At 45.7% G+C, this 57,671-nt stretch carries 52 protein-coding genes (2 of these 52 cut by a window edge); 4 read left to right on the top strand and 48 right to left on the bottom strand.

From position 1 onward, the window contains the following. The 7 genes from ACTRDR_RS00275 to ACTRDR_RS00305 form a co-directional block, all read right to left on the bottom strand. On the bottom strand, positions 1-43 hold the 5' portion of the coding sequence (locus tag ACTRDR_RS00275) for a peptidoglycan DD-metalloendopeptidase family protein (protein WP_440525717.1). It extends 806 nt beyond the left edge of the window; only the first 43 of its 849 coding nucleotides appear in the window; the start codon lies at positions 41-43; its stop codon lies off the left edge, out of view. Positions 44-175: 132 nt separating this feature from the next. Further along, positions 176-1,360: a hypothetical protein gene (locus ACTRDR_RS00280; RefSeq protein WP_440525718.1), complete on the bottom strand. Its 1,185-nt coding sequence runs from the start codon at positions 1,358-1,360 to the stop codon at positions 176-178. Between the two features lie 269 nt (positions 1,361-1,629). Continuing rightward, positions 1,630-2,145 carry an SseB family protein gene (locus ACTRDR_RS00285; protein WP_440525719.1) on the bottom strand — a complete coding sequence of 172 codons (516 nt, stop codon included), beginning with the start codon at positions 2,143-2,145 and terminating at the stop codon, positions 1,630-1,632. Between the two features lie 35 nt (positions 2,146-2,180). Continuing rightward, complete coding sequence (locus ACTRDR_RS00290) at positions 2,181-4,472, bottom strand: hydratase (RefSeq protein ID WP_440525720.1); 2,292 nt, start codon at positions 4,470-4,472, stop codon at positions 2,181-2,183. Positions 4,473-4,542: 70 nt separating this feature from the next. Continuing rightward, positions 4,543-6,495 carry a hypothetical protein gene (locus tag ACTRDR_RS00295; RefSeq protein WP_440525721.1) on the bottom strand — a complete coding sequence of 651 codons (1,953 nt, stop codon included), beginning with the start codon at positions 6,493-6,495 and terminating at the stop codon, positions 4,543-4,545. A gap of 27 nt (positions 6,496-6,522) precedes the next feature. Then, complete coding sequence (locus ACTRDR_RS00300; protein WP_440525722.1) at positions 6,523-7,692, bottom strand: 5' nucleotidase, NT5C type; 1,170 nt, start codon at positions 7,690-7,692, stop codon at positions 6,523-6,525. 114 nt (positions 7,693-7,806) lie between these two features. Further along, complete coding sequence (locus tag ACTRDR_RS00305) at positions 7,807-8,406, bottom strand: AAA family ATPase (RefSeq protein WP_440525723.1); 600 nt, start codon at positions 8,404-8,406, stop codon at positions 7,807-7,809. 177 nt (positions 8,407-8,583) lie between these two features. Between ACTRDR_RS00305 and ACTRDR_RS00310 the strand changes: the two genes are divergently transcribed. Together ACTRDR_RS00310 and ACTRDR_RS00315 are read left to right on the top strand one after the other, a co-directional pair. Then, complete coding sequence (locus tag ACTRDR_RS00310) at positions 8,584-9,054, top strand: MarR family winged helix-turn-helix transcriptional regulator (RefSeq protein WP_022152737.1); 471 nt, start codon at positions 8,584-8,586, stop codon at positions 9,052-9,054. A gap of 54 nt (positions 9,055-9,108) precedes the next feature. Continuing rightward, a complete protein-coding gene (locus ACTRDR_RS00315) occupies positions 9,109-9,951 on the top strand; it encodes a DegV family protein (protein ID WP_440525724.1) in 843 nt (280 codons plus the stop codon). A gap of 143 nt (positions 9,952-10,094) precedes the next feature. Here ACTRDR_RS00315 and ACTRDR_RS00320 read toward each other — a convergent pair whose 3' ends face one another. The 32 genes from ACTRDR_RS00320 to ACTRDR_RS00475 all read right to left on the bottom strand — a co-directional run bounded on the left by ACTRDR_RS00320 (position 10,095) and on the right by ACTRDR_RS00475 (position 47,221). Continuing rightward, positions 10,095-11,828: a carbon starvation CstA family protein gene (locus tag ACTRDR_RS00320; RefSeq protein ID WP_440525725.1), complete on the bottom strand. Its 1,734-nt coding sequence runs from the start codon at positions 11,826-11,828 to the stop codon at positions 10,095-10,097. Positions 11,829-11,858: 30 nt separating this feature from the next. Further along, positions 11,859-12,374 carry a hypothetical protein gene (locus ACTRDR_RS00325; RefSeq protein ID WP_440525726.1) on the bottom strand — a complete coding sequence of 172 codons (516 nt, stop codon included), beginning with the start codon at positions 12,372-12,374 and terminating at the stop codon, positions 11,859-11,861. Positions 12,375-12,668: 294 nt separating this feature from the next. Beyond that, positions 12,669-12,986: a DUF1622 domain-containing protein gene (locus ACTRDR_RS00330; RefSeq protein ID WP_117464798.1), complete on the bottom strand. Its 318-nt coding sequence runs from the start codon at positions 12,984-12,986 to the stop codon at positions 12,669-12,671. A gap of 110 nt (positions 12,987-13,096) precedes the next feature. Then, positions 13,097-13,528, bottom strand: coding sequence for a Fe-S cluster assembly sulfur transfer protein SufU (sufU, locus tag ACTRDR_RS00335; protein ID WP_022152742.1), 432 nt, complete (start codon positions 13,526-13,528; stop codon positions 13,097-13,099). Further along, the gene (locus ACTRDR_RS00340) at positions 13,518-14,741 is read right to left on the bottom strand and encodes an aminotransferase class V-fold PLP-dependent enzyme (RefSeq protein WP_440525727.1); all 1,224 of its coding nucleotides are present in this window, start codon (positions 14,739-14,741) and stop codon (positions 13,518-13,520) included. Before ACTRDR_RS00340 ends, sufU begins: the two co-directional genes overlap by 11 nt. A gap of 23 nt (positions 14,742-14,764) precedes the next feature. Further along, a complete protein-coding gene (locus tag ACTRDR_RS00345) occupies positions 14,765-15,859 on the bottom strand; it encodes a SufB/SufD family protein (RefSeq protein ID WP_440525728.1) in 1,095 nt (364 codons plus the stop codon). A gap of 14 nt (positions 15,860-15,873) precedes the next feature. After that, on the bottom strand, positions 15,874-17,286 hold the full coding sequence (gene sufB / locus ACTRDR_RS00350; protein WP_440525729.1) for a Fe-S cluster assembly protein SufB: 1,413 nt from the start codon (positions 17,284-17,286) through the stop codon (positions 15,874-15,876). 18 nt (positions 17,287-17,304) lie between these two features. Next, positions 17,305-18,051 carry a Fe-S cluster assembly ATPase SufC gene (sufC, locus tag ACTRDR_RS00355; protein ID WP_440525730.1) on the bottom strand — a complete coding sequence of 249 codons (747 nt, stop codon included), beginning with the start codon at positions 18,049-18,051 and terminating at the stop codon, positions 17,305-17,307. Between the two features lie 410 nt (positions 18,052-18,461). Continuing rightward, positions 18,462-19,664 (bottom strand): hypothetical protein, encoded by a 1,203-nt coding sequence (locus ACTRDR_RS00360; RefSeq protein ID WP_440525731.1) that lies wholly within the window; start codon positions 19,662-19,664, stop codon positions 18,462-18,464. Between the two features lie 264 nt (positions 19,665-19,928). Further along, the gene (locus ACTRDR_RS00365) at positions 19,929-22,016 is read right to left on the bottom strand and encodes a heavy metal translocating P-type ATPase (protein WP_440525732.1); all 2,088 of its coding nucleotides are present in this window, start codon (positions 22,014-22,016) and stop codon (positions 19,929-19,931) included. Between the two features lie 27 nt (positions 22,017-22,043). Next, positions 22,044-22,343: a DUF6110 family protein gene (locus ACTRDR_RS00370; RefSeq protein WP_440525733.1), complete on the bottom strand. Its 300-nt coding sequence runs from the start codon at positions 22,341-22,343 to the stop codon at positions 22,044-22,046. Between the two features lie 140 nt (positions 22,344-22,483). Continuing rightward, complete coding sequence (locus ACTRDR_RS00375) at positions 22,484-23,521, bottom strand: DnaJ C-terminal domain-containing protein (protein ID WP_440525734.1); 1,038 nt, start codon at positions 23,519-23,521, stop codon at positions 22,484-22,486. Between the two features lie 234 nt (positions 23,522-23,755). Then, positions 23,756-24,937, bottom strand: a complete 1,182-nt coding sequence (locus ACTRDR_RS00380) for a D-alanine--D-alanine ligase family protein (protein ID WP_022153357.1) — start codon at positions 24,935-24,937, stop codon at positions 23,756-23,758. 75 nt (positions 24,938-25,012) lie between these two features. Further along, entirely contained in the window at positions 25,013-26,590 is a 1,578-nt protein-coding gene (locus ACTRDR_RS00385; protein WP_440525735.1) for a UDP-N-acetylmuramoyl-tripeptide--D-alanyl-D-alanine ligase, read from the bottom strand. Next, positions 26,587-27,357: an alpha/beta fold hydrolase gene (locus ACTRDR_RS00390; protein WP_440525736.1), complete on the bottom strand. Its 771-nt coding sequence runs from the start codon at positions 27,355-27,357 to the stop codon at positions 26,587-26,589. Before ACTRDR_RS00390 ends, ACTRDR_RS00385 begins: the two co-directional genes overlap by 4 nt. Before the next feature lie 64 nt (positions 27,358-27,421). After that, positions 27,422-27,928 (bottom strand): hypothetical protein, encoded by a 507-nt coding sequence (locus tag ACTRDR_RS00395; RefSeq protein WP_440525737.1) that lies wholly within the window; start codon positions 27,926-27,928, stop codon positions 27,422-27,424. Between the two features lie 11 nt (positions 27,929-27,939). After that, on the bottom strand, positions 27,940-31,299 hold the full coding sequence (locus ACTRDR_RS00400; RefSeq protein ID WP_440525738.1) for a hypothetical protein: 3,360 nt from the start codon (positions 31,297-31,299) through the stop codon (positions 27,940-27,942). A gap of 9 nt (positions 31,300-31,308) precedes the next feature. Then, entirely contained in the window at positions 31,309-32,367 is a 1,059-nt protein-coding gene (locus ACTRDR_RS00405; protein WP_440525739.1) for a ligand-binding sensor domain-containing protein, read from the bottom strand. Then, positions 32,339-32,986 carry an ATP-binding cassette domain-containing protein gene (locus ACTRDR_RS00410; RefSeq protein WP_440525740.1) on the bottom strand — a complete coding sequence of 216 codons (648 nt, stop codon included), beginning with the start codon at positions 32,984-32,986 and terminating at the stop codon, positions 32,339-32,341. Before ACTRDR_RS00410 ends, ACTRDR_RS00405 begins: the two co-directional genes overlap by 29 nt. After that, entirely contained in the window at positions 32,970-34,502 is a 1,533-nt protein-coding gene (locus ACTRDR_RS00415) for an ABC transporter permease (RefSeq protein WP_440525741.1), read from the bottom strand. Before ACTRDR_RS00415 ends, ACTRDR_RS00410 begins: the two co-directional genes overlap by 17 nt. 27 nt (positions 34,503-34,529) lie before the next feature. After that, entirely contained in the window at positions 34,530-35,534 is a 1,005-nt protein-coding gene (locus ACTRDR_RS00420; RefSeq protein ID WP_440525742.1) for an extracellular solute-binding protein, read from the bottom strand. Positions 35,535-35,613: 79 nt separating this feature from the next. Then, complete coding sequence (locus tag ACTRDR_RS00425) at positions 35,614-36,039, bottom strand: hypothetical protein (protein WP_440525743.1); 426 nt, start codon at positions 36,037-36,039, stop codon at positions 35,614-35,616. Position 36,040: 1 nt separating this feature from the next. Further along, positions 36,041-36,526, bottom strand: a complete 486-nt coding sequence (locus ACTRDR_RS00430) for a zinc ribbon domain-containing protein (RefSeq protein ID WP_440525744.1) — start codon at positions 36,524-36,526, stop codon at positions 36,041-36,043. A gap of 79 nt (positions 36,527-36,605) precedes the next feature. Next, positions 36,606-36,902, bottom strand: a complete 297-nt coding sequence (locus tag ACTRDR_RS00435) for a hypothetical protein (RefSeq protein ID WP_440525745.1) — start codon at positions 36,900-36,902, stop codon at positions 36,606-36,608. A gap of 7 nt (positions 36,903-36,909) precedes the next feature. Continuing rightward, the gene (locus tag ACTRDR_RS00440) at positions 36,910-38,073 is read right to left on the bottom strand and encodes a hypothetical protein (RefSeq protein ID WP_440525746.1); all 1,164 of its coding nucleotides are present in this window, start codon (positions 38,071-38,073) and stop codon (positions 36,910-36,912) included. After that, entirely contained in the window at positions 38,066-38,773 is a 708-nt protein-coding gene (locus ACTRDR_RS00445) for a M15 family metallopeptidase (protein WP_440525747.1), read from the bottom strand. Before ACTRDR_RS00445 ends, ACTRDR_RS00440 begins: the two co-directional genes overlap by 8 nt. A 122-nt stretch (positions 38,774-38,895) precedes the next feature. Beyond that, positions 38,896-40,275 (bottom strand): GH1 family beta-glucosidase, encoded by a 1,380-nt coding sequence (locus tag ACTRDR_RS00450; protein ID WP_440525748.1) that lies wholly within the window; start codon positions 40,273-40,275, stop codon positions 38,896-38,898. Positions 40,276-40,291: 16 nt separating this feature from the next. Then, positions 40,292-41,170, bottom strand: coding sequence for a carbohydrate ABC transporter permease (locus ACTRDR_RS00455; protein WP_118537447.1), 879 nt, complete (start codon positions 41,168-41,170; stop codon positions 40,292-40,294). A 12-nt stretch (positions 41,171-41,182) separates the two neighbouring features. Beyond that, positions 41,183-42,106, bottom strand: a complete 924-nt coding sequence (locus tag ACTRDR_RS00460; RefSeq protein ID WP_440525749.1) for an ABC transporter permease — start codon at positions 42,104-42,106, stop codon at positions 41,183-41,185. 117 nt (positions 42,107-42,223) lie between these two features. Further along, complete coding sequence (locus ACTRDR_RS00465) at positions 42,224-43,756, bottom strand: ABC transporter substrate-binding protein (protein WP_440525750.1); 1,533 nt, start codon at positions 43,754-43,756, stop codon at positions 42,224-42,226. Between the two features lie 179 nt (positions 43,757-43,935). Continuing rightward, positions 43,936-45,537, bottom strand: a complete 1,602-nt coding sequence (locus tag ACTRDR_RS00470) for a response regulator transcription factor (protein WP_440525751.1) — start codon at positions 45,535-45,537, stop codon at positions 43,936-43,938. Beyond that, complete coding sequence (locus tag ACTRDR_RS00475) at positions 45,506-47,221, bottom strand: sensor histidine kinase (protein ID WP_440525752.1); 1,716 nt, start codon at positions 47,219-47,221, stop codon at positions 45,506-45,508. Before ACTRDR_RS00475 ends, ACTRDR_RS00470 begins: the two co-directional genes overlap by 32 nt. Before the next feature lie 209 nt (positions 47,222-47,430). Between ACTRDR_RS00475 and ACTRDR_RS00480 the strand changes: the two genes are divergently transcribed. Together ACTRDR_RS00480 and ACTRDR_RS00485 are read left to right on the top strand one after the other, a co-directional pair. Next, entirely contained in the window at positions 47,431-48,537 is a 1,107-nt protein-coding gene (locus ACTRDR_RS00480; RefSeq protein WP_440525753.1) for an endonuclease/exonuclease/phosphatase family protein, read from the top strand. A 270-nt stretch (positions 48,538-48,807) separates the two neighbouring features. Further along, on the top strand, positions 48,808-49,725 hold the full coding sequence (locus ACTRDR_RS00485; protein WP_118537455.1) for a calcium/sodium antiporter: 918 nt from the start codon (positions 48,808-48,810) through the stop codon (positions 49,723-49,725). Positions 49,726-49,787: 62 nt separating this feature from the next. Here the strand turns inward: ACTRDR_RS00485 and ACTRDR_RS00490 are convergent, their stop codons facing one another. The 9 genes from ACTRDR_RS00490 to drmB all read right to left on the bottom strand — a co-directional run. Next, positions 49,788-50,177 (bottom strand): DUF1284 domain-containing protein, encoded by a 390-nt coding sequence (locus tag ACTRDR_RS00490; RefSeq protein ID WP_440525754.1) that lies wholly within the window; start codon positions 50,175-50,177, stop codon positions 49,788-49,790. Positions 50,178-50,191: 14 nt separating this feature from the next. After that, complete coding sequence (locus ACTRDR_RS00495; protein WP_440525755.1) at positions 50,192-50,758, bottom strand: biotin transporter BioY; 567 nt, start codon at positions 50,756-50,758, stop codon at positions 50,192-50,194. 120 nt (positions 50,759-50,878) lie between these two features. Further along, positions 50,879-52,456: a diguanylate cyclase domain-containing protein gene (locus tag ACTRDR_RS00500; protein ID WP_440525756.1), complete on the bottom strand. Its 1,578-nt coding sequence runs from the start codon at positions 52,454-52,456 to the stop codon at positions 50,879-50,881. A gap of 203 nt (positions 52,457-52,659) precedes the next feature. Beyond that, a complete protein-coding gene (locus tag ACTRDR_RS00505) occupies positions 52,660-53,070 on the bottom strand; it encodes a peptide deformylase (protein ID WP_154497544.1) in 411 nt (136 codons plus the stop codon). After that, positions 53,070-53,411, bottom strand: coding sequence for an arsenate reductase family protein (locus tag ACTRDR_RS00510; RefSeq protein ID WP_440525757.1), 342 nt, complete (start codon positions 53,409-53,411; stop codon positions 53,070-53,072). The genes ACTRDR_RS00505 and ACTRDR_RS00510 overlap by 1 nt, the downstream gene beginning before the upstream one ends. A gap of 59 nt (positions 53,412-53,470) precedes the next feature. Further along, a complete protein-coding gene (locus ACTRDR_RS00515) occupies positions 53,471-54,469 on the bottom strand; it encodes a hypothetical protein (RefSeq protein WP_440525758.1) in 999 nt (332 codons plus the stop codon). A gap of 28 nt (positions 54,470-54,497) precedes the next feature. Beyond that, positions 54,498-54,899 (bottom strand): (deoxy)nucleoside triphosphate pyrophosphohydrolase, encoded by a 402-nt coding sequence (locus ACTRDR_RS00520; protein WP_440525759.1) that lies wholly within the window; start codon positions 54,897-54,899, stop codon positions 54,498-54,500. 84 nt (positions 54,900-54,983) lie between these two features. Further along, positions 54,984-56,687 carry an ATP-binding domain-containing protein gene (locus tag ACTRDR_RS00525; protein ID WP_440525760.1) on the bottom strand — a complete coding sequence of 568 codons (1,704 nt, stop codon included), beginning with the start codon at positions 56,685-56,687 and terminating at the stop codon, positions 54,984-54,986. A gap of 1 nt (position 56,688) precedes the next feature. Next, positions 56,689-57,671: the 3' end of a DrmB family protein gene (drmB, locus tag ACTRDR_RS00530; RefSeq protein WP_440525761.1), read on the bottom strand. It continues 1,375 nt past the right edge of the window; 983 of the gene's 2,358 nt are visible here — the last part of the coding sequence; its start codon lies beyond the right edge, outside the window; the stop codon is at positions 56,689-56,691.

The following is a 57,671-nucleotide window of genomic DNA, read 5'->3' on the forward strand; positions in this document are numbered from 1 at the left end:
TTATACGTTCTTTGTGAATATTGCTCTTTCTGTTTCTACTCATATTCTATCCGCATCCTTCCTGTTCCCTGAATCTGCTGCCTGCTGTTGCATCACTCAAACCACTTTCCCTGGTTTATCCTATAGTCTTGCCTGATTCATGGGTTTTATTCAGAATGCGGTATTATGTTTTTGTTTATGCTTTTGCGGCATATGCTGCCATATCTACGTGCTGCACAGTGCCTATATTTCCGTTTTCATATAAGAAAATACCGGTCTTGCGGATCACAGCATTCGTTGCATTTGCATTCATGGTGCCGTCCTGCGCTTTTCTGTCTCCCTGCATGGTAAAATCTGTGGAAACATTCTCAAGGCAGATTGCTCCGACACCTTGATCGGAAAGCTTGTACAGTACGTCGTTGCCGTTTTCATCTTTGCACCAGATTTTTAATTTTGACCAGATGGAATCGTTCTCATCGATCCATCCGTTGCCGTCCTCATCGTACCGTGCCAGGTCTGCAAAGCCGTCACCGTTTTTCGTTCCGAACAGCTCGCTGCCGTCATTGATGACACCGTCACCGTTTTTATCCAGTGCCAGATAGCCGCTGCCCTTTAACATGGAGATCTCTTCTTCCTCACCGTCGGCATCCAGATCAAAATAAAAGGTCTGATCCGACAGTTCGGTCACATCGGTATTCAGATTGATCACCAATGGATCGTATAGGGCAAACTGCGCCACATTCAGTTCCTCTCTGTAGTATTCCTCACATCTGCGGCTCATATTTACATTGACATTAAAATTGATCTCTCTGCCATCCTTCGTCCTCACGGTTCCCACGGTGGAGAAGCAGGTATCTTCCTGCTCCACACTATAGGTCTCACCCACGTAGTTCAATACTTTCATGCGGGCTGCAACCGGATAGAAGGTATCCGACGCAGGTGCTGCCGTTCCCTGAGTGCTGCCGGAATTCGTCCGGGCGTTATCAACGCTATTGCCCGTATTCCACCCGTTTTCCTGCATCCAGTCACGCAACGTGCTGTTCCTGGAGGGGAACAATAAATCAAAAATATAGCGTACCGTATATTCCCGGATGGTGGACAGTGTCTGTTCACTGGCACTGCTTCGCATATCCCATCTGGCAGAAGATACCAGAAAACGGCTCTGCCAGTCTTTTGCGGTCATTGTCGTGTTCTCTGCAGGCTTCTCCTGTTCTCCGGTATTCTGTGCCGTATCCTCCTCTTGCGGTGTCTTCTGCTCCTTGGTGGATACATCTGTCAGAGCTGCCTGATAATCCGTTATCTCAAATCGTCTGACGCTGGTCTTAGAAGCATGATAGCTTCTGGCGGAATCCATTCCTATACTTGCGGAATCAATTCTCAAATCTGTAATTTTCTCCTTTCCCCGACCTCACCATGTACAGGGCGCGCTTCCTGTAAAGCTTAACAGTTCACGACCACATGCGATATTGCACGGCTGAACTGTTAAGTCAAAAAAATGGTAACAGAACAGAATATTCTAATATGATTCTGTCCGATTACCATCCGTGGTGACATTATCCTGTTATAAAATTAAATAGCAGGGAAGTGACTGGCCTTGTCACCTCTCTGCTACTTATATCGTCCGTATCGGGCGTTTTGTTTAGTCCGAATTTATTGTTGTGTGGGTGCAGCAGGTGCACCGGGTGCGGGAGGCACCGGTTTTCCGGCTGCTTTCAGCTTCGCTGCGATCATACCGGCTACCATCTCTCTGGTAACCACGATGTTTCCGCCAAAAGGATTGATCACGAACCCCAGTGCCGGGCTGATATTACCCTGCGCATCCTTACGAAGCAGCATTCCCGCATAATCGTCAAAACTCATGGCGAAGGTCTGCTGATTTTCTTCGTCCTTCCACTTTTTTAACTCTATCCAGTCCGTGAAAGCCATGAAGAACTTCCGTCCGTCCTCTGTGGACAGCATAGGAAACTGTACCTTGGAATCTCTGGCAATCTTCACCTGCCCCTTCTCATCGGGTTGAGGTACCGGATCGATCACGACCGGTGACAAAAATTTTGCCTTCTGCAGCTCGTCTAAGAACAGCTGTCTGTGTTCCGGAGTGTCCTTTGCTTTTAATAATTCAATGGATCCCACCATCATGGGGTTGGATACTGGTTTGTTAAATTCCATATTTTTGCTCCTTACTTCTCGTTGTAACTATTCAGTTACACCCGGTTATAGTTAATTAAGCAGCCCTTTAAGATGATCTGGCGTTCTTCATCGGTCAGTTCACCTAACTTCAGGGAGAATTCCTTCATGCCCTCTCCGGGTGTTACCACATAGGCTTTGATCTCTTCTGCCTTGTCTTCCACAGCTTTCCTGATGTCGGGAACGAACAGATAATCCAGATTCTTAAACGGCAGATCCCCGGGCTGGATCAGGAAAGGAAGCATACCCCAGTTGATCAGGTTGGAACGATAACGCTTGGTAGCATACTCGTTGGCGATGTTCGCCCAGCCGCCCAGTACCTTCTGACAGGAAGCAGCCTGCTCACGGGCAGAACCGTCTCCGGGCTTCACTGCGAAGATTGTGGAACCGAATCCGGTGTTCTCACGGCCAGCCTCTGGATACTGCTTCTTCACTTCTCCCATGACATCCTTCAGTACCGGAACTGCCTGGCAGGGATGTCCGCCGTTCATACGCTCTTTCTCTGCCTTCTGGATCTCTTTGGCACGTCCTACATACTGGGGATCCTTACGGCTTAAGGTGAACTCTGCCAGTCCCAGAGGATTGGAACGGTAGGAAGATGTCTCACCGGAAGGGATCAGCTCATCGGTGGTGGTTACGGGATCGTGGATCTCGGATACTACCTGTAGTACCAGGTTATCAGGCAAAGCACCCATAGCGGGCCAGTCCTTAATATTGGGACCAAACTGGATCTCTACGCTCTCGTCTGCCACACCGTGGGAATCGAATACACGGTTCTTGTAAATATTGCTGTCGAAATGATATTTGTATTTTCCAAAGTCGCCATCGAACTCCGTTGCGGGAGTCAGCACGCCCTTGTTGGCTGCGGTAGCTGCGATAGATCTTGCATCCATCAGAGCTACGGAAGCGATCTGACCATTCTGCAGCTTGGAGCCTTCACGGTTCGGGAAGTTTCTGGTAGAATGGCGGATACTGAATGCGTTATTGGCAGGGGTATCTCCGGCACCGAAGCAGGGACCGCAGAATGCTGTCTTCATGACTGCACCGGTCTCTAGGATGGTCGCTGCACAGCCGTTACGGATCAGTTCCATGTATACGGGCATGGATGCGGGATATACGCTTAAGGTAAATTCATCCGCACCGATGTATCTGCCCTTCAGGATATCCGCTGCCGCACAGATATTCTCGAATCCACCGCCGGCACAACCTGCGATGATACCCTGATCTACGATAAATTTTCCATTTTTAACTTTATTCTTCAGAGTGAAGTCCACTGCTCCGTCTAAGCTTACCTTCGCACGCTTCTCGGTCTCATCCAGAATATCCATGAGGTTCGCATTCAATTCCTCGATGGTGTAGGTATTGCTGGGATGGAACGGCATGGCGATCATGGGACGGATCTTGTCCAGATCTACCTCGATCAATCCATCATAATAAGTTACCTGACCGGGATTCAGTTCCTTGTAATCTTCGGTACGTCCGTGGATCTCATAGAACTCACGGATCTGGTCGTCGGTCTTCCAGATAGAGGACAGACAGGTGGTCTCTGTGGTCATGACATCAATGCCGATACGGAAATCAGCGCTTAAGGAAGCCACACCGGGACCTACGAACTCCATTACTTTATTCTTCACATAACCGTTCTTGAATACAGCACCGATAATGGCCAGTGCCACGTCCTGAGGACCTACTCCCTTTACGGGAGCACCCTTTAAGTATACGGCTACCACGCCGGGCATATTGATATCATAAGTCTGATTCAGCAGCTGCTTCACCAGCTCGGGACCGCCCTCGCCCATAGCCATGGTACCCAGAGCACCGTAACGGGTATGAGAATCGGAACCCAGGATCATCCTGCCGCCGCCGGCTAACATCTCTCTGGCAAACTGGTGGATAACAGCCTGATGAGGGGGTACATAGACTCCGCCGTACTTTTTCGCACAGGTCAGGCCAAACATGTGGTCATCCTCGTTGATGGTGCCGCCTACGGCACACAGAGAGTTATGACAGTTGGTCAGCACATAGGGCATAGGGAATTTCTGCAGTCCGGATGCTCTCGCGGTCTGAATGATACCTACAAATGTAATGTCATGGCTGGTCAGCTTATCAAAACGGATCTTCAGCTTGTCCATATTGCCGGAAGTATTATGCTCCCGCAAAATACCGTAAGCCATCGTGTTTTTCGCTGCTTCTTCCTTAGAGATCGTAATGCCGGTCTTTGCCTGTATCTCTCTTGCTGCTTCCGGAGTATCTGCTACAATGTCTGTACCATTTACCAGATAAGCGCCACCCTGTGTTAACTGAATCATGCTCGTCCTCCTGTTCGCGTCCGAATTTACGTCTGCAATCTCTGCATCCTTTCAGACTGTACTTTTCTTATTATAAAGGTTTGCTCTCTTTGATGCAACCTGCATATTTATTCTTTAATAAGGTATCTGCCACCATAAACCACATCAATAAAAATGCTGCCACACACACAGACAGATACAATTTAATCTGCACTGACTGGAAATGTCCGCGATACGTGATTCCGGACAGCGGTGCGATATCCGGCAGCTGTTCACCGTTTAAATAAGCTCTGCCGTATTCCGCCTGGGGCTTTTCACCCTCCGGAGTTACCAGCAGAATGACTCCGGCAGCATTATCCCTCACCGCCACCTTCATCTGATAGGTTTTACCTGCGGTCAGCTTCCAGTCTGTCAGCTGCATTTCAAATACTGTATCTTCATAAGTCTCTATGGGAGTTATCTCCTCCCCACAGAGGGTCTCTCCGTCATATACTCCGATCACCAGGTCTCCGTCCGTGGACCCATTCGGTTTCACACAGAACGTAAATCCCTTTACATTATTCACTACAGGAGTAAATTCAAATTCCAGTGTATCTCCCTGTGCCAGGGGAAACTCTTCATTATCTCCTCCGTTGATATCCATCCTGTCTTCCATGGCAAGTCTGGACGCTCCCAGTCCCACTGCCAGGCAACATATAAGCACTGCGACTCTTTTCACCAGGTCAGCCACAGCGATCTTCGCCTTACCTTCAATGCTTTCTTCACTGCTTTTATCCAGGCAGCCGCAGACGAACAACATAAACCCAAGCAACGATGCCCCATAGACTCTGTAAGTAAACAGATGGTGATAGCTGGTATGTGTATTCATAATAAAATACCATGCCGGAGAGGTTAAAGTCACTGCAGCAAATATCAGTTGTTCTGTTTTTATCCGGAAGCCTCCCCGCAGGAATTTGCAGATGAGCACTACGATCCATGCGAGTAATATCAGAATAAACAGAGGAAACAGATAATGTCTGAAATTGTTATACAGTGTATCGATCCTGCAATAGGTCTGGTGCAGCAGTCTGTTCTCATCGGGCATTCCACTGAACAGATGATTGAAGACCGCGCCGATACCGTTGTCCAGGATCGAAGGACCACATACAACCGTCTCTACGACCCATTTTACGCCAAAGAATCCACCCCAGCCGATCACATAGGAAATACCGCCGCCAAATAACAGTGCGATCCGCTCTTTCAGATTCATCTTCTGTCCTGCCGCCACTAACAGCCAGCAGAACGGGAATGCGAAGCTAAGTAACGGATAGGTCAGGAAATCAAAATAGCAGGTCACAATTCCCAGAAACAAAAACAGATAATATCTTCTGTTTTTCTCCAGGATCCAGTCCGTCTTCAGCAGAACAAACAAACTTCCCAGCATAGCAACATAAAATACCGGCGAATTCTGCAGTGACATGGCAGTGGCTGCCGGTGTCAGGAACGCACAGGAGCAGAAAAATGCCAGTAGATACCTTTTCTGTCCCGTCGCCTTATAGATGGCATAGCCTACACATCCCATGACAAACAGCTGGGCAAAGCTGTTGACCAACAGATAGTCCCAGTAGTCCATAAAATAGAAGATGGGACGCAAAATAGTAACATAACCGTGCCAGTATCTTCCGTAATCATTCATATCCGCCGCACGTTTGATGGCGGATTCCTCTCCTTCATTATAGCAATTGTTCAGGATCGTCCGGTCTGTGGCATCATCCAGGGTTCCGATCTCATAGGAAGTGAAGAATGGAATGTACTGGGTATAGCGGTTATTGACCAGGGGTGCCCAACCCATCTGCCCGCTGTACTCAAACGTAGAATCCTTCGATTCCTGATTGACCGGAATATGATAGGCAAAAGTCAGGAGCAGGATCCCAACCACTCCCGCTGCGATCAAAATTCCAATATATTTTACAAAAAAACCAATCCAAATTCCGAACAGTGACTTCTGTTTGGAAACATCTTTTGCAGTGTTCAATTTCGTCTTCTCCCTCATCGTAGAATTCATTACTTTATCATTCCAAAGTATAGCATATTACTTTCCTGCCGACAAGTAAGCATCCTGCACCGGATCTGCTCCTGCGTTTTTTCCATCCGCAGTCGCAATCAGGCGTCTGAGTTCCTCCGCACCGCTGACGTAATTTTCCTCTATGATATCATTATGAATAACATGATCGCAGATCTTGCGGTTCCGCTTCTCCGCGTCGATGGACAAGATCCGCAGGGTTTTTTCCTCGGTGTCGTAATCGGAGTCAATAATATCCGCAATCAGTTTTTCCTTATCTCTTGCCACATAGATGATATGGGTGGGAAAAGAACGTTTCATGGCAATGGCACCACACATATCCACCGGGATCACGGCAAATCTTCCCTTATCTAACAGTTCCTGAATATCTTCCTTCCTCGTGCCGTACCGTACACCGGCATAAGCGGTCTTTTCAAAAAAGTTCATCTGGTCGAAAGCTTCTTCCGACACATACCGGTGTCCGTAACGTTCGGGCTCCGTGCAATAATTCACCGGGCGCACAAACAATTGCTCCGTGCTGATACTATCTGTCGTATTTCCGCCTTTGCTGCCACACAGTGCTTCCGTGATCTCCCGTTTGCCGGAACCGGAAGGGCCCACCAGTGCCAGTACCGCCGGCGCGGTGATCTTCTCCGGCTTCGAAGTAGAAGCTTTCATGATCTGCCGCACCAGTGACACGAATTCCGCCATGGTATTCACAGACAGGAGACCTGTCATTTTGGCATTCCATGGCTTCCGCATCAACACCGGATACTCTGCCTTGCTGTCCAAAATATTGTGAATGGCATCATCCAGTACAATGTCAAAATGGACTCGGTCCTTGGCGCTTCCCAAAATGATATTTTCCGGCGGGAATTCCGGGAACTGGGTCATGATCTGCTCCGCCCGAACTCCCATAAACCGCGGCGACACCGCCGTAATAAAAAAAACATCCGCAATCTGCATCAGCCGGCGGATCCCACGTTTCGTTTCCTCCGTAGGAATCTGCCGGCTGTACAGCTCGGGATCGTTATAGAATTCTTTGATCACTGAAGTCCGACCCTCATTGGCCCAGGAAGTGATCTCTTCCAAGCGGTAAGGTTCCGCCGGGTGATATTTTTCATTTGCCATACGAATGGCAATACTGTTAAACGGGGCGGTGACATCGTCCCAATCGATACCAATGCTAGGTCTGAGCATGCTGTGTTTCCTCACTTTTACGCTTTTACGTATACATTCCTGCTGTCATGTACAATCTGTATCTAGCATAGCATAAACCGCCACACAGCACAATCCATACCGGATCAGATATTCCTAACCCTTCATGGTCTCTTCCAGAATATGCAGACAATTCTGCATGGATGTTTCAAATTCTTCCGCATTGTTATTTTTAAACAAAATCAGATCGTCCTTCGCCTTAGGATCATCCAGATTCTTCGGGATAGAGAAATCGCAGGATGCAATATACTCATCCCAGTGTGCCAGCTTCCAGGTATCTCGGTCGGAATTTCTGGCGATCATACGCTCATGCACGATCTCAGGAGATGTTTCTACCCATACGACTACCAAGGTGGCATTTTTCTCTGCCAGTTTAGCTTTCAGGTTATGGATATAATCCATATCCCTGATCTCCTGTGTGAAGGGGGCATTGATCAGTACAATATCGTCATAGTCCAACGCCTCCATGGCCAGATCCACGACGCACTCATACTCGTAGTCACGGATATTTTTCTCAAAAAAATCACTACTTCTGTCATAAGGCTGTCCTGCTACTACAAATATCTGTTTTGACAAAGTGATCAAAGTATCCTTATCCAAATATACAACGTGCTGCAGTCTTTTTGCCAATGCTTTGGAAATGTATGTCTTTCCGCAGGCCGGCGGTGATGTTACCAGGATCAGTTTCTTAACCATAAAAATCTTCCTTTCCGCTCTGTATTGTTTATTATTACCCGTCCCCTTTTCATTAGATATATCGCGTTTTTTTGAGATTGTCAACTATTTATCAAACTTTTTAGTTGTTGACTTGTCAACATCCATGTGCTACACTTCATAAAGTTGCTGTATCAACATTTTACAGGAGGATTGTCCATGCAGGATCGTTTTGAAAGATTCGTTGTATCGATCACGGAATTGCACCGTTATCTGCAGAAATTAAAAGAACTGGAAATGGGGCAGTTAGACTTAAAAGCAGGTTACACTATGTGTCTGTATCACCTGGGAAAACATCCGGAGGGGCTGACCGCCACACAGCTGACAGAGCTTTGCAAGGAAGATAAAGCTGCCATTTCCCGGACATTAAGCCAGTTAAGTGCCAAAGGGCTGGTATCCTGTGAACTGCCGGAAAACAAGCGTTCCTACCGCACTTTATACTATCTGACCGAGGAAGGCAGCACAGTAGTCAAAAAAATCGGTTCCCGGATCTACTCTGCACTGGCTCACGGCGGAGACGGCATGACAGAGGAACAGCGGGTGAATCTCTACGATTCCCTGGAGAGGATCTCCCATAATCTGGAACAGTACCTTGCTGAGTTCCCTTCCGAGCATCCACCCAAAAAATGAACAGGAAGAAACATTCAGCTGCCAAACTATAATAAAAAGAATAGGAATATTATCATGGAAAAAATACGTTTTATCACAGACTCCGCATCTGATATGAACCACCCCAGAGAGGATGTCACTATCCTGCCGTTGCACATCCGCTTCGGCGACGACGAATATGCGGACGGAGTCACCATCAGTCACAGAGAATTCTACGAAAAGCTGATCGAATGTGACACTCTCCCCACCACCAGCCTGGTATCACCCGCTGTCTTTGAAGACGCTTATGAACAGGCTGTCGCCGCGGGGGAAACCGTCATCGTGATCACCATCTCCGGTAAATTGTCCGGCACCTGCCAGAGTGCCCGGATCGCTGCTGAAGATTATGAGGGTAAGGTATTCGTCGTAGACAGCATGAATGCCACCATAGGAGAACGCATTCTGGTAGAGTATGGTCTGCAATTAAAGGATCAGGGAAAGTCCGCAGAAGAAATTGTCAGCATTCTCGAAAAGGAGAAATCCAAGATCCACACCATGGGACTTCTGGACACTTTGGAATACTTGAAAAAAGGCGGACGAATCTCCTCTACCGTGGCATTCATCGGTGGTGCACTGGCCATCAAGCCTGTGGTCGCTGTCTCAGACGGCGAGATCATTATGCTCGGGAAAGCCCGCGGCTCCAAAAACGGCAGTAACTTCCTGATCCGTGAGATAGAAAAAGCTGACGGTGTAGATTTCTCCCGCCCCTTCTGTCTGGGTTATACCGGTCTGAGTGATGAGCTGTTACAAAAATACATTCACGACAGTGAACACCTGTGGAAGGATTACGCAAAAGAACTTCCCATCAGCACTCTGGGCGCCACCATCGGAACCCACGTAGGTCCCGGTGCTGTAGCGGTTGCCTTTTTTGAACACTAAACCTATTATAATTCTTTCCATTTACTCAAGAACAGCCGCAATCTTACGGATGTTACGATGCGGGCTGTCACACTGATCAAAAAAATCCCGAAGGCTTTCACAGTCTCCGGGATTTTTTTATTATTTGTCTTTTGCGTCTCTGATTAAGCAGCCTTTTTCGCTTTCTTTTCTTTCATCTGCTTAACGAAGGTCTGTGCACCTTCCACTACCAGGAAGATTGCCAGAACTGCCATTGCAGCTGCGAAGAACAGCTGGAACCAGTCACCCCATGCAGCAGTGCCGGCACCGATCGCCTTGCACTTGTTGATCACGGTGATCACCAGGCTGGTCAGGGTTGCAGCAAGCATGAATACCATAGGGAAAAAGAACATCTTGTTGTTCTTGCCAACTTCACCCAGCCATGCAGCTACTGCCATCAGAGCGATACCTGCGAGCAGCTGGTTCGCTGCACCAAACAGACCCCAGATCTGGCTTAAGGACAGACCGCCGAGGATACAACCGATCACTACCATGGATACTGTACCGAACAGAGGATGAGCCAGCACCTTACGTGCGCCCTTGGCATCCTTGTAAGTAGCTTCGCCCTCCTTCAGGAACAGCTCGGAGAACATGAAACGGCTCAGACGGGTACCGGTATCCAGACTGGTCAGTGCGAATACGGATACAGACAGCGTGAGCAGTGCGTAGATCGTACCGTATGCCTTGGAGGTCTCAGTACCGAACATGGATGCAATACCTGCAGCGAATGCAGCTGCGGGAGATCCGAACTCACCGTTTAAATACTTCTGATATACTGCGCCGACTGCTACCAGCGCAATGATACCCAAAGCAGACTCGATCAGCATGGAGCCGTAACCGATAGCCTTGGCATCCTTCTCGTTCGCTAACTGCTTGGATGAAGTACCTGTAGCGATCAGGCTGTGGAAACCGGAACATGCACCACAAGCTACAGTAATGAACAGCATAGGGAACAATGTCTGTCCTGCCTTGGGCTCCCAGCCATTAAACGCGGGGATATCGAATGCGACAGTACCGGTGAAAGCACCGGCAACGACACCAACGAATGCCAGACCGATCATAGCATACAGCAGGAAACTGGACAGGTAGTCACGGGGCTGTAACAGGATCCATACGGGAACCAGGGAAGCCACTGCGATGTAAACACCTACAAATACGATCCATGCGATACGGTTCATGGCAAATCCAACGTTCAGACCTAAAACAGTAATAGCTACGATACCGATGATACCACCGATGGTAGCGGGCAGAGTCTTAACGCCCATTCTGTTGGTCACATAACCATAAATAACAGCCAGAACGATGAACAGCAGAGAGATCATTGCGGTGGACTGATTACCGGTAGGATTGGTCACAAAACCGAAAGCGGTCTTGCCGGCATCATCCGCCAGGGTCAGGAAAGTACCTGCCACAATGTTAACGAAGGAAGCGATTACCAGGATCAGCACCAGAAGTGCAAAGATGATGAAAAGCTTCTTAGCTCTGGATCCCATGGAATCCTCAATGATCTCACCTACAGATTTACCGTCATGTCTGATAGATGCGAATAAAGATCCGAAGTCCTGCAGACCGCCGAAGAAAATACCACCGATGATACACCACAGGAATACGGGAACCCATCCGAAGATGGAAGCCTGAATCGGTCCGTTGATCGGGCCTGCTCCGGCGATAGATGAAAAATGATGACCCATAAGTACGGCAGGCTTAGCTGCAACGTAATCCACACCATCTTCCTTCTCAATTGCAGGAGTCTTCTTGGTAGGATCGATGCCCCACTGTTTTGCCAGCCAGGAGCCATAGAACACATAGCCGATAAACAACAGTACAATAGCGGCTACAACGATTAATAATGCTGTCATTTGTGTTTCTCCTTTTCTTAATACACAGATTTAATTTATCATTGCCTTTTTTACGAGCTTCTTCAGAATCTGTCCGTGGCGGTTGTGGACGATCCGACCCGAAGACAGCTCGGCGACAATCAGACGATAATTGCTCCAGCCATGGAATCCCCAGAGATAACTCTGGTAATGCCTGCACTTTTTCACCTGTGCGAGAACATCCTCCCCGGCATGAGCAGCCAGAATGATCAGGACGACATCACTGTTCCTGTGATGGGAAGACGGCTGCACATTTGCAGTTCCCCGCTCCCAGGCGATAGCATCCAGTTCCAGAAGACGATCTATAGATAAGGATTCTTCTGTGGCAAAATACACGGTCTCGTTGGTGTCAATATCTGCCACCTTGGCTTTCTTGATCAGAAAATACTGCTCATTATGGGATCCGAAGATCGCCTCTGCTGCGAATGGCGGTTCTACAGCTTCTGTTTTAATGTTGTAGTAAGTCTGATAAGATCGCAGGAGGCGCCCAAGCGCCTCCCCGGGAGTAAGTGTCTTTTGTAATTCCATTCTGATTTCCTTTTAAGCATGCGTAATCGATTACATTTACGTTCATGCTATTGATGACTTTAGCACGTCGAAGTGTCAAATGCAACGGATTTTTTAGCATTTCTTTACACTTTTTTTATAAATACATACTTTATCGTTATATGTTAGTCCTCTGACAGCTTTTTTCCAAGGTGCAAATTTAACCTATATACCATTACAAATTTAATCTCTTTATCTGGATAAACTTATTGACTTTTGTTGGGTAACCGGAAATCATTCTAAAAAAAGCAGCCGATTTTCATCAGCTGCCAATTTTTAGGAATGATTCTTCTCTTCCTTGATCTCCCAATGGATCAGGAATGTCAGTGCCGCACGAAGTCCGATGATACCGGCTACGGTAACGATCTCCTTCCAGTCTCTGACAATAACGGTCTTAAGGATCTCACTGCACAACTTGAATTCCAGCCCTACAGCAAGCCCCTGCGCCAGGGTGATCTTCATATCCGGCACCCGCCGCACATAATTATAAAACCCTTTCAGACCGGAGAGAATAATAACGATCACTCCGACAAATTCAAAGAACAGTATTGCCACCTGGACAATATTGTTCATCACGTTTTCCAGGAATTCAATGATAAGATCTATGTGGAACATGCACAGCCCCCCCGCTTTTCTTACACTTCTTTTTTCATTGTAGCGTATCCAAAAAGGGCGTGCAAGATGTATCTTTATCTTTTTATCAGCTATTTTTCTTCTGTTTTCAATAATTCCTGCATAGTATGCCAGCCAAGCACTGCGCATTTTACTCTGGCGGGCATGTGGGCGATATCCTGCAGAACAGAGGCCTCTTCCAGCTCGTCCTTCTCTTCGTCAGTGATACTTCCCTTGATCATTTTCAGGAACAGATCTGCCAGATGCAGGGCTTCTTCCTTACTCCTGCCGATGACCAGTTCCAGCATCATGTCCGCGGAAGCCTGGGAGATGGCACAGCCGTCTCCTTCAAAAGCTCCGTCCACGACTACACCGTCCTCCACCTTCAGTTCCAGGAAAATATCATCACCGCAGCTGGGATTGACACCCTCTAACACCAGGTTGGCATCCTCCAGCTTATGCTTATGATACGGATGCAGATTGTGCTCCGTCAAAATCTCATTATAAAACGTCTTATTCTCCATAGCCCATCTGCCTCCTTATCCCGGCAAGACTTTTTAAAAATGCCTGTATCTCTTCTTCCGTATTGTAGACGCCCAGGCTTACTCTGGTGGTGGACAATACTTTCAGATGCTGTAATAACGGCTGGGCGCAGTGATGTCCCGCCCGAACTGCGATGTGATCTGCATCTAAAACAGATGCCACATCATGAGGATGTACGCCCTCCAGCTTAAATGTCACGATGCCGTGATGATCCTCCGCCTTCTGAGAACCCAGAATGTGTACCGCAGGGATCTCCTTCATGCCATCTATCAAAAGCTTCGTCAGCTTTGCTTCTCTCTCTTCGATAAAATCAAAGCCGATCTTCTGCACATACCGGATCGCCTCCGCCAGCGCATAAGCTCCGGCGCCGTTTACCGTGCCTGCCTCGAACTTATGAGGCACCTCTGCCCATACAGCACCCGTACGGCTGACGGAATCGATCATTTCTCCACCGCATAAAAACGGGGGCATCTGCTCTAACAGCTCTCTCTTCGCATATAACACACCGATTCCCATGGGCGCGTACATTTTATGCCCGGAAAATGCCAGAAAATCCACATCCAGATCCTGTACATCCACTGCCATATGGGGCACGCTCTGGGCTCCGTCTGCCACGAAATAAGCGCCTGCCTCATGTGCCAGCTGAGCAAAACGCCTGATATCATTTTTGCAGCCCAACACATTGGATACCTGAGTCATGGCCACGATCTTCGTCCGGTCGCTCAGTGCCTCCTTAAAAGCTTCCTCGGTATATTTTCCGTCTTCGGTGCACTCCAGATACTTCACCACCGCTCCGGTCCTGGCTGCCGCCTGCTGCCAGGGCAGGAGATTGCTGTGGTGCTCCATAATGCTTACCAGGATCTCATCTCCCGGTTTCAGTACCAGGGAGCCGAAGCTGTACGCTACCAGGTTTAAGCCTTCCGTGGCATTGCGGACAAAGATGATCTCCGCGGCTTCTTTTGCGTTGATAAATCCACGGACCGTCTCTCTGGCCTCTTCGTATTTTTCGGTTGCCGCCTCTCCCAGCTCGTATAATCCTCGCAGAGGATTGGCATTATATTTTTCATAAAATTCCCGCTCTGCTTCCAGGACACAGGTCGGCTTCTGTGAAGTCGCCGCTGTATCCAGATAGATCACTTTCTGATTCTCCAGCAGAGGAAAATCCTTGCGGATCTCGTTGACTGAAATGCTCATACTTCCTCCTGTTATCTTACTCTTTACGCTTCCTCTTCTTCCACGGCTCTGCCCAGGAACTTTTGTACCTTTGCCTGTGTGGAAGCGTCAGGGATCTTGCGGCAGACCGCATCCACCTTCGCCATCGCCATCATCTCATAGATCTGCTCTTGGTTCATGCCGCGGCTCTCTAAGTAGAACAGCAGCTCATCATCCAGCTTACCGATGGTGGCGCCGTGATTGCCTTCCACATCTTCCTCCGCACAAAGGATCAGGGGAATGGTCTGGTTCACCACATCATTTGACAATAACAGTACGTCCTCTTTTTCATTGCCTACTGCACCCTTGGCACCCCATTTGAAGTCAATGGTGCCGCGGTATAGCTTGAAGGCATGATCTCTTAACACGCCGCCTGCCTGCATATTACTCTGGGTCTTTTTCCCCTCATGCAGTGCCACATAGTTCATATCCAGTCTGCCTTCGCCGTCTACAATATAAGCGGTATCGGCATTCATGCTGCTCTCTCTGCCCTGCAGAGTAGTCTTACATCCAAGGTAGGTATTCTTCCCTCCCAGGATCAGCTGGATAACTTCCAGAGAAGCCTTCTCCTCACATAAGGCCCCAATGTCATTCATAAAAGTAAAATCATTGCCCAGTCTCTGCACCTGGATCAGGCGGATCTTCGCTCCTTCTTCCAGATACAGTCTGGTGGATACCGCTGTCTGACCTGACGCCTCTCTGTCGGAAGCAAAGTCCTCGATCACGGTGATCTCACTGTTTTTACCTGCTTTTACAGCTACCGCTCCCGCCTGTAAGCTATTCTGTGCATAAGCATAATCAAGCAGTAACGGCTGCTCCTCTGTCACATCCGCGGGCACCTCATAATGTTTTGCTTTTACTCCCGCTCTAGCAAGCAGACCGTCCATATCTTCCCCCATGCCGGAGGCAATACCTGCAAAATCCGCATTCCAGGGCTTAGAGCCTTCGTTTTCAGTGGTCGTTATCTTCTCCGGCAGAGTGACTTTTGCCTCTCCTGCTGCGGGGATCTCTATTTTTTCCAACTGCGTCTCGTTCATACGAAGCCAGTTCCATGTCTTGGAGGGCAGTCGGTTGATGGTCATATTATATTCTTTTTCCATATTCTGTCCTCCCTTTACCCGATGCTGCCTTTCATCTCCAGGCGGATCAGGTTGTTCATCTCTACCGCATATTCCAACGGCAGCTCCTTCGATACATTGTCCGCGAAGCCGCTGACGATCATGGCTCTGGCGTCCTCTTCGGAGATACCGCGGGACATCAGATAGAACACTGCCTCGTCGCTGATCCTGCCGATCTTCGCCTCATGCCCGATATCGGCATCCTGGGTACGGATATCCATCGCAGGGATGGTATCGGAACGGGACTTGTCGTCCAGCATCAGGGACTGACAGGATACGGCGGATTTACTCTTTGCCGCACTGTTCTTCACTACCACGGAGCTTCGGAACGTACTGATCCCGCCATCCTTGGAGATGGACTTGGTATTGATGTAAGAGGTAGTCTCCGGTGCATTGTGAACCACTTTCGTACCGGTATCCAGATTCTGTCCGGCTCCGGCGAAAGTAATACCGGTAAATTCCGCTCTCGCCCCCTTACCGTTCAGCACGCTCATGGGGTACAGGTAGGACACGTGGGAGCCAAAGGAACCGGATACCCATTCAATGGTGCCACCCTCTTCCACCAGAGCCCGCTTGGTATTCAGATTGTACATGTTCTTGGACCAGTTCTCGATGGTGGAGTAACGCAGTTTTGCATTTTTCCCAACGAACAGCTCCACACAGCCGGCATGGAGGTTCGCCACGTTGTACTTCGGGGCGGAACAGCCTTCGATAAAATGCAGGTATGCACCCTCGTCCACAATGATCAGGGTATGTTCGAACTGTCCGGCTCCCGGTGCATTCAGTCGAAAATAAGACTGCAAAGGGATCGTCACGGACACTCCGGGGGGAACATATACGAAGGAACCGCCGGACCACACAGCACCGTGCAGCGCTGCGAATTTGTGGTCTCGGGGCGTTACCAGCTTCATGAAATGCTTCCGTACCATATCCGCATATTCCCCGTTCAGGGCACTCTCCATATCGGTATAGACTACACCCTGGGCTGCCACTTCTTCCCTGACATTGTGATATACCAGTTCGGAATCGTACTGCGCACCTACACCGGCGAGTGACTTTCGCTCCGCCTGTGGGATTCCCAGCTTCTCAAAAGTATCCTTGATATCCTCCGGTACCTCGGACCATTTGGCACTCATATGCGTATTGGGCTTCACATAGGTCACGATATCTTCCATGTTCAGACCCTCAATGGAGGGACCCCAGTCGGGGACTTCCATCTCATTATAGATCTGCAATGACTGCAGACGGAAATTCGCCATCCATGCGGGATCCTTCTTTTTCGCAGAGATCTCTTCCACGATGGCGGGCGTCAGTCCTTTCTGAATGCGATAGACGTCTTTTTCTTCGTTACGGATATCATAAATACTTCTGTTGACATCTTCCACATAAGTTTTTTCTCGTTCGCTCATTCGGATCGTCAACCTCCTTTATGCTTCCAGAAAACGTTCGAAACCATGCTCGTTGATCTCGTCTACCAGGGAAGCGTCGCCGGACGCCACGATCTTACCGTTCACCAGTACATGGGTCTTATCCACATGGAGAGACTCCAGGATTCTGGTGCTGTGGGTGATGATCAACAGCGCACCCTTTTTGTCCTTCTGGTACTCTTCCACACCCTTGGATACCGTACGCACCGCATCCACATCCAGTCCGGAATCGGTCTCATCCAAAATTGCCAGAGCGGGCTTTAACATAAGTAACTGTAAGATCTCCGCCTTTTTCTTCTCACCGCCGGAGAATCCCACATTCAGATCACGGTCACCGTAAGAAGGATCCATCTGCAATACCTCCATGGCCTGCTCCAGCTCCTTTTTGAATGTCCACAGTTTGATACGGGAACCACTTCTCTGTTCCACAGCATTCCGAATGAAATTCCGAAGCGATACTCCGGGTACCTCCAGGGGATTCTGGAAGGATAGGAAAATACCGTCCTTCGCTCTCTGGTCTGCGGTCTCCTCCAATAATTGTTTTCCTTTGAACAGGATCTCACCACCGGTCACCTCATAACGGGGACTTCCCATGATGGTGTAACCCAATGTGGATTTGCCCGCACCGTTGGGTCCCATGAGGACATGGGTCTCTCCGGGACGAACCTCTAAATCTATTCCATGAAGGATGGGCTTGTCCTCTACACTTACGGACAAGTTACGCACCTGTAATAATTGTTCTGACATATACTTCCTCCTATCTCTAGCGCTTGACTAGGAATTATTATATCATTATATACATGCATTTACAAATATGCAACATGTAATTCCTACAAAAGTACCGTACATTCTATCCATATCAGGGACAAAAGTTATAAAAGTGATCCATGGATATGGAGATCAAAAAAAAGATAAGCCACTGCAAGTATATCCTGCTATGCAGCGGCTTATCTTTTATTTTATGCTTCTTCTCTTAGAGGACCCTTGATATAGATCACCGCAGCCAGCTTACCGTCAATTGCCATATACAGGCGGGAGTATTCCTCAGACATCTGATCAAACAGTTCCTGTTAACCCTCCGGAGTCTGTGCCTGTTCATCTCTCTGCCGGAATTGGTCAGATAATTCTCAATAAGCGGATATCCCTAAAATTTCATATTATCTGTTGATCTGTTTATTTTCAATCGACATTTTGTGATTTAAAATTCTCACATAGGTCAAATAAATTCCTATATTAATCACAGACAGCAACGGTAGAGCAAAGGGATATTGGTTCAAAGCATTGTAATACAAGTAAGAACCGTATGTCGTCATGGAAATTCCCAACAGCCCCACTGTCAACGGAATCGTCTCCGGCAGTAAAAAAGCTATCAGAATCGACAAAATTTCATAACTATATCCATACCGTTCATGCATTCCCGGCATAAACAAAATGCATGTATAAATTAGCAGTAATCCCATGTATAACAGATTTTTCCCGGTAAATTCCACCTTACGGTACAGCCAGTACACCATTAGAATTGCCAGTATTACAATCGTAGAAAGCATTGCAACATTCCATATCTCTTCATAACCAGTATAGGGATTCGTACATAGCGTCAGCCAAAAACTGGGATAATTCATTGCAAACTGTCCAAACCATTCCGTCTGACCAAAGTATACCTCAAACACATCAAAAAGACCTCTTCCGCCCAGAATCACATTTGGCAGCCCGGACAGAAATAATACTCCAAACGGAATCAGAAAATGCAGGACAGTAAACTTCTTGCGGGAAAAATACCAGAATGCATAAAGCGGCAGAATAAATAAAGCCTGCAATTTGAATGCAAAACCTACTCCCAACCATAGAAACGATGGAATATAACGTTCTTTTGTAAAATAATATAGAGAAATCATAATAAAAAAAGTATATATTACATCACATTGTGCCCAGGTTGCTGAATTTAATATGACAATGGGCGAACACAATACACAAGTATACGCCAGGGCTCCCTTCCAGGTACTGGTGCGTCCTATCAGATCATATACAAACCATCCGCAGATAACTGCCAGCAGATAATCGAACAGAATAGACAACATCTTATATGCAAACAAAGAATCTATTGGAAGATAAGTCATCAATGCAATCAGAAACTGAAACAGTAAATTATAGCTTCCTACCTGTTCCCGCAATCCACCCTGTAATGCGCCTGCTGCCTTGATTTTTTCGTACCAGTCCATAAGATAGCCAATATAATCTGTACTCACATAATGTCTCTGATCAAACCTTAATACTGTACCTATGACAGTAGCCGCCACCACAAGTAACAGCGGAATGTGTTTTTGCACCCATTCTAATATCTTTCGTTCTACCTGAAACATACTCCCTACCTCTTTTATCTTAATCTGTAATACCCTGTAAATATTTTCCAAGGGTATGTCTCTATTCTAATAGAAGACTTCTGATTTCGCAATGTAAAAATCGGTCACACAAAAGTACCGTACATTCCGTTCCATATCAGCAACAAAAGTTATAAAGACCTCCCGTAGGAGCTGTGATGCAGCAAAGTGATCCATGGATATGGAGATCAAAAAAAGATAAGCCTCTGCAAGTATATCCTGATATGCAGTGACTTATCTTTGATTTTATATTTCTTCTCTGTCCAAAAGATTCTTCATGCTCTTGGTGCTGATCCACAGGGTAGATGTATTATGCAGAAGAGCGGAAGTGGTGGGAGGAATGATACCTGCCACACCTAAAATGATCAGTCCGGTGTTGATGCCTACGATCATGCGATAATTTTTATGGATCCGCGCCATCAGGGCATTACTCAGCTCCTTCAGTGTCGCTACTTCCTGTAAATTATCCGCACCGATAGTCACATCCGCGATCTCTCTGGCGATCTGTGCGCCTTCGCTGATGGCAATCCCTACGTCTGCCGCTGACAATGCCGGGGAATCATTGATGCCATCGCCGATCATAATGACCTTATGGCCTGCCTGCTTCTCCTGCTCCACGAACTTCGCCTTGTCCTCCGGCAATACCTCGGAATAATACTCGTCCACACCAACGATTCCGGCAATGGATCTTGCGATACGATCACTGTCACCTGTCATCATAACGACCTTGCCAATCCCCAGACCTTTTAATTGCTTTATTACCTCAGCGGCCTCTTCTCTGAGAGGATCCTCGATATAGATCACCGCAGCCAGCTTACCGTCTATTGCCATATACAGACGGGAGTATTCCTCAGACAGCTGATCGAACAGCTCCTGCCTGCCCTCCGGAATCTGTGCCTGCTCATCCTCAAATACGAAATGGTAGCTGCCGATGATGATCTTCTTACCTTCCAGAGTGGAAGAGATTCCATGCGCTACGATATATTCCACTTTGGTATGCAGTTCTTCATGTACCAGCTCCTTACGGGCTGCTTCCCGCACCACTGCCTTCGCCATGGAATGAGGGAAATGCTCCTCCAGGCAGGCGGCGATCCGAAGAAGTTCATCTGTGGACTGTCCGTTAAAGGATATCACATCCGCCACGGTGGGCTGTGCCTTGGTCAGTGTTCCGGTCTTATCAAATACGATGGTAGTGGCATCTGCCATAGCCTCCAAGTATTTGCCGCCCTTCACCGTAATCTCGTAGGTGCTTGCCTCGCGGATCGCGGACAAAACAGCTAACGGCATGGACAGCTTCAGTGCACAGGAGAAATCCACCATCAGTACGGATAATGCCTTGGTCACATTCCGCGTGAACAACCATACCAGACCGGTACCTAAGAACGTATAGGGTACCAGCTTATCTGCCAGGTGCTCTGCCTTACCCTCCAGAGAGGATTTCAGCTTCTCGGATTCCTCGATCATGGTCATGATCTTCTCGTATTTGCTGGAGCCGCCGGTCTCCTTGACACAGATGGTCAGCTCACCCTCTTCTACCACGGTTCCGGCATAGGCAGTTCCACCGGGGATTTTTCTCACGGGAACGGATTCTCCGGTGAGAGACGCCTGGTTCACCATACCTTCTCCGTCCGTCACTGTACCGTCGAAAGGAATCACATTGCCCATGTGGATCCTGACCAGGTCTCCCGACTTAATGGACGTGGACGGCACCAGGATCTCCTGTCCCTCGCTCACAACCCATACCTTGTCAATGTTTAAGGACATGCTTCTCGCCAGATCGCCGACAGACTTTTTGTGCGTCCACTCTTCCAGTATCTCGCCGATGCCAAGCAGGAACATTACGGAACCTGCAGTGTTGTAATCACCGCGCAGCACGGATACGCCGATAGCGGTGGCATCCAGTACCGGCACTTCGATCTTCCCCTTTGCCAGGGTCTTGATTCCATGCCAGAGATATTTGAAAGATTTTACCGTGGTGATCACGGAACGGATATCCATGGGCAAAAACAGCCTGATTCCATAGTGCATTACTACTTTATTGATCAGCTGATCCTTATATTCCCGGTTCATCTCTCTGCCGGAATTAGCAAGATAGTCCTCCGGCACTTCCGTACCCTGATACGTAAAATTCTCCAGTGTCTTCAGTGCTTCCTCCCTGGAACCGGTATAGACTACCGTAACATCCAGGGTGCGCTCCTGAATTTTGGCACTGACAATATTCTTCTGTCCGTCCAGATAGTATTGCAGTGTATCTGCCTGCGCAAAGCTCATGCGGCTCTGTAAAATGTGAACCCTGAGTCTCCCCTTTATCTCATGTTTGATCACAAATCTCATAATTTATGCCTGCTTTCATGAAAGGGATCATTCTGCTGCTGTGATCTTAGTCTCTGCTGCTTCTGCGTCATATTCCTGCGCTGCCTGTGCTGCTCTGTCCTCGTTGATCTGCTGAGCTTCTGCGTAGATATCCTCTGCGTTCTCCTGGATAGTGGTCGCAGTCTTCATAACACACTCTTTTGCACGCAGAACAGCTGCGGTGCAGTTGGTGTACAGCTTCTTCGCATCCTTGCTGGACAGTACTTTGATACCTGCGGTTCCGAACAGAACACCTGCTGCGAAGATACCGGTTTTTGCTTTATCAATCTTTTTTAAACATTTCAACATAATTCATTTCCTCCTGTATGAAGTCTTTTGTTTATTCTATTTATGAATGAATATTATAAGCACCTGTTTTTCCTATTTCCAGTTTTTTTCGTTTAATGAGAAATTTTATCATTTATCAAAAAACACAAAAGGCCAGTGGATCAAAATCCACTGACCTTCTTGTATTCCTGTAATTTTTCTTTTGCTGCCGGGGTCAGATTCTTAGGCACCTGAATCTGGATCACGACATACTGATCGCCGTGGGCACTTTTATCCTTCATGGATACAACGCCCTTGCCTTTCAGACGGATCTTGCTGCCGGACTGCGTACCTTCCTTCACTTTGCACATGACATCGCCGTACAATGTGGGCACACGGATCTCGCCGCCCAAGGCTGCTGTGGTATAGGGGATATTGACCGTGGTATACAGATCCTGTCCTCTACGCTCCCAGCCCGGCTTCTCCTGTACCGTCACCTTCAGATACAGGTCGCCACTCTCACCGCCGGAGTAACCTTCACCGCCCTTACCTTTCAGACGGATACTTTTACCGGTGTCAATCCCTGCCGGAATGTGCACCTGCACGGATTCGGACTTGCCGGTAGCCGGATCTCTTAAGGTAAAGGTCTTGTCGCAGCCATGCATTGCTTCGTCAAAACTGATGGTGATGCCGGATTCCACATCCTGACCTTTGCTGCGGTAGTTCGCCCGGCTGCCCCGTCCGGATCCTTTCTGTCCCTTGAAATACTGTCCGAACAGATTGTCGAAAATATCCTCATCCCCGCCGAAGCCGCCAAAATCACCGGTACCGAAACCGCTTCCTCCTGTGCTGTAATGGAACGTGCCGTTACCGAAGCCGCCGAAACCATCGGTACCAAATCCGCCGGTACCTCCATTGTAGTGGAAGCCGCCTCCGTTCTTAAACTGCTCCTGATACTGTCTGGCTGCCTCTTCGTTAAATCCCTCCTGGAAAGCAGCAAAACCGTAAGTATCGTATAGTTTCTTCTTTTTTTCATCCCCCAGCACATCGTAAGCTTCGTTGACTTCCTTCAGCTTCTCCTCTGCCACAGGGTCTCCTGCATTAGTATCCGGATGATATTTTTTCGCCAGTTTCCGGTATGCTTTTTTTATCGCTGCGGCGTCCGCTGTCTTGCTGACACCCAGTACTTCATAATAATCTCTTTTTGTTGTCTTCGTCATATTCCCTCCATTCTGCCCAACCGGTGAGCCACACAACCAAGACGTTTTCCATGTAAAAATCAGCCCCACAGTTTCCTGCGCGGCTGACCACTTCACATCTCTTTTCAAACAATTGTCTGCTGCTGCAGTCGCTTGTTCCTCTTACAGAGATTATATTATCACTATGATTTAGCACTCGCAAGAGGTGAGTGCTAAAAAATATATTAAATAATCATAAAATCCATAAACCGGCTATTACAATTTACCACCCTTAGAGCCGCCAAAGCTTGCGGAATTCAGGATATTGGTGTCAAAGGTAAAGGTCAGTCTCTCCTCGGTACGGGCTCTCTTCAAAGACAGCTGGATCATCCGGTCCAGAAGCTCCTTGTAAGGAACACCCACCGGCTCCCACAGATAGAATGCCAGAGATCCCGGGATGGTATTGATCTCATTGAAATACAGCTTGCCGTTGTCTTCATCAATCATAAAGTCGATACGGGACACACCGTTACAGCCCAGCGCCTTGAAAGATCTGACTGCCAGTTCCCGCACCTCTTCTCTCTTCTCGGGAGACAGTTCCGCAGGGATTTTGCGGGATACACTCGCCATACCCTTGGAGCCGCTGCCCTTGGCATTGCTGACGTATTTATCTTCATAGCTTAAGATGTCTTTGGTGTGCAGGGGTTCTTCGCACTCAGAAGCAATAGCGTCATTCTCATCTCCCAATACCGAGCAGTTGATCTCACGTAAATTGGTGATGGCGTGCTCCACCAGCACTTTGGTCGCATACTTGAACGCATCGTCGACGGAGTGAGTCAGCTCCACACGATTTTTAGCCACACTGATGCCTACGCTGGAACCTAAGTTGACCGGTTTTACGATCACGGGATATCCCAGTCCTTTTTCCACTTTGTCAAGGAGAGTCTCTATCTGTGCATAATCCGACAGTGTATACAGCTGTGCATCCAGTACCGGAACATCACACTCTTTTAATACAGCTTTCATAATGTATTTGTCCATGCCGATGGCGGATGCGGTCACATCACAGCCCACGAAGGGGATTCCCATGGTCTTCAGATAACCCTGGAAAGCACCGTCCTCTACGTTGGTACCGTGAACTACGGGGAAAGCCACATCGATCTCTACCGGTTTCTTCCCACCGAACAGCTTCACCGGGAAAGGAGTCAGGAATACCCTGCCGTCCTCGTTGGTCATGATGACTCTCTGGGACTTTTTCAACAGTTCATCGATATTTTTATAGGATTCAATCTTGCCGATCTCCTCACCGATATACATTTCATTACGCTTGGTCATATAGACCGGGATCACTTCGTATTTGTCTGTGTCCATATTCATGACAGCCTGGATGCCGGAGATCACGGATACTTCGTGTTCTACACTCTTGCCGCCAAACAGCATTGCTACTCTTGTCTTCATCTATTTTTCCTCCTGGATTTTCCTACTCTCTATCAACTATCCGGAACCACTTTTGCAAAATCGCACCTGAATTGTCTAATAGTTATCCGTAAGATCATTCTCTAATAAAATATACTTATGTCCCTGCCCTTTGATGGCATAGGCGTAAGATACGGCTTCCTCCAGCTTGTCAAATACAAGGCATTTCTCTTCCGGGAATCCCTTCTCCAGCACGCCCTCCCTGATGGGCTCGGTATGTCGTCTGCCCACTAACAGGATGTAATCACAACAATCCGCTGCATAATTGCCGAATTTATGATTGTACTCCGCTTCCTTGTCACCCAGCTCCACCATGCCCGGCGTGATCAGGATCCGGATACCGTCAAACATAGCCAGCGTCTCGACCGCAGCCTTAGAACCTACGGGGTTGGAATTATAAGCATCGTCAATAATAGTCACGAGACCGTGCTCCCGCATCTGCATACGATGGGGCACCGGCTCGATCCGGCGTACCGGGATCCGCAGTTCCTGCAGCGTCATACCCATTTTATGAGCGACTGCGATAGCCCCCACCACATTGATGACATTGTGGGCACCGATGAGACGCATCTGGAATCTCTCGCTCTCGCCGTCCGGGGTCACTACGGTGAACTCCGTACCTAACTGGGATACCTTCACATCTTTGGCGCAGTATCCTGTCCCTTCCGTCTCGGAATAATAGAATATCTTCTCCGGGGTCTGATCATAAGCGGAAGAAGCTGCCTGCTGCTTAATATAATCGTTGTCGCCGTTTAAGAACAACATGCCGCCTTCCGGCAGGGCATCCGCCAGCTCGAACTTCGTCTTCTGAATATTCTCCATGTTAAAAAAAGTCTCTAAATGCTGCGGTCCGATGGATGTGATCACACCGTGATCGGGATGCACCATATCGCAGATCTCCTTGATATCGCCCACATGGCGGGCACCCATCTCGCAGACGAAGATCTCCGTGGTGGGCTTCAAGGAGCCTCGGATGGTCCGCACCACTCCCATAGGAGTATTAAAACTCTCCGGAGTCACCAGCACATTATATTTTTCCTGCAATAATGTCTGCAAATAGAACTTCACACTGGTCTTGCCGTAGCTGCCGGTCACACCGATGACGGTAAGTCCCGGGACGCTTTTCAGCTTTCTCACAGCATCATTGATATAATGCTGATTGATCCCCGCCTCCATGGGATGATTGATGACATTTGCCACAATATCCAGAAAAAGATTCACAGATACCAGGATCAGGCACAATCCCGGGATCCGATTCATTCCGCCCAATCCACACACCAGAGCGAATACCGCAGCCGTAAGGATCAGCTCCGTAGTGAGCAATCTCTTGACCCGGGCGGTATACACCAGCTTTTTCTTCGTGTTCATCCGCTTCATGGCACGATATACCACGATGATCACGAGCAGTACCAGATATTCGAAGATTTCAAGGGCAAGATACGGAAACACACAGGTCACAATGCCCAGTGCCAGACCAAAATAGAGAATCCATTGCAGCCGGAACTTCTTCTTCAGCCAGTGAAGGTGTTCTTTATTCTTATAGCCGTTCTGCTGGAACATATGCATGTTATACCGCATGGTATAAAAATATGCCGGAACCGCAAGCACGACCGCTATCAGCACACGTATGATCATTTCAGATATGCCTCCATAATTCCCCGGAACTGTGCCGGTTTCTCAAGGAAAGAAAAATGACCGGTTCCCGGGATCACTGCCAGGCCGCAGTTGGGGATCTTCTCTTCCATAATATGTGCATCCCGGATAGGAGTTGCCGTATCCTGATCTCCCCAGATCAGCAGTACTTCCTGACGGATCTTCGGAAGCAGCTTTGTCAGATCCTCATTCACTGCCTTCACCATACACTGACGCATCATGGGTGTCGCATTGCGGTAGTCTGCCGATCCCTGTCGGCTCCTCCAGTCATCGATCACCTCCGGGAACATGGCATAGATCAACTTCATGTTCAGGAATTTCTTCAGGATCTTGTACTTACGGATCTTCCATTTCTGCGCAGTAGTACGCACCGGCAGGACACCGGCGCTGTCGATCAGGATAATATTCGTGATCTCAAAAGGGATGCTCTCTCTGGCTGCCAGCTTGATGATCACGCGTCCGCCGTAAGAATGACCGATGAGTGTTGCCTTCTTTATCTGCATTACTTCCATGAATTTGCAGAAAAAGTCCGCAAATCCGTCCACATCCCAGGGTTCCTTCGGTTCGTCACTGCCGCCGAAGCCCGGAAAATCGAACTGGATCACACGGTATCTGCTGCCGTCAATGGCACCTGCCACAGAATCATACACTCCCAGATCCGTACCCCAGCCCTGTAAGATCACAACCGTCTTATCACCGGTACCGGTTGTTTTTACACATATATTATATCCGTCTACTACTATATTCATTGAAAACCTCAATTTCAAATTGCACTGTTACAAATTTTTATTATAAGCTGAAAGTATCACAATATCAACCAAAAGCTTCTTTCCCCAATTTTATGCCATAGTTTTCATAAGCAAATTTACTGTTTCTTTCAAGCCAGCTACCAAAAGAGAGATTTTCTTTTTCATAAGATGCACAATTTTCACTAATCAGCATATTGACCTTATCTATTACCTCCTGAATATCTATCTTAAATTGTGCCTTCCCCTCTTTTTCCTTCTTGAGTTGGTAAAATAGAATATTCATCAAGGTTTGCAGCGCCGGAAAACTACCGGCTACATTGATCATAGCGTACAGACCATCTCGATAGCCTGTATCAATCCCTGATGTATTATCTCTTGCGTAGCAATTATGAATCGCATCCACGACTGCCTGATAATTATGACCGGCACCGGGATAGCTTTCAATACGGCAGTTGCCAACACCTGAAAGCAACGCCAGATACGCCATTCTATTGCCTGCAACATATTTTTTGTTGATAATATTCACCATTGCTTCAGCCTGATCCACTAATTTATCATATACAGTTCCCATTTGCTTTTCTCCTATCTCATAATAGATATTGTGTAGCCGACACCGTCACTGGTACCGGACAATTCATTCGATCCACTTGATACAGCATCACTGATTATATCATGTAAAGGCTTTTGTGTCACTTCAACTTCACCACTTAATAGTCTTCCACCAGACACAAATTGATCCATGTAAGCACTCCAGCTATTGACAGATGGCATGGAAATATTTGTTCCGTTTAATGGAACTTTTGTAGTAATCATATATGCACCATCTGCTGAATTTAATGGCACACCGGATAACACTTCCTGTCCGAATCTTTCATAATCCGATATCTTAAATACCCCACCTTCATATGAACAAATATCACCATATTTATCTGCATACTCACTCAATTTGCTAATAGGTACTGAGAAAATGCCACCACCTGATTCTAAGCTTGTCTTAACGTCTCCAAAATTTCCTCCAAAACTAAGAATATTTGCTCCATTTACTTCAGCATTTTGAAATGTCACAAGTTCCAATTCCACAGGATTTCTACTTAACTCGTCAGCAACTTCCTGCAGATTTGTACATTTTAGTAAATGCTCATTATCAGGGCAAAGACTTTTAACATATTGAACTATCGCATCATCACTAATGAACTCATCTGCTCTTGGCAATAACTCACTATGTTCTATACCTGTATATACCTTAGTGCCGGCAGATTTTGATATTTTTAATTCAAGAATATCATCCAGGCTATACTTATCGGTATCAAACAGTCCTTCGTCATATCTACGCTTGTATTCAGTAATTGTATCTATTCCATTTAATTTATTTTCTGTTAATTTGAGCGCAGTTACATCTTTATCACTAACAATATCTTTGAGCATCTGCTGTTCTTCAGAACTTAAGTTATCCCAGCCATTGCCCCAGGCATCTCTTGCCTCTTTCGTAATATCATACTGTTTGTCGGATTCTAATCTGGAAATATATTTATCAATAACCTCCTCGGAATACCCGGAATCTTTCCCTATTTTCCGCAATGCCTCTGTAGCTTCTTCATTTGCCTTGATAGGATCTACCTTTTTGGCATTAGAAATTGCTTCCTTTGTCACTAATAACTGATCTTCATCTATTAAACTTTTTGATTTTTTGGCTGTCGCACTCACTACTTCATCTGCATTTTTCCCAGAGGTTTTTGCAACAAATGCCAAATCATCTGTGTGCTTCAATACATCTCCAGCCTCGCCAATAAGACCATGTGTATCCAATGCAAGTCCAAATCCATCCAGGGCAAGTGCTCCCCAGTCTCCTTCCTTGATATCATACGAGCAATCCCTAATTCCTGTGACAACACCAAACGCATCGCCAAATCCCGGTACCAGAGGAACTCCCAGATTTAAAACCGCAGCAAGTTTAGAATCGCCTCCATATGGACTATAATTTCCCCATATAAAATCGTATGCCGCCTTTCTACCGGTTTCCGTGAAGGTTGCTCCAAGCGCTGCCGCTCCAAAGCTGGTTGCTGCTGCGGCGGCTACGACTGCCGTACCAAGTCCAAATGTCAGACAGCCAACAGCTACAGCCGCTGCTAAAGTAAGAGAGAATCCCAGAACAGTCTGCCAACCATAGTTTTGCATAAGTCCCGACAGTGTGCTGCCTGACTCGGTCCAACCACCATCATCAGCAAATGCAATTAATGGTGAAGCCGTCATAACCATTACTATCTGTACAGAAATGACAGATAATACAAAGATTGCTGCCACGGTTGGTTTATTCACCTTAATAATTCCAAGCTTGATAAAGGACAGAAGGATAACAACAATCGATATTGTTAATCTGACCCAGAAATTAAAATCCAGCACAAACCAGAGTATCGCATTAAGAATGGAACACAAAATCAATCCTATACCGATACCAAATAGTCTGAGTTGATATTCTCCAAATAACGGAGCCCGGCTTTTACCGCTCATCACCTTTTTATACCGGGTACTTGAATGAAATATCATCAGAAATGGGGCTATTGCACCATCTTCGCATTTCATACAGGAGAACAAAATCATGACAGCAAGTAAAAAAACAGTAAACGGATTGAATACCGCCATGTTCAAAACGGATGCTATTGCCAGACCTGTCCATACATAATAACTCATTCCTCTCGGAACGGCAGCTGTGTAATGCTTGATGTTCTTCCCAAAAGAAAATACATGCGATATATTTGTTTTGACTTTTCCGGAAACTATGTCACCGACAATCGTTCTTAAAGCAATTGCCAACAGGTAATACAATAATGCCGTAATCGTAACCGTGTTAACTGTTCCGGCAAATGTCGGCATTCCGGTCACGGATGAAGTCTGTGCAACACCCGCCAGCAAATAGGCCGTAGACTTGCCAAAAACAGCTCTTATATTAATGTTAAATGTATCGTTCAGGTAACATAATGCATAAAGATTCCATATAAGTGTAAGAACAGACATCAATACACATAAGCCGACTCTTTTCAGTATATTTTTCCAGTTGGTAAAGCTCTTGAAAAAATTGACAAACATCATTTTTATGAAACCGAACAATCCTTTGGGAAATGTTTCATTTCTTGTCAATTTCAAAAAGCTCAGTCGCGTGTAGTATTCTGGATCCTCTATTTTTCCATCTTTTGTTTCCGGCTTATTGTCATGCTCTTTATTGGCACGACAATGACTACCAATATATCTTACGATTACTTCCTTCAGTTGATCATTGCTATATTTTTCAATATGAATTACTCTGTGATGATCATCTAAGGATATCTCTTCAAGCTGTTTTTTTCCAATATGGATCAACTCATCTGCTTCATATTTTTTACCGCTTATATTCTCAATGCACTGCAGAAAAACCCGGTTCACAGGTTCCACTTCCAAATGAATACTACGCCCTTGTTCTGAAAAAATCTTGTTGGCATTCTTCAATTTAAATTGCTTATTTGTATCTTTTTTCTCTATTTCGCTGCTAAAGTAATCATAAACAATTCCGATATCCGAATCTGCCACTAAAACAGCCCTGTCTTTTACCGCATCCTGCTGCATAGCAAGATACATTCCATCCAATTTGGTAACAAATATTCCCTTCTGATCCGAATAAGACGCCTTTTTTATCGTAACAATATTTGAACTTTGTGACCATGCATTTATAAATGTATATACAACCCCATTGATAGTGGTTTCGTTGCCATTTCGAACCAGTGTCCCATGCTTTATAGCCAGATTGATAAGTTGTTCCAGCTCTGTCTCATTCGGTTTTGCATAAAGTAACGGTGCATTCACAAAGCCCGTGACATGCGCACAATTGGTTTTTCTCATAAAATACTTAAATACTAAAATAAATTCGTTTAAAGATAATTCATTTATTACTGCCGGTTTTTCCTTTTTCATAATGTTTGCCTACTCCACAATATTTTGGGGTACGATCGTAAGACCGTACTTTCCTCCAAGCCAATAACTATCTTTTACCTTTATCAGACACTTTATTTCATTATCCGACAAACCATTCTCTTCTTTTAAATACATTCCCTGAAGTTCTGACTGCAGACCATCATCTGCATAGTTAAGAATGAGTACTCCATCATATTCCGTTGTGATCCACAGATAACCATCCTCATCCAGAAAAAGCTGTCTTACTTTTTCTCCCGGAACCCCGTTCTCACTGAAAAATGTAGCTGTAATTTTGTATTCTCCGTTTATCTTTTGGACAAGTGCCAGTCCACCATCATCCATGTATCCGGTTCCAACCAGCATTTTTTCATCCCCGAGATATTGCAACGAGGTAACATATGCATGGGGAAGTCCGTCTGCGACAGTAATAAAATGAGTGCCGTCATTATCCCAAATACTAATTCCTCCGTTTTTATGATCCAGATAGGATGCGAACCACAGGCTATGCCCTGTGCTCTTTATTACATTGACAGAATCACTGCATAATCCGTTTGAGGAATTATATATACTTTCTACCTTCCATCCCGACGGACTTCGTATTAAGCTGGCTGCGCCATGATAAGTTCCGACCCAGAGTCTTTCCCCATCCCATTCCACAGTATTCACACGTCCTTTGGGAATATCCGGATAACTAAATTCCAGTCTGTCACCGTCTCCATTCTCCTGAAGCCCTGTCAAGCCATCTTCATGTCCGATCCACACGGTTCCATCAGAACTTTTTGTTATTCCGGCAGAATAGATAAGATTTAGTCCTCCATAATATTTAATTTCTTCTCTTGTATCCGCATTATATACATATACACCATCGTTGCATCCTACCCATACATTCTCACCATCATAATAGAGTGCTGAAATTTCTTCGCCGGATTTCAGGATTGTAAAATCTTCCCTCCAGGGAACATTCTCATCCCGGTTTTCCACAATTTTTCGGGAAATAATAAATGCCAATAGGATAAATAAAGCAAACAGGAAATATAAACTATATGTAAGGAAACGTCTTCGCCGCATTTTCATCTCTCACATCCATTCTGATCTGCCGACACCCCAGAAAATCTGCTTCCATCTTACTGTGTGTTACATACAATATCGTTTTCCTGTCCTTATAGTTTTGGACCAGATACTCCAGATTTTTCAGTTTTGTCTTTTCATCAATATTGGACAAAGGCTCGTCTAATAGCAAGATTCCCTTATCTGCTGCTAATGCTCTGGCCAGTGCAACTCTTTTGGCCTGTCCACCGGATATTTCTTCCGGAAATCTCTTTTCCAATCCGCCGATTTCCAAGGCATTCATCAGTTCATAAATTACGTTTTTATCTTTTTTTGCCATTCCATATGCGATATTTTTCCACACCGGCATATGATTCCACAATACCGGCTCCTGATATACCAATGCAATATTTCTTTTATTGGGAGGAGTCCGGTCATCCATGAAAATACCATTGAGGAAGACACTTCCACTATCCGCATTCTCCAGTCCTGCCAGAATTCTGATAAAGGTACTTTTCCCGCATCCGCTTTCTCCCAAAAGCACCACCATTTCTCCTTCATTTACAGAAAGTGAAAAATTTTTAAGTACTTCCTGTGAATACTGCTTACATAAATTCGTCACTTCAATCGCTTTTTGCATGGTGTCCCCCATATCTTTTTCTTATCACACACACCGGAATCACTTCCAGCAAAAACAGAAACAGCGTTACCCACAGGCAAAATCCCGACACATATTCCGATGCGCCATAATGCAGATAATTATATATCTTTACCGAAACAGTCTCTGCTCCGGGCGGCATCAACACAAGCATGATTCCCTCTTCACCAAAGGACAAAAAGAAAACTAATAGAAATGAGCTCAATATTCCCGGCAAAAACATTCCCAGTTCCAAAAGCGTTTTTTCATACCGGTTTTGTTCATATAAAACCGCTAATTCAATGCTTTTTCTATCTATGCGTTTCATCGTACTCACTAAAACGATAAGCGCAATCGGCATATAATGTATTGCACACCCCAGTGCCGGCATAAATAACGAAGTGCTTAGCCAATGAACCCAGGAGCCATTGACAGCATTTAATAGTCCCATCGCCTGCAGCGATCCCGGTATCACCATACTTCCCAACATAATCATCCAGATCAGTCCATTTTCGCAGTTTGCTAAAAAAACGGCTGCAGGCATCACACAAAGGACTGCTATAAGAGCTGCCAAAGAAGCTATGATCAATGTCACGCCTGCCTGTTCATAAATCATATCAAATGATTTCCAAATATTCTGCATTCCATCGGATGTAATTGTAAAAGTTATTACCGGAAGCAGTACCTGACAGACCAAAAGTCCAAACGAAACATTCATAATTCCTTGTAACCACACAGGATATTTACATTTCACAAAGCTTTCACTTCTCTGCGGTTGATTCATTTTTCTGATTGCCTGTTGTACAAACGCTAATGGCAAAAGTAACAGGATCAACAAGGGTAATGACATTGCATACGCATTTGCGCTGCTACCAGTCCTTCCGTATGCAGAGTATAAGTCCAGTACATAGGTATTATATTGAAACATGGACGGCACGGAAAAATCTGTTACCGACAGAATAAATACTGCTGCAAATGCTGCTACAATATATGGCAATATTTCAGGGAGTATGTTTTTCCACAATACCTTAGAAGACTTCTGATATACCATTGCCATTTCTTCAGACTGCCTGTTACACATTTCAAGAGCTGAAAGAATCAATAATGTAGTAATGGGAAGGTACGTCATAGTTTCCACGAAAAGACACGCCCCAAAGCCTTGTGCTGAATATTTTAAAATACCGGGTCGTATGAAAGCCAGCACTCTGATCAGATACATCCACGACAATGCATAGATATAATAAGGCACAGGCATCAACAAAACGAAAAAATATCTGTACCACCTGTCTGACAGCCATCCCTTATGAATATAATTAGCAGCCAGACCTCCTAATACGCAGGTCAGGAGTGCAGCAAGTCCTCCAAGTTTTACGCTGTTTAGCAAAAGACCTATCTGTCTGGCATCCGGCAGTCTGATCTGCTCAACAGTCTCCCTCCATGCAAAAAAGAGAGGGAGCCATACCATGATGATGTATGGAACTATACTCATTCCCTTAAAAAATCTTTTACAATCTCTCATGACGTTGCTCCCTCGTGAAGCTCTTATTTATTGCGCTCTGCTAAAAATAGTTTCCATATCTTTGCTTGCGATATCCAGATACTCGTAAATATCTTCCAGATTAAGATTCATTCCTTTAATTCCACTATCTGACACAGCATCTCTACAGCTTACATCAAAGAATCCCATGTCTACCAGCTTTCTCTCTACTTTTTCAGATAGAACAAAGTCCATAAATGCTTCTGCGTTTTTTTGATCCGGTGCTCCCTTAATAATAGCAGCAGTGCTGGGTGTCATTAATGTGCCCATTCCTTCTTCAGCTTGGTCAGGGAATACCATTACCACCGGTGCTCCATCTTCTATTGCTTCTTTGGCATCATCCGTATCTGTGAACCCGATTGCCACTTGTCCTGTGGCTGCCATATCTTTGGTCACAGAGTTTCCATCTACTACCTGTACTCCTTTGTCTGCAATACTTTGAAAATATTCTCTTGCCTGTACTTCTCCTAATTGTGCATATATTGCAGCCGCCATAGTTCTGGTCGTTCCAAACATAGGGTATGCTATTGCTAATTGGCTTCCTTCATATTTATCATTTGCAAAATCATAAATACTATCGGGATATTCCTGTTCTGTCAATAAGTCTGTATTGACCAGAAATACTCTTGCCCGTCCTCCCATAGCCGTCCAGGTTCCATCTGCCGCTTTATAATATTCCGGAATCGTATCTGCTTCTGCCGGAACATAGGCTTGCAGCATTCCTTTTTTCTCCAGATCAATCGTTTGAATAAACTCATTGTTCCAGAATACGTCACACACCGGTTTCTCAGCTTCCGCAATGATCCGGTTGGTCAATCCTGTGGTTTTATTGGATTCCGTATCATAAACCGCCTTTACTGTAATACCGGTCTCTTCTTCAAACATTTCGAATATCTCATCTGCATACACCTGGTCAACTGCTGTATACACTACTACCTCATCCTGTTTTTTACCGCAGCCGGCCATACTTAACATAAGTACCATACCTATATTAAGTAAGATCCGTTTTTTCATTTGTTTCCTTTTCATTTTTCACTCCCGGATATACATATAGACCAGCCAAAGGCCGGTCTATATCCATTTTGACTGTCTCTTAAATGTATTTATCTATTAACTTATCAATTACAGGCAGTTTTATAGTTCCCTGGTTGAACGCTTTATAGATAAGTGCAGCAAATACTAAATCTTTCAGTAAGCTGACCATCTGAGAAATCACGCTAAAAATATTGTCAATAATTGAAAAACGAATACTGTTACCAAAGAAATTAAAGAATACATTGAAAACTTCGGTAATCACATCCACAGCATCCGGAATCAGACCAATTAAAAGAGACAGGAAGCTGAAACATGCCAGTGTTGCAACTGCTTTCACTGCGGTCTTCTTAAGCCATTCATTGGATTCCATGAGAAGCACATATCCTGCCAACAGGGTAATTGCTATATATCCTCCGAATAATGCTGCCACATATAAAAATGCACCAAAAATCCCAACGGAAACTCCTAATTTTGTCTTCTCCATTTTACTTTTCCTCCTCTATTTTGGTACCGCACTTTGCACAGAAAGCTGCGCCGTCATTGATTACTTCACCACAATTGGGGCATTTCTTCTCCACCACATTCTGTTCCGTGGCTTCCACAGACTCCGTCACCGGTACCGGCATCGCAGTGCCACAGGTAGCACAGAAAGCAGCAGTCTTGGAATTCTCTGCGCCACAGTTAGGGCACTTAACTACACCCTTAATTTCAACGATCTGCTGTTCATAAGCCTTGATCTTCTCCATTGCCTCTTTAATAACTGCAATCTGCGCTTCGTAATCTTCTTCCGAATCTTCAGAATGATTTTCGAAATACTTTTTTCCAATTTCAGAATAAGCTGTTTTTATCTTATTTTCCTCATCTGAAATACTGGAATTGATTTTAGCCACATCCGCCAGTTCCTTTGTCTTGGCAATAGCCTCCTGCCCTGCTGAAGAAATCTTTTTTCCAAAATCATCAAAAAAACCCATTTTGTACCTCCTCATATTTTGTTAATAACTGAAACTATATTAACTCTTTTGTATAAAAAAAGCAATGGAATACGGTTTCCTATTCTGTTTCATCATCCGTATCGAGACTTTCCATCAAAATACGGTTCCATTCCACATTATTACTCTCAAGTTCTTTCTTCTGCATAATGCGGTTGCGGTCACTTAAGATCGCCAGCATTTCGTCCGCGATCTCCTCCGGCGGCAGATCAGAATAATGACACAGATAACCGATCATACGGCTCGCCGTAAAATCCGTATTCAGATTCTTCGTCACCAGATCACAGAACGATTCCGGGTAACCGCGGGATAGGAGCATTTTATATAATTGCATACTTTGGGGAGATCTTGGTTTCATATTTATTCTACGCCTTCTTAATATGGAAGATCACGCCGCTCTTGGGGTAGATCCACTCGTCCTTGATCGCAATGTCATAGAGTCCGGCTCTCTGGATGCAGGCTCCGACATTGGCCGTGCTTTCCTTATTGAGATAGGAATACATAGTGACATCCATTCCGTTCTTGTATTTCAGCTTGATATGGGGCTCCTTGGTCGGATCCACCAGCGTCACCTCGAAAATAGAGTTCCATACCCGGGGCATCTTGAAATAGATGCTGACCAGATGCTCCCCGTTTGCCTCGTTGCGGTCAAAATCCAGCTTAAATTTCAGGATAAATCCGTTGCTCTTACGTTCTACTTCGAATTGCGCTTCGTCGTCATTATCTCCGCTGTTGTCAATTCGCAAGATCGGCATGAACAGGTCATTGATCACATCCCGGACCTTGTCCGCGGGAATACTGTTGATGAAGTCCACGGCTTCCGGTTCCACCACCAGATCCTCATTGAAAATGCTCTTGGTGAAATCCGCATCCTGTCCGGTCTCCAGCAATCCACCGTCCAGACTCTTTTTATCATAGGCGAAACCGAGTCTGATCACATCGCCCGCGTAGTTCTCGTCTGTTCCTCCCAGACACTTTACGCTGAACTTCAATTCCTCATCGATCAGGTAATACTTTCCATCTTCGGCTCCGGGGAAACCGGCTTTTACATATTCCTCCGTCAGATTCGGCTCCAGATTGATCGTGTAATCGAACATTTTCCGGATCCTGGCGCCTCTTGCCCTGTCAAAATATTTCTCCATATTGGTAGAAAGCATATCCACCGCATCTTCATCCTTTATCATGGAGGTAATGGTGGATTTCAGGAAAGTCTTTTTATCTTCATCGCTGAATGAATCCAGAATCTCCGGCTCTCCCATCAGTGTCTTGGTGATCTGCTGGGAGGTCTCTCTGGCGTAGGCATCCTGGGTCAGCTTGTTGTTCAGTATATCAAATAACAGAAATGCCGCCAGCACACCGATAAGATTTCCCACAATATTATCGATGAGATCATCCAGTGTGTAACCGTTCTTCAGCGCCAGATAGGTATATCCCACAAACACAAGTAACAATGCGATCAGCACCAGTACCATAGTGGCGGACAAAGTGTCCATCACACTTTTTTTCTTCTTTTGTTTCTGATTATCCATGAATTTCCTCCCTCGTAAATACACCCTCATAGATTGCGGGCTTCCGCATGTAATATGCCCAGAACCGGTCACCGTAGTCATAATGCCACCATTCCGACGGCAGATTGGTAAATCCCGCATCTATCATAGCATAATAAAGCAGACGGCGGTTTTCACGGACCTGTTCGTCCTCTGCCCCCTGTACATGCTCCGCGGTCTCATAATACGCTGCGTAGGTCTTATCCGTAAAAGCATCGAATCCACATCCCATGGGAAGCTCTCTGCCCTCCGGATCCAGGATCGTTAAGTCAATGGCTCCTCCGGTGGTATGGGCGGGAGGCACCTTTGTATCCGGTACCGGGTCCGAGACAAATTTGCAGATCGCAGCTCTCCTTTTTGCCTCCGGCAGCTCTTCTAAATGAAAATCCCGGATGATGTCCACAGAATATTTTTCAAACAATTCATGCTGCAGCGCAAAGGGTCTCCAGGCATCCCAAATGCGGAACCGGTAACCGTCCGGCAGATTCCCCGCCGCCTTCACCAGCCTCTCATACATCTCCTTACGGACGAAGCAGTTCTCTTCCGCATGGTCCATATGTAGGATCGGATACAGCATTTTCACATCCCACAGATCACAGCTTTTCAATTCTATAAACGCAGAATCCACAAACGCACTGTCTATATAGCGTTCCGGATCTTCGATCGTCGGTATCGGCCTCATAGGATCAGCCTCCTTATTATTTATATTTATCATAATACCCCTTTTCCACTAAATATGGCAAGTGTCTGGTGCATCAAAAAAGAGACTGCATATCAAAATAGCAGTCTCTTTTTTATGTTCGTTTACAGATTTTCACCGTTCGATTCAATCACCTCGCGGTACCAGTATGCGGAGTCCTTAAGGATCCTCTTTTGAGTGGTGTAATCCACATAGATTAGTCCGAATCTCTCCGTATAACCGTTGTTCCACTCCATGTTATCGATAGCTGACCAGGCAAAATAACCCCGGATATCAGTTCCCTCCTCTGCCGCTTTTTTCAGGCAGCTTAAATAGCGGTGCATAAAGTCGATTCGCATAGGATCATGAACCTTACCGTCCAGGAATACCCAGTCGGGACAGGACAGTCCGTTCTCCGTAATTACGATGGGAAGTTTGTATTTTTCCTGCAGGAACTTCGGTACATAATACAGGCTCTCCGGTGTCACCTGCCACTTCATTGCAGTCACCGGTGCTCCGCAGGGATTCTTCGCCTCGCGATATCCCCCCTGACCATCCGATACCACTCGTCCGCTCTGGTAGACATTGATTCCCAGGAAATCCAACGGTTCCGAGATCAGTTTCAGGTCTTCCGGATTTCGTAACTCCTCCGGGCAATTCTCGCCATAGGCTTCCATGCCTTTCTCCGGATAATGTCCTAAAATGACGGGATCCAGCCACCAGGAGACTGCCCACAGGTCCTTCGTATCTTCCCGCAGGGTGGCAATTCTTGCTGCTTTCACATCCTCAGGTTGGTCGCTTACAGGCACCGAACTTCCGAAGCAGAATGCCACACCGATCTCGGGCTTTTTCTTCGCGTATTTTCGGATGACCTGCACCGCTCTGCCGTGGGCTTTCAGGTGATTATGGATTGCCAGCAGATACTCCGGCTCGGTGAGCCGTAACTTCGGAGCACAGCTTCCCTGCACGTGTCCGATAATCAGATGGCACTGGGGCTCATTTAACGTCATCCAGTGGGACACTCTGTCAGAGAGTCTGTCCACGATTACCTTCGTATATTCTGCAAACCACTCTGGGCTCTCGGGATTCTGCCATCCCCCGCGAATCTGTAATTGCTGGGGAAAATCCCAGTGAAATAAAGTAACCCAGGGTTCAATTTCCGCCTCTAGCAAAGCATCCACCAAATCACTGTAAAACTGCAGTCCTTTTTCATTCACCCGTCCCGTACCGTCTGGCAATACTCTGGACCAGCTGATGGAAAAGCGGAATGCTTTCAGTCCCATATTCTTCATTCTCTGAATGTCTTCCTCATAATGATGGTAAAAATCACAAGACACATCACCTGTCTCTCCGTCTAAAATATTCTGTTTTCCTTCAGGGTTCTTACGCGTGTCATGGCAATGCACATCCCAAACGGATTCTCCTCTGCCGTCCTCATAAGCGGCTCCTTCAATCTGGTAAGCTGCTGTTGCCGCACCCCAAACAAAATCTTTGCGAAAGCTCATTCCGTTTCCTCCTTATTTATCCTTTTACTGCTCCGATGACAATACCTTTGACAAAGTACTTCTGGAAGAATGGGTAGACACACATGATAGGCAGTGCTCCCATAACCGCCACTGCCATACGAATGGAAATGGAGGGCATCTTCATGGTACTTGCTCCGGCTGCGGAAGCCTTTTTTATCATCTCAATATCATCCATCATCTTCTTCAACAATACCTGAATACTGTACAGATTATCCCGGTTCACATAGTACAGACCATTCAGCCAGTCATTCCAGTAAGACAGTCCGATCAGCAGTACCAACGTCACGATAATGGGTTTCGACATAGGAAGTACTACTTTAGTGAGGATGTAGAGTTCTCCGCCACCGTCGATCCTTGCCGCTTCGAGGACTTCCTCCGGGATGTTTGTCGTAAAGTATGTACGCATCATAATGACATTAAATGCGTTTAACAACAAACCGGGAACGATCAGAGCAAATATCGTATTTTTAATATGGAACATCTGTGTCCACATCATGTAGCCAGGAACTAGTCCACCATTGAACAACATGGTAAAGAAAATATAAAAGGCAAAAATATTTCTTCCCGGCAGATTTTTTCTGGACAACGGGTAAGCGTATAAAGTAGTCAGCATCAGGCTCGTCAGTGTTCCCACAATTGTCACGAAAAAGGATATTGCGTAGCCTCTGACAATGGAGGTACTGTCCATCAGCAAATATTTATAGGCGGACAGGTCGATCTCCGTGGGCCAGAACCGGTAGCCTGTCTTCACCAGTGCCGTCTCTGAAGTGATGGAAGAACTGAGCAACAGTATAAACGGCATGACACACATCAGAGACAATATAATTAATACGGTATTGATTACAACCTGGTATTTTGTATCTTTTATGACCATAATCTCATCTCCTTAAAACAGTGCATTTTCACGGCTGACCTTGCGGACGATCATATTGGCGGTCAGTACCAAAATGAATCCAACGATGGACTGATAGAAGCCTGCTGCCGCCGACATACCCACGTTGTTCAGTGTTGTTAGTCCACGATATACATAAGTGTCGATCGTATTAGTCACATCGATCAAGGCTCCGCTGTTCATAGGTACCTGATAAAACAGGCCGAAGTCTGAATAGAAAATACGTCCGATGGACATCAGCACCAGCGTGATGATTGTGGGTTTCAGACTGGATAGTGTCACATATCTGACCTGCTGCCATCTGGTAGCTCCGTCAATCACCGCCGCTTCATAATAGGTCTTGTCGATTCCCACCACCGTTGCGAAATAGATGATGCTGCTGTAGCCGAAATTTTTCCATAGATAGACAAATGTAATAATAAAAGGCCAATACTTTGGCTGGGAATACCAGGCGATGCCATTCTTGCCCAAAGGCTCCAAAATAGAGTTATTAATGAATCCGTTCTGTGTATTTAAAAAGCCATATACAATATAGCTGACGATGACTGTGGAGATCAGATAAGGGATCAGAATCAGCGTCTGATATAGTTTTTTCTTCGTCTTGGATCTCACGTCATTTAACAGAATTGCTACCGTAATGGCCAGGATATTCCCCAGGATAATAAATATTGCATTATATAATAATGTGTTTCTGGTAATATTCAGTGCATCTTTTGTGGCAAATAGATAAGTAAAGTTGTCAAGTCCGATCTTCGGGCTCTTAAACATTCCCAGTTTGTAATCATATTTTTCAAATGCCATGATCAGTCCCGCCATGGGGATATAGTTGTTGATAAAAATGTATACAGCACCGGGGATCAACATGAGATATAAAGGAAGATAACGTCTCCATTTTACGAAAGTACTCTTCTTATTCATGAGTATTACCTGTTCCTTTCTTTTGAAAGAGGTCCCACCAAAGAACTGGCGGGACCTCTTTTGGCTTCAAAGCTTATATTTTAGGTTTGGACGATTATTTTTATGATTTGTAGTGCTTTAGTTCTGCTCTGCAAGCCATGCATCCAGCTGTGCCTGCTTAGCTTCGATAATGGTGTTGATACCTGCTGCATCCAGTTCCTGATTCATCTGGGGGATAGCTGTCTCAGGATCCAAGCATCCGGTCAACAGACCTGCACGATATTTCTCTACTACATTGTTACATGCAGTTACTTCATTCAGTACTTCTGAGTTATCCCATACAAATCCTTTTGCAGGAGAGGGCTGTGCATTCTTATTGAACTCACCCAGTTGCTCCCATACATCAGGATCATCACCTTCCCATACATAGGTAATCTGTTCATTAGGCCAAGCCCAACCTACGGAAGAGTATGAAGTATTGGAAGAATCCACACCTTCCGGATAGGTGATCACACCCTTGCTCTCATCTGCGAATACCCAGTTGTCGCCTTCGATACCGTTGACTAACAGGTTGGATACTTCAGGGTTGGTGTACATCAAATTCAGCATCTGCATTGCCTTTTCAGGGTTCTTACTGTTATTAGCAATGCACCAGCTTGCATTTACCATGCTTGTGGTAGAATGGGGTGCACCGTTCTCCATCTGTACTACTACGATGTCTTTACCGCATTTTCTGGTCTCTTCTGCTTCAAATCCTGCCTTGAAGGAAGTGAAAGTACCAAAACCGACACCTGAGTTGAAGAATTCCTGATACCCTTCTGTGGTATTGACTGCATCCGGCATCATCAGACCTTCCTGTGCCCATTGGTATACCCACTTGCAATATTCCTTGAAGGAATCTGTATCGTAGAAATTCACTACCTGGGTACTGTCGAAAAGTGCATTTTCCAGTACGCCCAGATCATCGCTCAGCACGTCACATGCCCATGCCGGATAGATCATTGTTCCGCCGTTGGGAACCAGGGGATACATATCCGGATATGCTTCTTTTACTTTTCTTAGATTGGCATCCAAATCTTCGTAAGTCCATGGAGTGGAGTAGTCGATTCCCAGTTCATCCGCAATGGATTTTACCATTTCAAAGCCACGCCCCTGTGCCTTATCCTTGTTCATCGGTACTCCGTAGATACTTCCGGATACGGTAGAGCACCGCCAGTCATCCTCGGAGATACCGGACAATACATCCGGTGCATATTCTGCCAGCAGATCATCCAGGGCAACAATCTGGTTTGTAGTTGCCATGGTGGACATGGATACCTGCCAAGGCATTGCGAAGAACAAATCCAGATCTTCTCCGGAAGCCAGTGCCAGATTCAGCTGCTCTGAGCTTACGCCGGTCAGAAGGTTTACTTTTACGCCAATGGCGGGCTCTGTGATCTCGCTTACTGCTGCCGCAACCTTTTCTGCAGCCTCCGTGGTGGAATTATTGTACGCGTAGATGGTAATGGTGGTCACATCATCATTTGACGCTGCCGCCTGTGTGCTTCCTGCCGCACTGTCTGTGCCTGCGCTCTGTGAAGCGTTGTTATCTGTGGTAGATCCGCATCCTGCAAGAGTCGTTACTGCCATCGCGGTAGCAAGTCCTGTTGCCAATAACTTTTTGATTTTCATAAATTTTTTCTCCCTTCGTAGGTCTTCATTGATGATGAATTCATTATAAAAAAATCCCACGATCGTATCTATCTGTTAAAAAAGTTGTTTGTGTCAAAAAAATATGTTTTTTTACTTTCCTCCTTCCGGAATATCAAAAATGTCACATTCTATTGTAAAAAATGTGACATTTTGAAAAACTATTCGGTTGTGTGCCCGGTCTCTTCCCGATCCTCCGTAGGTGAGACCCCGTTGATCTTCTTATAGCTCTGGGAAAAATGGGAAAAGTTGGTATATCCCACTTTCATGGCGATCACACTGATGGGTAACGCCGTCTCCCGGACCATGTTCCGGGCAAGTGTCATTTTCTCTGAGATAATATATTCTTTTAATGACATTCCCGTTTTGTTTTTAAACAACGCGGAAATATAATTGGCGTTCAGGTGCACCGCATCGGCAATATCATCCCTCTTGATATCCTCATCCATGTGGCTTCGGATGTATTGGAATATCTCATCGATCTGGGTCTCCTTCCCCGACTCCGTATTCCGCAGTTCATGCAGTCTCGCCGTCACATATTTTACCAGCCATAACGTATCTTCCGTGTATGTATAGGCGGACATGGCACGCTGCATGATCTCTTCCTCCGGGAACAACTGCTCCATATCCATATTTAATTTCTGGAGTACCAGATAGATTACACCCATAATCTTCTGGTAAAACCGCATCAGATTTTTGGAATTCAGTTGATCCTCCGCCGCCAATCTCTGCAAGGTATCCGAAGCATCCTTTACCACGGTATCATACAGTTCATTTTCCAAAAGCTGTACCCAGTTCTCGCAGTAGTGTTCCTCTGCTTTCCGTTCCTTCTGCTTGCTCTCCTGCACATTGTAGATTCCTTCTTTGCGTCCAACATTGTTCTGGTCGGCTTTTTTCAGAATCCGCACTAGTTCCCAGACCGCCTGCCGATCCTCCAGTGCACCGTAATATATGGCAACTCCACAGTCAAAAAAATTCTGAAATGTAATCTGAAAACGTTCCATCTGATGATACATGGATTCTTCATTCAGTTCTGCCGCACTGTCGGTGCACAGAAGTACATAATAGATTCCCTTTTCCTGCTGATAGAGAAGTGCTTTCCAGGCGTAAGGGTAGAACAGTTCTTCCAGCACATTGGAAATCGTATCATATAACAGCGTCTGATCCCAGTTCTCCAGTCCCTTTCCCCAACGAACCACATCCATCAGGCACAGTCTGGAATTTTCCGCCACACGGATCCCCATTTCTCCAAGGTTCCGCATTGCTATTTCCACGTCATCCTTCTCCTCCGAGAACAGATCCGCTAACATTGCCCCCAGGACAAATCCCTTTTTGTTCTTCAGCAGCTGTCCGTAGCGGGAGTCCTCGTTGACCCGCTGTTTCATCCGGATCTTCTCCGCCGCTCTTCCGACGGCATCCTCAATCTCTTCATATCTCGCTGGCTGTAAAATATAGTCAAAGCTCCCCAACGCCACGGCCTCCTTGGCATACAGGAAGTCCGCATGTGCCGTCAGAAAAATGGTCTCCACATCCATTTCCTGCTTTCTACACCATGCCAACAGACTCAGCCCGTTTTCCACCGGCATTTCAATGTCGCACAGCATGATATCCACCTGCTTCTCCAACAGGACCTGTTTTGCTTCATATGCATTATATGCCTTGTATATCTGCGAAATCCCCAGACGATCCCAATGCACCCCAAACATGACACCGCTTACCACATTGATCTGATCATCTACTATTAATACATTCATCTTTTCCATAGGGTAAATACATCTCCACGCAAGCTCCGTTCGAGTTGCTATATAATATTGTTGCTTTTTCCTCATAACGTATTTTAATACGTTTCCAGACATTCTGGATACCGATCCCCGCGGTCTTCTCTTCTGCGAATTGTCCCTTGTTCAGAAAATGCAGCACATCTTCCGGAAAACCGGGACCGTTGTCCAGAATCGTAATACACACATAAGTATCCTCCGGCGTCTCTCCAGGGAGTAGCGATACCCGGATACTGATGAGCAGTGTTTTTTGGGACTGTACACCGTATTTCACTGCATTCTCCACGAAAGTCAGCACCGACAACGGCAGGATCTGAAATTCTTCCAGTTTTTCGTCCACGGCGATGCTGTAATTCACCGGTACGGACAATCCCAGCTGTGACAGTTTCAGGTAGGATTCCACGCTCTCCATCTCTTTCCGGACACTGATGGTATCTTCCTCATAAGCGATCACTTTTCTGAGATAAGAAGACAGCGCCAGAGTCAGTTCCTGAATGGAGCGGTATTCCTTCTGCTCCGCCAGCGCATAGAAATTCTTCAGGCAGTTCAGAAAAAAGTGGGGGCGGATCTGAATCTGTAAATACTGAATCGTTGCATTCTGAATCCTGTGCTCCTGCTCATAGGCATCGATCTTCAGCTTCTGTATCTGATCTATCATATGATTAAAGGTAGTCGCCATCAGACGGAATTCCTCCACATCACTGTTTTCCTCCGCGTAGGCGTTCAGATCACCCTCAGCGATCTCTTCCATGGTTGCTTTCAATCCCTCTAAGGGTGCCACAAAGAAACGATACATATAAAAATACAGAATCGGGATCAGCAGAATAAAAATAAAACTGCAAAACAGCAGAAACCACTGCAAAGCTCCCATATAGTTCCAGAAGCTTCCGTAGGGACTGATGTAATACTGCACCAGATCACCGTAGGGCAGCTGCTCATACACCACAAGGTATCGCTCCATTCCTTTCCCCGTGATGTAATAACCCTTGGAATTCTGTTTCAGTTCGATCTGTTTCTCTTCCAACAGATTTTTCTGATTCAGCGCCTGTCCGTCCTGCGTTGCATGGACCAGATAAGACGATTTTCCCTCAACTTCCGAGGAGGGCTTCATAAACTGGTCGAAATCCATGACCGCACCGATATACACCGAGCCGTATTTCAGAATCCGGATCAGGAAATAGTCATCCCCCACCGGAATAACATACCAGTCACTATTCAGTTCCCCCTGCTTCATCTCCTCATAGACAGCCCGACATATTCCAGACTGTTTGGTCGGCACATAGCGAGTACCCGTGGCATGTTTGATCCGGACCAGATCGTTACTCTCCGAATAAAATTCCAGTGCCACCAGTCCATCCACATCCGAAGTCAGATATTTTGTAAAATCTTCCAGAATGTTCTGCCCGCACAGATAAGCCTGTAATGACTCCAACGGATAATTGAGTCTCCTGAAATCATTTCCTACCATTTCCGAGATCATATAAGACTCGACCGTTTTAATACTTTTCTCATAAAATTGTTCGTAAATATAGCCGGTACCGGCTGCGCTCTGGGCAGCCTGCCGGTTCAGCGCTGTCATAGAATAAATATTATATATGATCAGCGTCACCGCAAGAGGCAATACCATAGCGCATACGGTCAGCAATAAACGTTTTCTTACTCTTTTCATTTCTTTATAATGTTATACTTTCAGATTCTTATTACGGTCTGACCGGCGTACCATCCGGCAGACGGCTGAACGACCAACCCCGCTTCCTCAAAACCGGAGAATTCCCGGATGCCAAATATCGTCCAGCACCAGTTTAGCATAAGGCCACACAAATAACAAATAAAATATTCCTGTTTGCCATTTCCCGCAAGGCTTGTTAAAATAAGGATATGAAAAAGAAAAATTTATGTAAAACGTTATTAAAAACCATATGTATCGTGCTGGGGATCCTCATCCTCGCACTGTTGGCTTACATCGTCTACCTCTATGCCAGTTATTACAGGATTGAGGATAATCAGGAACTGGTGGTGGAGGCACCGGTCGACGATACTACCACAGGTGCGGCTGCGGTGCTGGTTACGGATACGGAATATTCCGCAGTGACCTACAACATCGGCTTTGGTGCTTATCTGCCGGATTACAGCTTCTTCATGGACGGCGGTACCTCCTCCTGGGCGGAAAGCCCGGAGACCGTACAATATGCCATAAACGGTGCGGGAGAGCTGGTGAAGTCATTAGACCCGGATTTTGCGCTGATCCAGGAGATCGATCTGGATGCCACCAGAAGCTATCATACGGATGAATACGAGATGCTGCGCAACCTTCTGCCGGAATATACTACCGTATTTGCGCAGAATTATGATTCTGCCTTCCTGTTCTATCCGTTTACACAGCCCCACGGCAGCAGCCGGGCAGGACTTGGACTGTTCTCGAAATATCCGGTGTCTTCTGCTCTGCGCCGAAGCTTCCCCATCTCCACTTCCTTCAGCAAGTTCTTCGATCTGGACCGCTGCTACAGCGTCTCCCGGATCCCGGTGGACAATGGCAAGGAGCTGGTGATCTTCAATCTGCATATGTCCGCTTACGGCAACAGCGATGCCATCCGCCAGGGACAGATTGAGATGCTGTGCAATGATATGGCAAAAGAATACGAAGCCGGGAATTATGTGCTCTGCGGCGGCGACTTTAACCACGACCTGAAGGCTTCCGAAGAGGATACGGAGAGCTGTGAGTCCTGGGCATTTCCTTTTCCGAGAACGGAGCTGCCGGAGCATTTTGCTTTCTGCCTGGATCTGTTAAGTACAGAGGAGCAGGCAGCGCTCTGGAACAGTGCCAGAAACGCAGATATGGAATATGTCCCCGGTGTAACTTATACCGTAACTTTGGACGGATTCATTATCTCCGACAATATCGAGTGCCTGTCCTATGAGAATGTAAACACCGGCTATTCCTACTCCGACCATGATCCCGTGAAGATGGAGTTCGTGTTAAAATAGTGTCAAGATTTACAAAGTCTGTTGACAGTGCTTGTCCTTTTTCGTAGAATGAGGGCACAGTTAAGAGGGAGTAGTTCCCGGATGGTTTCTGATAGAATGATTACAGAATGTGTACGAAGCTGTCCGGAATGATAATCGTCATCACGTCCGTCGGACCGGTTATTATTGTAAGTAACGAGACTTTTATCGATCATTTTTGATGCGGTAAAAGTCTCTATTTTTATACTTTTTTCTAAGAATACAGACGCTTGCTGCAGGAAAGGACAGCTTATGGAATACATATTGTTACTCGTAGGATTTATACTTCTGATCAAAGGTGCGGACTTTTTCGTGGAGGGAAGCTCCTCCCTGGCGGGGATCCTGAAGGTTCCCAGTGTCATCATCGGTCTGACCATCGTTGCCATGGGCACCAGTGCTCCGGAGGCCTCCGTCAGCATCAATGCCGCACTGGCTGGCAGTAATGATATCGCCATCAGTAACGTCGTCGGCTCGAATATCTTCAATGGTCTGGTGGTCGTGGGTATCTGTGCATTCCTGCACAGTTTTATGCCCCACGGAGAGATCCTGAAGCGGGATATGCCGCTAAATATCCTGGTAACCGTCGTATTATGTCTGATGTTTTTAGATGGCAGCTTAAGCCGCATTGAGGGTGCAGTCCTGCTGCTTGGCATGATCGTATATCTCGGATTTATGATCTATTCTGCCCGGAAAAACAGAGAAGAGGGCGAACCCGGCAAGATTCTCTCCCTGCCCCGCAGCCTTTTGTATATTGCCGGAGGTCTGGCTGCCGTTATCTTCGGCGGTGATCTCGTCGTGGATAAAGCCTGTATCATTGCTACGAATTTTGGTGTCAGCCAGAATTTCATCGGACTGACCATTATCGCCATCGGCACCTCCCTGCCGGAGCTGGTGACCTCCATCGTTGCCACGAAAAAGGGAGACAGCGGACTGGCGCTGGGCAATGCCATCGGCTCCAACCTGTTCAACATCCTGTTTATCCTCGGAATGTCCGCGGTGATCAGCCCTCTGCATGTCCTCGGAGAGTCCGTCATCGACACCGTACTGCTCCTTGGCAGTGCCATTCTGCTCTTCGTATTTGCCCGTACCGGCAGACGCATGACCCGCAGTGAAGGGGCTGCGTGCGTGCTTCTGTATGTTGCATACACGGCTTACCTCTTCGTGAGATAACAGTGCGGCTATAGCCGCACACAAAAAGCGCACCTGGGGGGAGGTGCGCTTTTTTATTTAAGTTATTTGTGGCAGATATCTCTCCACTGGCAGTCTCCGCAAATGACCTTGCCATATCCCGGCTGCAGAATCTTCTCTTCCACGATCCGCTCAAATTCCGCAAAAGTCATTTCCTGACCTGTCTTTAATCCGGTGTATTTCAATACACCCGCATCATATCGGTCTACTTTCTCCGCAGACTCGCAGCTGCCACCCTTATTATGCGGGCAGGCGCTGCAGATCTCATCCGTCGCTCCGACAAGCTGCAGGGATGACGGTCCATTTTTTCCCAGAAGCCATTCCTTCACCTCCGCCATATGCTTAGTGAACCCTTCACTGTATCCCTTCCCTTCAAAAAAATACAGGCACATGCCGTGGTGCGGACGGATCCGGTAAGTTGTTGTCACTTCCATATCCGGTGTATCCTTTATTCCTGTCCGTTCAGCTTCAGAGCCTTAGACAGTCTCTTACTCAGTGTCAGTGCCAGTGCGATCTTCACCAGATCCGGAATGATGAAAGGAATTACACACCAGCCCAGTACGGTAGCCAGACCGACAGCTCCGGAATTCTGCGCATATACAACCATGAACCACACCGTTCCGATAGCATAGCACACGATCAGGCCCAGTACCATGGAGATACCCAGCACCCATGTCTTACGTCCGAACAGCTTCTCAATCAGCCACATCAGCAGTGCGGAGAATAAAAATCCAATGATGTAACCGCCGGTGTTGCCAAGTAACCGACCGATACCACCGGAGAAACCGGCAAATACGGGAATGCCTACTGCACCCAGTAAAATATAGATCAATACCGCAAGGCTTCCTCTCTTACCGCCCAGTACGCCGACTGCCAGGAATACTGCGAAGGTCTGTAACGTAAAAGGAACCGTCATCGGGATGGAGATCCAGGAGCAGATCGCGATCAGAACCGCAAATACCGCAATGTACACCATGTCATAAGTCTTGCTTCGTGTTGTCGTCTGTGTTGTCATAATAAAAAACCATGCCTTTCTGTCAGATGTCTTTTGTAAAAACCTCTGTCAGAATAGCATGGTGTTTTTTAATTGTCAACCATTTTTATAATATAGTTAACAATCAAGTAGATTCCCTGGTCAGAACTGCTTCATCGTATTCTTATTCCGGTACATATCCTTATCTGCACGCTCACGCACCTTCTCCGGATCCGTATCATCCGCCGTGAATACAGCATGCCCATAGGCAATTCCCACAGGAACGGGAATGATGTTCTTGTGATTCAATATCTCTACATCCTGATCGATCTTATGCATCACACGTTCTATCTTAAAAAATCTTCCCTTCGGAATGATACAGCAGAATTCATCCCCGCCAATGCGATAACATTTCCCATAGCGTTCAAAATTGTCCTCTATGATATGTGCCGCGTTGATAATATACTCATCCCCTGCCCTGTGGCCATATTGATCGTTACACTGCTTAAGATTGTTCAGGTCAAAGGTCACTATGACATATCCTTCAAAATCCTTCTCGTTTTTCACAAAATAATCATAAGCATTTCGATTATACATGCCGGTCATGGAATCATTCAGGGCAAACTGCTCCAGCTCCTCTGCCCTTCGACCTTTTTTCAGTCGGGCAACCGTCTGTCTGGCGGATTCTATTCCCAGCACCACAATAAAGAGCAAGAAAGAGCTTCTGCCAAATACACCTACGGCGTTACCGGCTTTATAATAGCCGCCCACATCTATAATAGTAGCAAAAAATACAAGCAGCAGTGCCCCTACACATGCCTTCAGCCTCTGATCCAGCTGCCTTCTGACAATTTTGCTGCAGATGACCACCAGCAGGTATAGAATCGTCAGAATCATCAACACATGCGTCATCCACAGGCTTCTCCGGAACTCATATATCTCTGTTGCATTCAGTATATGCGTCAGGACGATCAATGCCAGATTAGCATTACAGATAATTCTACAAAACCGGTCATCCCTGATCTCCAGAAAGCTCTTCACAAACAGGATACAGGACATCGGCAACAGCATGAGCGTAGCAAATGCCAGATAAGAGCATCCCTGCCTGTTGGCCAGGAGCAGCGTTGCCACATCCGTCTCATTGGCCGACCATATTCCCAGCAGAATGGAAAAAATACCCAGATACAATAAGGTCCCGTCGATCCGGCTGCCGCTGCGGATAACGATCCAATAAATACTAATATACAATCCTATCAGTATCACCATCATGCTGATGAGAAAGGAAGGCATTGCCCGGCGCATCACCCCACGATAAATATTATAGCCGCCACCGATATAAAACGTCTTCTGCTGACCTGCCGCTTCCGGATAACAGGGGGTGAACTGTACCTGCAGGCTGCTCACATTACTTGAATACCTGACAATATTCCAGGTCCAGCCCGGAGTATTTCCCCATATGCCGGGCACAGCATCCAGCCGGTAGATCAGCTTCCCATCTGCATACACCGCAATCTCCTGATGTGCCGAATAAAACACGATCGAGTTCGTCTCATCATCGTTTTGATCCAATATAAAATCGTACAGCTCCCTGCCGTCATCCAAGACACTGACTGCGTCCGGCGTACACTCCTGTAATGACTTTACCTCCGGCGCACTGCCTGATGTACAGATCATGCACAGAAGCACCATGGCAAATACGACTGATGCGATTATAATAAGCTTTCCCTGTTCCTTCTCCATTACTTCCCTCAATATCCAACGTACTGTTTAGTACTATGGTACTAGATCCCGTATCATTTGTCAACACAGTCTCGTGGCTATCTCATGTTTGAAAATATTGTAATTCTGCTCATCCACTCCGCTTTCGATGAGATGGTCCAGATAATAGTCTCTTTTTATCTCCTTTTCCATAATGTTTTTCGCTCCTAAAAGATATTATCCCTTTATATGACAATTCCATTGCAATGGTCAATCTCATGCTGAATAATCTGTGCTGTCCAACCTGAATACTTTCCATGCTGTTTCTTAAAGTTCTGATCAAGATAGTCCACTTCTATTTCCTGATATCTCGTACATGGTCTTACACCTTCCAGAGAAAGACATCCTTCCTCAGTCTGATATGCTCCGGATTTCTTTGTTATTACCGGATTTATCATTGCAAACTGAAATGGTCCGGCTGCTACTACAATGATATTCTTTTTTACTCCAATCATATTGGCAGCCATACCAACACAGTGTTCTAAATTTGCCTTAAGTGTATCAAGCAAATCAGTCACAATCTGTTTATCTGCCTCTGTTGCATCCACTGACTTCTGTGCCAGGAATAGCGGATCATGCATTATCTTCTTTACCATTAATTCCATCCCTTCCATACATCAGGCTGATATCCAAGTGTAGATTGCTTTCCGTTTCTTACTACCGGTGTTTTAATTACCTGCGGATTCTCCAGTACCTTTTCCAGTTTATCTTCGTCTGCAATATACTTAATAAGAGCAAGTATATCCTGATCTTTTCCATCCCAGTTAATCATGTTTTCAAGACCGCCATTAGCCTGTGCAACAGAAGTAAACTCTCCCTTGCTCATGCCTTTTTCTTTCATATCAATGAACTGATACTTTATGCCACGTTCCTTGAAGAAACGTTCTGCTTTCTTGGTATCATTGCATTTCTTGGTTCCAAAAATCTGTATATTCATCTGCTTCACCTACCGCAAATCATAAAGTTTCATTTTCTCTGCATTTCTATATACATTGTCTATAAATAATTTTTCTTAATCTCCTTCATAATGATTTCTTTACATTCCTCACTCATGTAAAACATCGTCGTCCGAAACGGAAATCCCTGCTTCGTTAATTCCTTCATCTTCGATGCACTTAACGGCTTTTTCAGAACCGTAAAATCATCCAGATGCATGTAATACTCATAATCCTTATAACCATCGCAGTCCTTCTTCTCCAGTTTTCCGTCCGCTGTACCGTATGCGATAATGCCATAGCCACTCTTGTATAAAAAAACAGTGTCTCCCCGCTGGAGCTTTCCGATCTTCTCTCTCCAGCCCGGATAATAAGCCGCTGCCTTCTGCTCGTTTATCATATCATCCGTGTGAATCTTATTATTGGAATAGTTGGTATTTAAAACATAATTATTCCCTTCATACTCCAGATAACCCTCGATGGGAGAATACATATTGAACTCAATATAATGTTCCCCATTGATCTCAAACACCCAGTAAATAATAGCATCGATACTCAAGCCGTTGTTCTTCCAATATCTGATCGCATCTACTGTATTCTGATCAAGTCCGTTGGTAACAATAAGGAAATGCTGGTGCATGTTAAAATCACTCTTGCGCAATGCTTTATCATCCGGAAGATCGAAATACTGCTTATGTATCTCCAACAACTCTGCATTGGATTTGCTGTATTTCTGAAACAGTTCATTCAACTCATCATAATTGCTGCTGCCATATAACTGTCCATACCGAAGCACCTGCAGGAGATTTTCCCTATCCGAGCTCCATCTCTTCAGTTCCAGAATATATAAATCCCCATTCCTGTCAATCGCAAGAATGTCCGGTTCCTCCTGCCTCGGACGCTCATTGAAAATCGTGAGCAGATCGTTGGAATAAATAAAATCCTGAATATGCGAAGACATCAGACGCTGCAAATCCAGTTCTTTCCAGCCGATCTCCGCTAAGGTGACACGTTTTACTTTCGTATAATCCTGCTTGTTTGGGTTCAATTTATATAGCATAGTTACTACCTCTTCGTCGGCTGTACGCCTACTCCATACTCTTTCTGATCTTATCAATCAATGTCACATCCGCCGGAAGCCACTGCACAGAATCCAGTTCCTCCTTCGTCAGCCACCTGGCGGCCTCCGCCTCGAGAAGCTTCAACTCTCCTGAAGCGACCTCACACCAGAAACAATCCATAGATAAATGAAATGCCGGGTAATCGTACTCTATGGTATCTATCAGGTCTCCGACCTTAACCGTGGCATCCAGTTCCTCCCGGATCTCTCTGACAACTGCCTGCTGTGAAGTCTCCCCGGCTTCGATCTTCCCACCGGGAAATTCCCAGCCGCCTTTGAATTCTCCGTAGCCCCTCGCGGTGGAAAATATCTTGGTTTTGTGCTCTATGGAATCGCAGATCACGGCTGCGACTACGCGAATGGTTTTCATACTGCCTCGTTCCTTTCAAGCAATACTGCGCAACATATATCAACCCTTTTTTGAAAAAAGGAGCCGTCATATTTACAACCGGTTTCACTCTATAATTGGCATTGCATTAAACGCTAATGCCAATTCTCTTTTAGCATTTTTAATCTTCTTTTTGTAGTCAACTACTTCCCGAAGAACTTTCTCACAGTTTTCATCTGTCATTGTCGTCACTATTTCCAAGCGAAGTCTGGCTCGTGAAGCACCAACATAAAAACGTTGAACAGCTTCACTGCCAAAAGTATCCTCATCGACATCTATAAGAATAATTGCATCCGCCTCCAAACCCTTGAATTTTCTACATGTTGTAAAAACTTTTTTCTTGAAAGTACCATTATCACTATTCTCTTTAAGGATACTCTTAAACTCACTTTTACAAGTCAAAATGACAACGTCCGTAATACCTTCATTCTTTAATTCATCTATCAGTGTTTCGATTCTCTCTATAGCTTCCTGCGAATCTTCTCTGAAATGTATTCTTGCCGGTACACCTTTTATTGCCCCATCATACAGTTTGGGGGTTCTCTGTGATATCGGTTTCAATGATGTTATCGCAATATTTTCTGTGTTTCTGCAATTTTTATATAATGTTAGTTTGCAATCGGCTTCACTAATATACTTCGGAATTCGAGAGGCCTGAATAAGTTGTAGCCGATCATAAAATACATAAAACGTGCCTTCTACCTCATCATTATCAATAACAGCATCATGAATTGTTTGAAGCAAATTAGCTTCCTCTATTTCCTCGCGTCCAAAATCCTGGCCTTCATCTACAATCACATGTCTATATGGAAATGCACCCGAAATGTACATATCCAAAACTCTTTCTTCCGTAATTTGATAATTCGGCTCTTCTGTCTTTCCAATTTTACACGCGAATTTATCTATTGTCATATAATCTATCATCTCATGATGATATTCACTGTCTAAATAATCTCGAAGCATAACATTGTAACAAAGGAACAAAACTCTCTCTCCGTTAACAGCATGTCGGGTTGCTTTTTCAACAGCAATCATTGTTTTTCCTGTTCCCGCTGCGCCGTTAATAACCGCTGATTTTTGCTCAACCAAATAATTTAACAGTCCTTCCTGCTCCTTTAGCAATCTATGAAAGACAATCTTCTTTAAATCACTGTCAAAACTTTTAGATGGAAAGATGTTAAACTCTGGACATATAATCTCTCTGATAATACGTCTTACATCTTGGCTGCTTAAGTCTGTCTTAATATGATTTTCAAGCTCAATAGCAAATATCGCACTAATATAAGGTTCCGGATTTTCCAGTGCTTCCATAGTAAGTGTAATCTGCCGATCTGCTTCTTTGGGGAATTTAATACCACGCATTTTTTCTTTTGAAATTGATGGAAACCAAACTGCATGTAAAAACTTACATCTCGGGACAATATCTTTTAATGCACTGTTTTGTACAGTATTCAATAAATCCCACTTATTTCCTGCTGCCTGATTATAAGGGCCTCCGTGTTTCATAATATGACCACTTGCATATTTCCAATATCCGTCCTCATAATTTACAGCGCCCGCTTTAGCTTCTATACATAGCAACCCCTTTGTTGGGTTGAAAATAACAAAATCTGCCTCCCCCTCATGAAGTACATTTTCTTCTACATATACATTCTTAAAAGAATGTACAATATAATAATCTTCCGGTAATTTCTTCAGTGCATCAAACATAGCTCCTTCCAAACTGACCGGATCATAATCTCTCGGCATTTCCGGTATCATTATTGCCATATCATTTCTCCTTCAACGCAGACAATATACTATCAGCATTAACATCCTCGGAGCCCAAATAATAACACTTCCACTCGCTTTTTGCTGCTATAGTATACTCTTCATCATTCTCAGCTCCAAATATCATTATTTTAGTTTCGGGCCAATACAGGTCGACATTATAGTAGTTCGAGTCTCCCAACACTTGAAAAGTTCCTGCTTGATATGGCTTTTCACTGTTCTGATACTCTTCTGCTTTGGAAATCATTTCTTTAATCACTTCTTTTTCATGCTTATTCAAAGAAAACTGAAGCATATTCCTCCATACATCGGTATAATCTACATTTTTCAAATCCATTCCCACTTCAGTTATAAGAAGCTGATTCTTTCTCTCGTTTTTTTCTTCATCCCCCTTTTTTAACACTGTCGCATTTTCTTTTTGATAAATATAGTGTGAGAAAAACCCTATTTCCGGTTCTTCGTAAGTTCCAACTATTACTCCTCTGTCTAAAAACACATTATATTCCTCACAACTTGTTTCAGGCACGAGAGTACAGGCATAACAAGCAGACAAATTGAGAGAATCTCGTCCCTGTCCCATACTTAAACTACACACCGGATCATTCGAGCAAGTCATAGCACTTTCTATAGCTCTCTTAAAAATTGTAGGAAATGTATCTGGTCTTCCTTGCCGGACGAGTCCTCCCATAGTTCCCTCTGAGTCACCACTTGCCGTATAAATCAAAATACCTGACATATTTTTCCCTTCTGAGGCCTCACTGCAATAGATTCTTTCTTTAATTGATGCTATACTATATCCGCATTCAAAACTCAGTTGTTTCATTAGCAAATGAGACAGTGTATGTAACAAAAGGAATTTAGCAGATATAGTTCTGGGGCGAATATCTCCATAATACGATTTAGCATAATTTTCATTAAGATGATCAACACGACGTTGTACTCCGATATTATTTGTTCTCCATGCATCAATGGCATCCTCATCCA

The sequence above is a fragment of the Simiaoa sp. genome, assembly GCF_051972595.1.
Taxonomy (GTDB): Bacteria; Bacillota; Clostridia; order Lachnospirales; family Lachnospiraceae; genus Acetatifactor; species Acetatifactor hominis.

Excerpts from the sequence above, each read along its gene's own strand:
- ACTRDR_RS00285 (WP_440525719.1), bottom strand. The coding sequence starts at position 2,145 with ATGGAATTTAACAAACCAGTATCCAACCCCATGATGGTGGGATCCATT.
- ACTRDR_RS00290 (WP_440525720.1), bottom strand. The coding sequence starts at position 4,472 with ATGATTCAGTTAACACAGGGTGGCGCTTATCTGGTAAATGGTACAGAC.
- ACTRDR_RS00295 (WP_440525721.1), bottom strand. The coding sequence starts at position 6,495 with ATGAATTCTACGATGAGGGAGAAGACGAAATTGAACACTGCAAAAGAT.
- ACTRDR_RS00300 (WP_440525722.1), bottom strand. The coding sequence starts at position 7,692 with ATGCTCAGACCTAGCATTGGTATCGATTGGGACGATGTCACCGCCCCG.
- ACTRDR_RS00305 (WP_440525723.1), bottom strand. The coding sequence starts at position 8,406 with ATGGTTAAGAAACTGATCCTGGTAACATCACCGCCGGCCTGCGGAAAG.
- ACTRDR_RS00310 (WP_022152737.1), top strand. The coding sequence starts at position 8,584 with ATGCAGGATCGTTTTGAAAGATTCGTTGTATCGATCACGGAATTGCAC.
- ACTRDR_RS00315 (WP_440525724.1), top strand. The coding sequence starts at position 9,109 with ATGGAAAAAATACGTTTTATCACAGACTCCGCATCTGATATGAACCAC.
- ACTRDR_RS00320 (WP_440525725.1), bottom strand. The coding sequence starts at position 11,828 with ATGACAGCATTATTAATCGTTGTAGCCGCTATTGTACTGTTGTTTATC.
- ACTRDR_RS00325 (WP_440525726.1), bottom strand. The coding sequence starts at position 12,374 with ATGGAATTACAAAAGACACTTACTCCCGGGGAGGCGCTTGGGCGCCTC.
- sufU (WP_022152742.1), bottom strand. The coding sequence starts at position 13,528 with ATGGAGAATAAGACGTTTTATAATGAGATTTTGACGGAGCACAATCTG.
- ACTRDR_RS00340 (WP_440525727.1), bottom strand. The coding sequence starts at position 14,741 with ATGAGCATTTCAGTCAACGAGATCCGCAAGGATTTTCCTCTGCTGGAG.
- ACTRDR_RS00345 (WP_440525728.1), bottom strand. The coding sequence starts at position 15,859 with ATGGAAAAAGAATATAATATGACCATCAACCGACTGCCCTCCAAGACA.
- sufB (WP_440525729.1), bottom strand. The coding sequence starts at position 17,286 with ATGAGCGAACGAGAAAAAACTTATGTGGAAGATGTCAACAGAAGTATT.
- sufC (WP_440525730.1), bottom strand. The coding sequence starts at position 18,051 with ATGTCAGAACAATTATTACAGGTGCGTAACTTGTCCGTAAGTGTAGAG.
- ACTRDR_RS00360 (WP_440525731.1), bottom strand. The coding sequence starts at position 19,664 with ATGTTTCAGGTAGAACGAAAGATATTAGAATGGGTGCAAAAACACATT.
- ACTRDR_RS00365 (WP_440525732.1), bottom strand. The coding sequence starts at position 22,016 with ATGAGATTTGTGATCAAACATGAGATAAAGGGGAGACTCAGGGTTCAC.
- ACTRDR_RS00370 (WP_440525733.1), bottom strand. The coding sequence starts at position 22,343 with ATGTTGAAATGTTTAAAAAAGATTGATAAAGCAAAAACCGGTATCTTC.
- ACTRDR_RS00375 (WP_440525734.1), bottom strand. The coding sequence starts at position 23,521 with ATGACGAAGACAACAAAAAGAGATTATTATGAAGTACTGGGTGTCAGC.
- ACTRDR_RS00380 (WP_022153357.1), bottom strand. The coding sequence starts at position 24,937 with ATGAAGACAAGAGTAGCAATGCTGTTTGGCGGCAAGAGTGTAGAACAC.
- ACTRDR_RS00385 (WP_440525735.1), bottom strand. The coding sequence starts at position 26,590 with ATGATCATACGTGTGCTGATAGCGGTCGTGCTTGCGGTTCCGGCATAT.
- ACTRDR_RS00390 (WP_440525736.1), bottom strand. The coding sequence starts at position 27,357 with ATGAATATAGTAGTAGACGGATATAATATATGTGTAAAAACAACCGGT.
- ACTRDR_RS00395 (WP_440525737.1), bottom strand. The coding sequence starts at position 27,928 with ATGGGAACTGTATATGATAAATTAGTGGATCAGGCTGAAGCAATGGTG.
- ACTRDR_RS00400 (WP_440525738.1), bottom strand. The coding sequence starts at position 31,299 with ATGAAAAAGGAAAAACCGGCAGTAATAAATGAATTATCTTTAAACGAA.
- ACTRDR_RS00405 (WP_440525739.1), bottom strand. The coding sequence starts at position 32,367 with ATGCGGCGAAGACGTTTCCTTACATATAGTTTATATTTCCTGTTTGCT.
- ACTRDR_RS00410 (WP_440525740.1), bottom strand. The coding sequence starts at position 32,986 with ATGCAAAAAGCGATTGAAGTGACGAATTTATGTAAGCAGTATTCACAG.
- ACTRDR_RS00415 (WP_440525741.1), bottom strand. The coding sequence starts at position 34,502 with ATGAGAGATTGTAAAAGATTTTTTAAGGGAATGAGTATAGTTCCATAC.
- ACTRDR_RS00420 (WP_440525742.1), bottom strand. The coding sequence starts at position 35,534 with ATGAAAAAACGGATCTTACTTAATATAGGTATGGTACTTATGTTAAGT.
- ACTRDR_RS00425 (WP_440525743.1), bottom strand. The coding sequence starts at position 36,039 with ATGGAGAAGACAAAATTAGGAGTTTCCGTTGGGATTTTTGGTGCATTT.
- ACTRDR_RS00430 (WP_440525744.1), bottom strand. The coding sequence starts at position 36,526 with ATGGGTTTTTTTGATGATTTTGGAAAAAAGATTTCTTCAGCAGGGCAG.
- ACTRDR_RS00435 (WP_440525745.1), bottom strand. The coding sequence starts at position 36,902 with ATGAAACCAAGATCTCCCCAAAGTATGCAATTATATAAAATGCTCCTA.
- ACTRDR_RS00440 (WP_440525746.1), bottom strand. The coding sequence starts at position 38,073 with ATGGATAATCAGAAACAAAAGAAGAAAAAAAGTGTGATGGACACTTTG.
- ACTRDR_RS00445 (WP_440525747.1), bottom strand. The coding sequence starts at position 38,773 with ATGAGGCCGATACCGACGATCGAAGATCCGGAACGCTATATAGACAGT.
- ACTRDR_RS00450 (WP_440525748.1), bottom strand. The coding sequence starts at position 40,275 with ATGAGCTTTCGCAAAGATTTTGTTTGGGGTGCGGCAACAGCAGCTTAC.
- ACTRDR_RS00455 (WP_118537447.1), bottom strand. The coding sequence starts at position 41,170 with ATGGTCATAAAAGATACAAAATACCAGGTTGTAATCAATACCGTATTA.
- ACTRDR_RS00460 (WP_440525749.1), bottom strand. The coding sequence starts at position 42,106 with ATGAATAAGAAGAGTACTTTCGTAAAATGGAGACGTTATCTTCCTTTA.
- ACTRDR_RS00465 (WP_440525750.1), bottom strand. The coding sequence starts at position 43,756 with ATGAAAATCAAAAAGTTATTGGCAACAGGACTTGCTACCGCGATGGCA.
- ACTRDR_RS00470 (WP_440525751.1), bottom strand. The coding sequence starts at position 45,537 with ATGGAAAAGATGAATGTATTAATAGTAGATGATCAGATCAATGTGGTA.
- ACTRDR_RS00475 (WP_440525752.1), bottom strand. The coding sequence starts at position 47,221 with ATGAAAAGAGTAAGAAAACGTTTATTGCTGACCGTATGCGCTATGGTA.
- ACTRDR_RS00480 (WP_440525753.1), top strand. The coding sequence starts at position 47,431 with ATGAAAAAGAAAAATTTATGTAAAACGTTATTAAAAACCATATGTATC.
- ACTRDR_RS00485 (WP_118537455.1), top strand. The coding sequence starts at position 48,808 with ATGGAATACATATTGTTACTCGTAGGATTTATACTTCTGATCAAAGGT.
- ACTRDR_RS00490 (WP_440525754.1), bottom strand. The coding sequence starts at position 50,177 with ATGGAAGTGACAACAACTTACCGGATCCGTCCGCACCACGGCATGTGC.
- ACTRDR_RS00495 (WP_440525755.1), bottom strand. The coding sequence starts at position 50,758 with ATGACAACACAGACGACAACACGAAGCAAGACTTATGACATGGTGTAC.
- ACTRDR_RS00500 (WP_440525756.1), bottom strand. The coding sequence starts at position 52,456 with ATGGAGAAGGAACAGGGAAAGCTTATTATAATCGCATCAGTCGTATTT.
- ACTRDR_RS00505 (WP_154497544.1), bottom strand. The coding sequence starts at position 53,070 with ATGGTAAAGAAGATAATGCATGATCCGCTATTCCTGGCACAGAAGTCA.
- ACTRDR_RS00510 (WP_440525757.1), bottom strand. The coding sequence starts at position 53,411 with ATGAATATACAGATTTTTGGAACCAAGAAATGCAATGATACCAAGAAA.
- ACTRDR_RS00515 (WP_440525758.1), bottom strand. The coding sequence starts at position 54,469 with ATGCTATATAAATTGAACCCAAACAAGCAGGATTATACGAAAGTAAAA.
- ACTRDR_RS00520 (WP_440525759.1), bottom strand. The coding sequence starts at position 54,899 with ATGAAAACCATTCGCGTAGTCGCAGCCGTGATCTGCGATTCCATAGAG.
- ACTRDR_RS00525 (WP_440525760.1), bottom strand. The coding sequence starts at position 56,687 with ATGGCAATAATGATACCGGAAATGCCGAGAGATTATGATCCGGTCAGT.